Raw genomic sequence first — 57,671 nt, 5'->3', positions numbered from 1 at the left:
GGATCCGCGGCAGCTTATCAAATTAGCGGGCCTGACGCTGCGGGAACATTCCTCCGGCCAACACAAAGGGCAAAAACGGATCTCGAAGCGTGGAAGAAGGCGGTTGCGCGCCCTTCTGTTCCGGGTGATGATGCCGATGATCCGTCACAACGAAGCGTTTCGGCAGCTGCACGACTATTACACGACACGTCCTGATAATCCGTTGCGGAAGAAGCAATCGATTGTGGTGTTATGCGGAAAATTATTGAAGGTATTGCACGCTGTATGTACGAAGCACCAAGCGTTCGATGCGAAGCGAATGATGCAGGACATCTTTGGCCTCGAAACGGCTGCTTGATGCCTATAGTCTCGATTCTCTAGACAACAAGGATGACACGGAGAAGCTGGCGCGATATCATCCATTCGACCTTGAGTCCCTAAAGGAGCTTAGCCGGCCTCTGCCTGATGACTAGACCGAACGAAGGAATGTAGGCACAAGGATGCCAAGAGACATAGGAGGGTTCGTCATCATCAGCGATGCAGAGATCCAAGGTGCATCCATACGCTTCCCCCACTACAACCAAATTTAACCAGTAGTGGCCGCGAAGCGTACCCAGTCAATGTAAGATATACACATATTTAAGAAATAATGTTAGGAACTTTGTCGAAAAATATTTTTTTGACACCTCTGAAACGGCTACAACCGTTGATATATCAACATTTATAGAGGGAGGCTGAAAAATGATAAAAAAGTATTTTTCTTTACTTATGACATTTGTGATAGCAATAGGGTTAATTTTCCCATTTCCGAACTTGACAGATGCACATAAAGGGACGGAAGAATTTCATGACTGTGAATGCGGTAATAAGGAAGTCGTAGAAAAACCTGAAGGATTTGAAATATTAGAAGAAAATAAGGTTCGACAAGCTTATAGTTCTTTACACAATGAAAGTGAATTTAAAAAAGCGATAAAGTGGTTAAAAGATGAAGGCCTAAAAATTAATCCAAAAACAGGTGCTGGTATTGAAATGGATTCACTCATCCTAAAAATCAACGGAAGGAAGTTCCAACAAGTTGATCACTATGCATGGAGAGCTGATTCGAAAGACAATAAAAATATAGGAATTTTAGTAGTTGTTTTGGATAAAAAAACAAAGGAAGTATTACACTTAAAAGCGGATATTTTTTATAATATAAATGGAGATCGTTATTCACATGTTCAGAGTTATATTATGGGAGAAGGGTTAACGGAAAAAATTCCATTTGAGGTAGCTAATCAAATCAATAGTCCAAATTCAAATACAGTTACTATTCAAAACGTATTTTTTGATCCATGTGTTCACGCTTCTATTTGGGTCTGTTTATATCACTGCGGAATTTGGGCAGCAGCAACAGGTTCTGTAGGAGGAGCCGTTTGTTCTGTTATTCGCGGCTATGCATTTGCATATGCTTGCAGTTAGTCGTTCATAAAACGGGGTGATCCACATCTTTTGTAGAATCTTTTGGTCTGTAAATGTGTCATTGGCAGGTATTTTAATCGGGTATTGTTTGTATTACACATTTCATAAAAAAATTTCAATTTTTTTAATAGTTTTACTGTTGTTAGGCATATCTCATATGATTGTGAGTGTTCTAGGATACAAGAAATATGTGGGTAAAGGATTCCTGTTTAAATAGCCAAGATGCTAGGCACCTATCGGTAACCGATGGCTAGTTTATTACGCAGTGGTCGTGACAGTGATTGGCTTCTTGCTCTTGTATTGCGGTGTGTCGAAAGTTCCAACCAGCACGTCGGCTTATATTGACCGAGGTGACCGCTGTGTCCGTTCTGCTTTTGCCTGCCCCTAGAAGCGTTCCAATGTGGGTGTCTAGCTGGTTGCTATTTGTGCTGTTAGTCATTTTCATCACAGTTCTCCGGGAGGAATCGCCCGATTCAGCATTCCATTCATCCTCCACACGGGTACAATCCTAATTCAATCCTCTCCATATTATCTGGTTAAGAATAGCTGTAAGCTGACGTCAGTACTCAACAGGCGTCAGCTTGTTTAATGAACACCTAGCACACGAGTGTTAAGTCCCCGGACAGCGAAGGAACTATTAGTGTAAACTTTCACCCATGGTGCTAATTGAACTCTATTGTTCAACTTGCCCAAGGATAACGAACGTGTAAGTTGGGAAAATATCATCTAATGCTGTTTTAAAACCTTCTACGCTGTTTGCACGAATCGATGCAATGGGAAACGAGTCCATAAGCACTGAAAAAGTGGCTTCCGCGATTTTGCGTTTTCGACGCATCCATTGTGCCCACTTTTTTCTGTGATTTCTATTCGATTCTAGAAATAGGATAACTGGATAAAACAGGTTTATCAGATAGTATATTGTGAAGCTCTTTTTGTCAAGAAAAGAGGGGTGTTTTAGAATTTCTATCGATTGGAAGAAGGAATTTCACGAATTTTGTTGTAATTTATCTATTGGAAATATTTGTGTGGGATGTTGGTGAAATCATGGAAAAAGAGATAAGGTGAAATTCAAATGACTACTTTATTTGTAAACGAAGTCAAAAATCAAAGTATCGATATAGGGAATATGGGCCGCTATCATTTTGAGTTTCTTCAGCCGATTTTGGAACATAAACGCTTTGTCTTCCTTGGGGAGAGCAGCCATTGCGTCAAAGAATACAGTCTAGCAAAAGTAAGCCTGATTAAATATCTTCATGAAGAATTGGGGTTTCATGTACTTGCCTTTGAAAGCGAATTGGGGCCATGTATGATCGGCGATTATCTGTCTGATCAACTTGATTCTAAACGTTTTATGGCGGGTACCATTGGGCGTGTGTGGCAAAATGAATTTGTCCTTGGATTATTTGACTATATGAAAAAAATGAAGCAGGAGCGGCCGCTGTATTTTACTGGTGTGGATGTTTATCAAGGAAAAAAGGAGAATTTGTTTTCGGAATTCCTCGAGTCTTATTTAACGGGTCCGACCAAACAGAAGTTTGTCGATTTTGAAAAGCGGGCGATCGAGGTTTTGATTGCAGCCGATAAACGGAAAATCAAGCGTTCAATGCGCCGAAATATAAGGGAAGAGATGGAAAGTAAGGGCATGGAATTGATTGAGGAACTCAAACAGCATTGTTTTCCGGACAGCAAGATTTATAAAATTGTCCTCCGTACGATGGAAAATAGAGTAAATTACTTGAAAGCAACTTTAGAAAAAAGTTTCTCGAAACTTTTTGAGTATCGGGATGCATTAATGGCAAAAAATCTAGAATTTTTAGCACAGGAAATATACCCAAATGAAAAATTTATCATTTGGGCACATAACATGCATATTAGCAAAAATACTTCCGCCAAGCGCCTGTCTGCCTATAAATCGTTTGTGGAAAACCTCTCCCAAACGATTAAGGAGAAAAGTTTTGTATTGGGGTTGTATGCAAAGGAAGGCAAAATGCTGGATTATACAGGTAAGGAATATCCAATAAAAAAAACGAATAAAAAACATTTGGAAAGCCTTCTTGACCATTCCCCTTATCAAAATAGTTTTATTCAGTGCAATGGAAACTGGGCACAGAAAAAGTGGCGGGCCTATGAAGGCGGGGGAATGCCTACTTCCTTTGTACCTGCACAACAATATGATGGGATTTTATTTTTTAAATATGTTTCCCCGGCTTACTTTGATGTTTCGGAGAGGAACAGAGAAGAGTAATTTAACATTTTTCCCGAGAAGCCTCCCTTCCTCTAAACAGAATGAAGGTGGGAGAGGTTCATTTTTTCCGTTAGATATTTTTATTTCTATAACGGGTCTTTACAGCATATATCAATATAATAAAAATAATCCAGCGTGGATGAACTATGCTTTGATTTCCCTTGTTTTGACTTTTTGTTCTGGCTTACAAGCCATTGCATTTTGGGTTTTCCGCAAAGATTTTGACATCACTTGGTGGGCTGCCAATTTGTATTTGATGATTTACCCGTTGTTTTTTATTAAAGATTTTATTGCCGAAAAGAATAAGGACCGTCTGTGAAGGTATGATGGATCAAAATCGTTGGTGAAATGCGGTTATGACTTATTTAAGAAAAAGGAGAAAGAAAATGTTTTTTCCTTCAAAAAAGGATTTATGGATGACTATAATCATTTGGTCAGTCATATTAGCGTGTATCATACCTCCTATCTTATCTATCGAACCTATAGGAGTCATCATGCTACCATCAATTTTGGATACTAAACCGGTTACAACAGTCATAATGGTTGTTCCTGCTATATTATTAGCATGGATATGGTTTGGAACTGGTTATAAAATTGAAAACTCAAAACTAGAGATTCAAAGCGGTCCCTATAAAAAAACTATTAATATAGATGAAATCAATAAAGTACGCAACACCAAAAATCCCTTTACAGCACCTGCTTTATCTATGGACAGGATTGAGATTAGTTACGGAAAATATGAATTTATCACCATATCTCCGAAAAACAAAAAAGAATTTATTCGTCAGCTTCTAAAGGTAAACCCTCGAATACAATTGGATAATCAAGATGGTGTTGCAAAACTAGAGTAAAAGCTCAAAATTATGTATAAGAACCCGTGGTGCTAGTTGAGTGTTAACGCTCAACTAGCCCAAGAACAACAAGCGAGTAAGCCAGTAAAATACCATCCAGCGCCGTTTCAAATCCAGAAACCGAGTTCGCTCGAATCTCGGTGATCCGATACGAATCGACTAAAATCGAAAACACGGTTTCCACCACTTTGCGTTTTCGCTTCATCCACTGTTTCCATGCGTCCGATTGGCGAATTCGCTGATTTTTTCGAACGGGCGTCCCAAATACTCTTCGTACAGCTTCTTTTGCAGCGTTTGGCTGAATACCCTTTGCCACCTAGTTATACGGATGTGGAATTTGCGTCATAACGGTTTCAGCGGCCACCCGGTCGTGACAAGACGCTTCGGTGACGACATATCCCATCGGAAGCCCTTGGTCGGTGACCTGCAGATGAAGTTTCAACCCATAGAAAGCAGTCTTTTTGGAAGCACAATAGCCAATATCGGCGATTCCACGAAACCGTTTGACGCGATGCATTCGAGCTGAATGACACCGCTCGATCGGCAAGCTGTCCACGACCGCATACGCATGGTTTGCCCGCGTTTGGCCAAGCTGGTGCCGCATCCACTTGATCGCAAAGCCAAGCGCTCGGCAGCGACGGTTGTACCGAGAACGCTCAGGGAACAAGTCCTTGGGAAACAAATTCCCAATCACAAACCGATGCCAAGCCCGTTCGGAAGTGAAGCCCAACAACTTTCCAAGGACATGGACGGCGATGATGACCTCGTCCTTCTGTTTCAACAAATGACGATTTCGACGTTGAAGAGGAATCTGGATACTCGATAGTTGAGCGGATACAAAACACAAAATCGCTGCATATTTGTTTTTGAAGTTTGACCCGATCTGTTTAAAATGAAAGTGCTCTTGCATGGGAACTTCTCCTTTTCAATGTTTAATTGCACTTTCATTTTAAGGAGATCCTCATGCAAGGGCTATTTTTATGCTTGTCTGATTTTATCTAGCACCACGGGTATATATGACTTATTAAAAAGGAGATAAACACATGTTTTACTGTAAAAGTAATATTTCTTCTGAAATCGATTGGTTAAAAGATCATACATACAGTATACAATTGCATGAATTAGATGGTCATTCCGATTTGTATTTTTTAAAACCTTTACTGCAGAATAAACGGATCGTTTTTTTGGGAGAGAATGGCCACGGTGTGGCAGAGCATAGCCTGATTAAAACAAAGATGATTAAGTACTTGCATAAAGAATTGGGGTTTCGAGTTTTAGCATTCGAAAGCAGTTTTAGTGACTGCAGCTTATGCTTTTATCAACAAGATCAACTGGATATAAGGCAATGGATGAAACATTCTTTGTTTAAAGTCTGGCATACGGAGGAAGTCGAGACTCTCTTTCATTATGTGAAGGAAACACAATTATCCAATCAGCCTCTCATCTTAACAGGATTGGATATTCAGCCCGCTTCGAGCGATCATATTACCGGCAAGTTTCTCTCAAAAATGTTTTCAAATATGGATAAGGCCTATGGTGAGAAAATAGTAGAGTTGGAACAAGAAATGCTTTACCAATATGTCAATTCCCGTAGTCCGTCCATTTCCAAAAAGGAACGTAAGCGAAAATGCAAAGAATTGATGGCTCTTTATCAAGAATTCCTCTTTTTATTAGATAAAAACAGTCTTGAGTTACAAAATAAGTTTGGAAAAGATGCTTTTTTGCTTGTGAACCGAATTTTGCAAAACCGAATTTTCCTTATGCAGATGATCTCTTCCCATTTCATGAAAGCGATAAAAATCCGAAATAAGGCAATGGCTGACAATATTTCATGGCTGGCACAAGAGATGTTTCCTAATGAAAAGATAATAATATGGGCGCACAATGGGCATATAATGAAGCAATCTAGGAGATTACTAGGGTTTCTATCGACATTTTCTTATTTACCTCCCAAAATCAAGGAATTCTCCTATACCATTGGGTTTTTTATGTATAGCGGGCAAGCAGCGGAAAATAATCGCAGTGTATATGAAGTACAGCAGCCTAGCCAAGACAGCATCGAGTTTCGAATCAAGCAAGTAGGACATGAAATTGGCTTTTTAGATATCTCTCGGCAAAGAAAAGTGCCTCAAAATCGTTGGCTTTTCAAGCATACTTACACGATGCATGAAGGGAAGCAATTAAATCTTATCAAGCCTATTGCTTGTTACGATGGACTTGTCGTTTGTGCGAAAACATCTCCTCCAAAGTACATCAATCTAAATTAAAGCAGGAAGATTTTTCGCATTACATGTTATTCATTTCTTTTGTCATTTTGTCAGCAAGTTAGGTTTGGATTAAAATTCCGACATGAGCAAGCTTTTTTGCCATTTCCTTGAATGAAAACGCCATCGGACAATAAATTTGTTCGCCATGCGTTTCACGGTTCAGGATCGACATGTCTAGGTCCTCAAGAAAAATATTGCTGCCTATGACAGAAAAGAGGTCTTTACTATGATCACCGATGTCGGCGTTAACTTAGTGATGTTTTCTTTTCCATCATGTTAATTCCCAGCCTCGCCAATGCAATCCAAATTCCTTCCCTTTTAGCTTGTTAATTCATTACTTTGCTAACCTGTTAAAATATGGTAAAAAATAATTGACAATAAAAGAATGAAGCTGTTACAATAATAGTAAGTTATTAGTTTATTTAGAAAATTTTAAAAATAGGTGCTGATTTGCGTGTTGAAGCAGGCAAAAGGAAGAATTGGCCGCAATGCGGTGCTCTTGGCGCTTTTCGAAGAGGAAGAAGAAGGAAAAATCACCGCTCATTTAGACAACTTGCAATGGCGTTATTGCAAAGGTAAAGTCGGTTCAATGGAACTGCAAAAAATTGTTGCTTCCGTTGAAACGGCAGCGAAGCGAAACAATGTTGTAAACGGCGAGCTATATCGAGAAATGCACGCGCTGTATCATGCGGTAGTTGAGGCGGTGCAAGGCGTAACGAGAGGACAGGTCGAGCTAGGAGATTTAATGAGAACCGTCGGTCTTCGTTTCGCTGTTGTCCGAGGAAACCCGTATGAAAACAGCAAAGAAGGAGAATGGATCGCCGTTGCCTTATATGGTACAATTGGCGCACCGATTCGCGGGCTGGAACATGAAACGATTGGATTGGGAATCAACCATATTTAAAATAGGAAGCCTATAGTTTTTTAGTCATGAGGAGGCTACATTCGCAATGTGTGTATTGCGGATATAGCCTCCTTCTTTATTCCGCTAAAGTGCGATGGAGAGGGTGGGAAAACATGGTCGTTTTAACCGGTCATACGTTAACGCTAGAGGAAGTAAAACGGGTATTGTACCGTGATGAATTGGTCATCGCTTCTAAAGAGAGTATGGAGGCGGTGGAGCGAAGCAGAAAAGCGGTGGAAGAGATTGTGGCGAATAAAAATGTGGTGTATGGCATTAATACAGGATTCGGAAAGTTCAGCGACGTCTTGATTGCCGCTGACGATGTCGAAGAACTGCAATGGAATTTAATTCATTCGCACGCATGCGGCGTGGGGGAGCCGTTTCCGGAAGAGGTGTCTCGCGCCATGCTCCTTCTTCGTGCTAATGCCCTTTTAAAAGGGTATTCCGGTGTGCGTCCAATCGTTATTGAACGGCTGTTGGATTTATTGAACGCCAAAATCCATCCGGTCATTCCACAACAAGGCTCGCTTGGGGCAAGCGGCGATCTCGCTCCGCTTTCTCATCTGGCGCTTGCCCTTTTAGGAGAAGGAGAAGTGTTTTATCGAGGCAAGCGAGTTCCCGCTATAGAAGCATTATCAACAGAAGGCATTGCACCGATTACGTTAAAGGCGAAAGAAGGATTGGCGCTTATTAACGGCACTCAGGCAATGACGGCGATGGGAGTGGTGGTTTATTTAGAAGCGGAACAGCTGGCGTATGAAAGCGAAGCGATTGCCGCTATGACGATCGAAGGCTTGCGCGGCATTATTGATGCATTTGATGAACATGTGCACCTCGTCCGCGGTTACAGACAACAGGTGGAAGTGGCAGCAAGAATTCGCGATTATTTAGCGGGCAGCAAATTGACGACAAGACAAGGCGAGTTGCGTGTGCAAGACGCTTACTCGCTTCGCTGTATCCCGCAAGTGCATGGAGCTTCTTGGCAAGTGCTTGATTATGTAAAAGAAAAGCTGGAAATTGAAATCAACGCAGCAACGGACAATCCGCTCATTTTTGAAGGAGGAGCGAAGGTGATTTCCGGCGGGAATTTCCACGGTCAGCCGATTGCGTTTGCGATGGACTTTATGAAAATTGCTATTGCTGAGCTTGCGGACATTTCAGAGCGTCGAATAGAACGGCTGGTAAATCCGCAATTAAATGATTTGCCGCCGTTTTAAGCCCGGCTCCAGGTTTGCAGTCAGGAGCGATGATTATGCAGTATACTGCAGCGTCGCTCGTATCCGAAAATAAAACGCTCGCTCATCCGGCGAGCGTCGATTCGATTCCATCGTCTGCGAATCAAGAAGATCATGTAAGCATGGGCACGATCGCTTCCCGCCATGCGTATGCCATTTTACAAAACACAAGGCGGGTACTTGCGATTGAACTGATTTGTGCCATGCAAGCTGTTGAGTATCGCGGTGTGGAAAACATGGCACCGAAGACGAGAAAGCTTTATGAAGCAGTACGAAATATCGTTCCATCCATTACAAAAGATCGCATCTTTTCCAAAGATATCGAAGCAACAGCGCAATGGTTGAAAGGTGTTGACTGGCCCTTTTTTCTTCAAACCATCACACCAACCAATCAATATTCATAGGGGGGAAACGATGATGCGCAACATTAAAGCAAAAAAAGGTCTTGAGCTAGAGTGCAAAGGATGGGAACAAGAAGCTGTTCTTCGCATGCTCTATAACAATCTAGATCCGGAAGTTGCCGAGAAACCAGAGGAGCTTATTGTATACGGAGGCATTGGGAAAGCGGCACGAAACTGGGAAGCGTTTGACGCGATTGTAAAAACGTTAAGAGAGCTTGAAAAAGATGAGACGCTCCTCATTCAATCAGGAAAGCCGGTTGGTGTGTTTAAAACGCATGAACGTGCGCCCAGAGTCCTTATTTCCAACTCGGTCCTTGTCCCTAAATGGGCAAACTGGGATCATTTCCATGAGTTGGATAAGAAAGGGTTAATCATGTACGGACAAATGACAGCGGGCAGTTGGATTTACATCGGGACGCAAGGAATTTTGCAAGGAACGTACGAAACGTTTGCTGCAGTGGCGAAAAAACATTTCGGTGGAACGTTAAAAGGGACGTTAACGCTCACAGCTGGTTTAGGAGGAATGGGAGGTGCGCAGCCCCTTGCAGTAACAATGAATGAAGGGGTTGTCATCGCGGTTGAAGTCGACCCAAGCCGCATTCAAAAACGGTTGGATACAAAATATTGCGATCGCATGACCTATTCATTGGATGAAGCGCTTCTTTGGGCGTATGAGGCGAAAGAAAAAGGCGAACCGCTATCGATCGGACTTGTCGGCAATGCTGTAGAAGTGCATCATGAGCTGTTAAAACGCGGTGTAAAAGTGGATATCGTCACTGACCAAACGTCGGCGCATGACCCGTTGAACGGGTATATTCCAGAAGGGATGTCACTGGATGAAGCGGCAGCATTGCGCAAGAGCAATCCAGATGAATATGTGCGCCGCTCAAAACAAAGCATGGCCAAACATGTAGAAGCGATGCTTGAGTTCCAAAAACGCGGAGCGATTGTATTCGACTATGGAAACAACATTCGCCAAGTGGCGAAAGATGAAGGGGTTGAGAATGCGTTTGCGTTTCCAGGGTTCGTTCCAGCCTATATTCGCCCGTTATTCTGCGAAGGAAAAGGACCGTTCCGTTGGGCGGCATTATCGGGTGACCCAGAAGATATTTATCGGACAGACGTACTAATTAAAGAACTGTTCCCAGAAAATAAGGCGCTTGTTCGCTGGATTGATATGGCGCAGAAGAAAGTAGCATTTCAAGGGCTGCCTGCTCGAATTTGCTGGTTAGGATATGGTGAGCGGGTGAAAATGGGGCTTGCCATTAACGAATTGGTGCGCAAAGGAGAGTTAAAAGCACCGATTGTCATCGGACGCGATCATTTGGATTGCGGTTCAGTTGCTTCGCCAAATCGCGAAACGGAAGCGATGAAAGACGGAAGCGACGCCATTGGCGACTGGGCGGTGCTCAACGCTTTGATTAACACGGCAGCTGGTGGTTCATGGATTTCCTTCCATCATGGCGGCGGTGTTGGCATGGGCTATTCACTGCATGCCGGAATGGTTGTTGTTGCGGATGGGACAGATTTAGCAAAAGAACGTTTAGAGCGCGTGTTAACGACAGATCCCGGCATGGGAATTATTCGCCATGCTGATGCTGGTTATAAGCGAGCGATGGAAGTCGCCGATGAAATGGGCATCACGATTCCGATGCGAAAGTACAAGTAGGGAGGAGTTTACAAATGTCTCATTTCGATACGCTCATTACAAACATTGGACAGCTTTTAACAAGGAAAGAAAAAAGCAGGATGGATTTTGCAAGCATGAAAGAGGATGCTTGAGTGAGCATTCTCTTTTTCTGTTCATAGTGCCAGGCACCTAAGAAGTCGCCGCATCATTCGGAACCAAACAAAAAAGCTTCCTTCTTGTCGAGAGGAAGCAACTTAAACGGTAAACTGATATACCCCGTTTTTTATATGGACGGTTTTGTTTTCCGGCATCCCCGTGATTCCGCATAAAAACGGACGGTTGATAAGAGCATAGTCGATTGGAGCGGTGAGGCTTTTTGCTTCATATAAGCGGATCGCTATGTTTCCGATAGCGAGTTCGAAATAGGCACCAAATTCATCGTTGCTTTCCATTACGGACTGGCGGGGTACATCAAATAAGTGGCAATATTTTTGCAACGACTCGTCAAGGCGGCTTACATTTATTCCAATATACGAAAGAGACGGGGTTCCGATGCTGTGCTGCATAAGCGGTGCCATTTCCGTCGCGCGGGCTTCTTCCGGTTCGCCCCACTGAATAAAAAACGGATAGCGGCATGTGTCATCTTGTTTGTCCTCGATAAACAGCATCGACCAGCTTAATACTTTACCATCTTCACGTTTTCGGCTTCCGGAAAACGGACCAATCGGCTTTAGCCGTTTTGCCTGAATGTGGGCAATGACAGAATAGATATCGTCTGTGCGGAATGCCAATTGTGAAAAGCCTTCTCCTTTATAGGAATCCGCAACGATTTGCTGGATCAATACATTGTCGGAAGTTTTTGCTTTATCAAAGTCCATAAAGCCGATCCATTCAATGTAGCGCAGTTCGGTAAAGTAGTTCAGGCAGTTATACGTCCCCCAAGAAGGATGCTTTCCACCGTTTATAGCGTGAAATCCGATAAGCTGAAATGCGGTTTTTGCTTCTTCCGGATTTTCTGTATAGTGAACGATATGATCAAATGTGACATTCATGTTTTCTTCTCCTTTTTAGCAAAAATTTTAAAACAGCCTGCTTTTTATTTTATATAGCTCTCGCTCGTTCGCAGTTGTTTTATGAACGGCAAAATCGATATCAAGCTGAATATTGTCTAGCCGTTCGTTCAGCTGTTGGTAGTGGGAATCTACTTTTTCCTCAAGTTTGTGAAGGCCTTGTTTGAGAGAAGTGATTTCACCGTGGATGTTGTGTACGTCCATTGTGAGGGCTTCAAGTTTGGCATCTGTTTCATCTTGACGGTGAAGAAGCGCTGTCATTAGTTCGTTCAGTTCCTTTAGTCCGGATTGCAAATAAGCTTGTTCTTCTTCTAATCGTTTTTGCCCTTGGAGCAGTATTTGTTGTTCCCGGCGGATCGTTTGTTGTTCTTTTCGGATAGTCAGCTGTTCTTCCTCTAACCGTTTTTGCCCTTCGACAAGATTATGCAATGTACCTTCGATATTGCCAAGCTTGTCAAGCACTTGCTGGAGAACTGTTTCGTCCATAAAAATCCCCCATTCACGCTGCTTTGGTTATTTAAAAATATCATAGCACATATGTTCGTTTCTATCAAGAATATGGTGGAAAGCCGTTTTTGTATTCTTGCACAGAACGCGCGGCAAATGTTGCTTCATTCAATGAAAGTTTGGTATCATCATAGTATTGTGGTAGGTCGAACTCATTGGAGGTGAAAAAGATGTCAAGAATTTCCATCGAACAAGTAAAACATGTGGCGCATTTGGCGCGTTTGGCGATTACGGATGAAGAAGCAGAAATGTTTACGAAGCAGTTAGATGCGATTATTACATTCGCTGAGCAATTAAATGAGCTCGATACAGAAAACGTTCCGCCAACCTCGCACGTTTTGGATATGAAAAACGTCATGCGCGAAGATGTGCCAACACCAGGGCTCCCGCTTGAAGAAGTGTTGAAAAACGCGCCGGACCACCAAGACGGGCAATTCCGCGTACCAGCCATTTTAGAGTAAGGAGGGGGAAGCAATGTCATTATTTGACCATAAAATTTCCGAATTACATCGTTTATTACATAAAAAAGAAATTTCTGTTTCCGATTTAGTGGATGAATCATTCCGCCGCATTGGCGAAGTGGAAGAACAAGTGCAAGCGTTTTTAACACTAAATGAAGAAAACGCGCGCGCGAAAGCGAAAGAGTTAGATGACAAGCTAGCGAAAGAAGGAAACGATTTTGGCGTGCTTTTTGGCATGCCGATTGGCATTAAAGATAATATTGTAACAAAAGGGCTACGCACGACATGTGCAAGCAAAATTTTATATAACTTTGACCCAATTTATGACGCAACGGTTATGGAGCGCTTAAACGAAGCCGGTGCGATTACGATTGGAAAATTAAACATGGACGAGTTTGCCATGGGGTCTTCTACGGAAAACTCCGGTTTTCAGCTCACGCGCAACCCGTGGGATTTAGAGCGCGTACCGGGCGGCTCTAGCGGCGGTTCCGCTGCGGCAGTAGCGGCAGGCGAAGTACCGTTTGCTTTAGGTTCTGATACGGGCGGTTCGATTCGCCAGCCGGCGGCATTTTGTGGAGTTGTCGGGATGAAACCTACATACGGCCGTGTATCGCGCTTCGGGCTTGTCGCGTTTGCCTCTTCACTTGACCAAATCGGCCCGATTACGCGTACGGTAGAGGATAACGCCTACTTATTGCAAGTCATCGCTGGTTTAGATCCAATGGATTCGACATCGGCAAACGTAGAAGTGCCAAATTACGTAGAGGCGCTTACCGGCGACATTAAAGGCTTAAAAATCGCCGTGCCGAAAGAATATTTAGGCGAAGGTGTTGCGGAAGAGGTTCGCCAATCCGTCCTTGATGCATTAAAAGTATTGGAAAAATTAGGAGCGACATGGGAAGAAGTATCACTTCCGCACTCGAAGTATGCGCTGGCGACTTACTATTTGCTTGCTTCTTCGGAAGCATCCGCGAACCTTGCCCGCTTTGACGGTGTGCGTTACGGATACCGCACGGATAATGCGAAAAACTTGATCGATATGTACAAACAAACGCGCAGCGAAGGCTTCGGCAACGAAGTGAAACGCCGCATCATGCTTGGGACGTTCGCGTTAAGCGCCGGATATTATGACGCGTATTACAAAAAGGCGCAACAAGTGCGGACATTAATCAAACAAGATTTCGAAAAGGTATTTGAGAAATACGACGTCATTATCGGACCAACGACGCCGACACCAGCATTTAAAATCGGCGAAAAAACGCACGACCCGCTAACGATGTACGCGAACGACATTTTAACGATTCCAGTAAACCTTGCCGGCGTTCCTGGAATCTCCGTACCGTGCGGATTTGTGAACGGCTTGCCGGTCGGCTTGCAAATTATCGGCAAACATTTTGATGAAAGCACAATTTACCGCGTCGCTCATGCGTTCGAGCAAGCGACCGACTATCATAAACAAAAACCAGCGTTATAAGGGGGGAAACATGATGAATTTTGAAACGGTCATTGGTCTTGAAGTTCACGTTGAGCTAAAGACAAAATCGAAAATTTTCTCCAGTAGTCCAAATGCGTTCGGAGCGCCCCCAAACACGCAAACGAACGTGATCGATTTAGGCTATCCAGGGGTTCTTCCGGTATTGAATAGACAAGCGGTAGAATTTGCGATGAAGGCAGCGATGGCGCTAAACTGCGAAATCGCGACCGAAACGAAATTTGACCGTAAAAACTATTTTTATCCGGATAACCCAAAAGCGTACCAAATTTCGCAATATGACCAGCCGCTTGGCAAAAACGGCTGGATTGAAATCGAAGTGAACGGCAAAAAGAAAAAAATCGGCATCACCCGTATTCATTTAGAAGAAGACGCAGGGAAACTGACGCATACCGGAGATGGATATTCACTTGTCGATTTCAACCGTCAAGGCACTCCATTAATTGAGATTGTGTCAGAACCGGACATCCGCTCACCAGAAGAAGCGTATGCGTATTTGGAAAAATTAAAATCGATCATCCAATATACAGGCGTTTCCGATTGTAAAATGGAAGAAGGTTCGCTTCGCTGCGACGCGAACATTTCCCTTCGTCCAATTGGTTCAGACAAATTCGGCACAAAAACAGAGTTGAAAAACTTAAACTCATTTAACTTTGTGCGCATGGGGCTCGAATACGAAGCAAAGCGGCAAGAGAAAATTTTGCTTTCCGGCGGCGTCATCCAGCAAGAAACGCGTCGCTTTGACGAAGCGACAAAAACAACGGTGCTCATGCGCGTCAAAGAAGGTTCGGAAGACTACCGCTACTTCCCAGAACCAGACCTTGTTATGCTATATATCGACGACGAGTGGAAAGAACGCGTTCGCGCTTCGATTCCAGAGCTTCCAGACGCGCGCAAAAAACGCTATATCGAAGAGCTTGGCTTGCCGGAATACGATGCGAAAGTATTAACGCTGACGAAAGAAATGGCCGATTTCTTCGAAGCGACGGTCGCAAACGGAGCAGATCCGAAATTGGCGTCCAACTGGCTCATGGTTGAAGTATCTGGCTATTTAAACGCAGAACAAAAAGAACTGCATGAGATCGCGCTGACGCCAGAAAGCTTAGCGGGCATGATTAAGCTCATTCAAAACGGCACGATTTCGTCGAAAATCGCGAAAAAAGTGTTTAAAGAACTCGTCGAAAAAGGCGGAGACCCAGAGAAGATTGTCAAAGAAAAAGGGCTTGTGCAAATTTCCGATGAGGCGACATTGCGCAAAATCGTCATCGAAGTATTGGATGCTAATCCGCAATCCGTTGAAGACTATAAAAACGGAAAAGACCGCGCGCTTGGTTTCTTAGTCGGCCAAGTGATGAAAGCGACAAAAGGACAAGCCAACCCGCCGCTTGTCAATAAGTTGTTAGTAGAAGAAATTAACAAACGATAAACAAGTTAAAGCTGGCTGCATCAAGCCAGCTTTTTATTTTTATCTTAATTTTATGATGCTACAATCAGTTAAGCTTGAAGTCGAAAAAAGCGGGATACCAAGAGGCGATTTTGCCGATGCTTTGAGAAGATATAGGAAGGAAAAGTCGGATTTTTCATGATAAATTCGTCTTTTTTCTTTTAAATAACAAGTTATTAAAACACAATGTTAGCGTGGAATGTTCTTGGGAATAATAGAAAAATTTTATAAAAAAATAATATTATAAAAATATACAATAGTTTTTTTATTTATGTTATTCTATATTGTAAGCAGAATTATTAACTTTTATGTAAAAAAATAACAATAGGAGGGATGAGGATGTTGAGGAAAAGATCCATATTGCTTACTTTATTGTGTACAATTATGTTAATTATTGCTACTGCTTGCAGCGGTGGCGGCAATGAAGCGAAAAATGAAAATAAAGGAAAAAGCAGTGGGAAAAGCGGAGATACGGTTGACCTCTTGATGGGGACAGGAAGCCAAGGGGGTACATATTATCCACTTGGAGCAGAAATGGCCAATGTTTGGAATAAAAATATTAAAAGTATCAATGTTACATCCACTGAATCTGGTGCCTCTGTTGAAAACCTCGCCAAAATTGCTAATGGAGAATTCGATTTAGGGATGACTGTAAACCTTCCGGCATATGATGCTTACGAAGGAAAAGGAGATTTTAAAGGAAGAAAAGTAGAGAATTTCGCGTTTATCGGCCATATTTATCCAGAAGTATTGCAAATTGTGACGAGAGAAAGTTTCGGGATTAATTCTATCGCTGATTTAAAAGGAAAACGGATCGCAATCGGACCGCCAGGAAGTGGTACGCAATCAGCCGCAAAAATCGTATTAGAAGCTTTCGGTATTAAAGACGGTGACTATGAAGCTTATCAAGAAGGCTTCGGTGATGCGAAAGCGAAGCTGCAAGACGGCACGATTGACGCATCGTTCGGATTGCTTGGCCTGCCTGATGCCGGAATTGATGAACTGCAAGCATCTGTAAAAGACGTGAAACTTTTAGAAATTACTGGTGAAGAACTGGCTTATGTTGAAAAGAACAGCGGCTACACTCGATATACGATGAAAGCCGGTTCATATGAATGGTTGAAAAAAGATGTCAGTACTGTTTCCGCGTTTGCGATTTTAGTCGCTAATACAGATACAGTGGATGATGAGACAGCGTATCAGCTTGCGAAAGTAATGATTGAAAAAGCAAATGAAAACACACACCAACAGGCAAAACATATGACAAAAGAAAACGCATTGAATGGACGCGGAAATTTACCAATTCATCCAGGTGCAGAAAAATACTATAAAGAAATTGGTATCCTTAAGTAATAAAAAGGGCCAGACTAAGCGTCCTGGTCCTTTTTTCAATAATTCTCCTATCACAAAATCTCTTGTTTTTCCATTAATCTTAACGATGTGCTTCCTATGATTTTACTGTTGCCTATTTCAACCGGTAACAAGTAATTAACTTCATTTAGGTGGTGATGACGATGAAATGGCGTAAAAAAAAAGATATGAAAGAAAAGCCGCTTGAAGAATTGTCTCAAGAGGAAATACTAGAAAAATATGACCGAGAAAGTTCCTACAGAAAAAATCTCGGGAAATGGTCATGGGTTGTCCTCTTTTTAGGTGTATCATTAACGTTGTTCCATTTGTACACAGGGTATCGCGGCGCGTTTGAAGCGAGAATTCAAGGTCCTATACACCTAGGAACCGCTTTAGGCCTCATTTTTTTGCTTTATCCGATTAAAAAAGGATTGCATCGGAAACAAAAGGGAGTTCCTTGGTATGATGTCGTGCTTGCTTTCACAGCGCTCGGGTTGGCTATTATAATGTGATTAATTACGAGGAGCTTGTAGCGCAAAAAATCGTGTTTGGGTATTCGCAAATGGATATTATTGTTGCTTCCCTTGGTGTGCTGTTAGTGCTTGAAGCGGCAAGAAGATGCGTAGGTTTGCCAATCGTGGCAGTAGCGGGTGTAGCAATTTTATACGCGTTATACGGAAATCATATTCCAACGAAAATGTTTGCCCATCGTGGATTTTCATGGGAAAAGTTAGCAACTGATTTGTATTTAACGACAAAAGGAATATTTAGTACGCCAATTCAAGTGTCATCCACATTTATCTTCTTGTTTTTATTTTTCGGAGTGATGCTCATTCGGACTGGAGTTGGTCAATTTTTCAATGACGTAGCGTTTGCGTTAACAGGAAGATTTATTGGAGGACAGGCGAAAGCAGCAGTTGTTGCGAGCGCCTTGGAAGGAATGGTCTCGGGAAGCTCTGTCGCGAACACGGTAGGATCGGGAGCGTTTACGATTCCAATGATGAAAAAGGCGGGTTATAAGCCGGAATTTGCCGCAGCTGTAGAAGCTTCCGCATCAACCGGTGGGCAAATTATGCCACCAGTAATGGGAGCGGCCGCATTTATTATGGCTTCGTATACAAACACGCCGTATAGCCAAATCATGTTGGCTGCGATCATTCCTGCCATTTTATACTTCCTCGGTGTATTTTTAGGCGTACACTTCGAATCGAAAAAACAGGGGATTATCGGCACACCGAAATCGCAGCTGCCGAGCTTTCGGAAACTGATGACAGAACGCGGATATTTGATTTTGCCGCTTATAGTCATTTTTTACACATTACTGACTGGTAAAACGCCGATGCGCGCTGCTTTAGTGGCGATTTTAGTCGCGTTTCTTGTCAGCTTAGTACGCAAAGAAACAAGAATGACACCATGGCAAATTGTAAAAACGCTTGAGGAAGGTGCTCGAACCGCGCTTCCAGTCATCGCAGCATGTGCAGCCGCGGGAATTATTGTCGGTGTTGTCGTCCAAACGGGATTAGGCGGAAGAATAGCAAATGGCATTATTACGTTAGGTGGAGGATCATTAATTTTAACGTTATTCTTTACGATGATTGCCTGCCTTATTTTAGGAATGGGGTTGCCGACAACGGCAAACTATATCGTAACCGCGACGATGGTTGCGCCAGCGTTAGTATTAGGGTTGGACGTTCCAGTTTTAGCTGCTCATATGTTCGTCTTCTATTTCGGAATTGTCGCTGATATTACGCCGCCTGTCTGTTTGGCAGCATATGCGGGTGCGGGACTGGCGGGAGCGAACCCGTTTATGACAGGAGTAAGGGCGTTTACGTTGGCGACGGCGGCGTATATCATCCCATACGTATTTGTTATGAACCCGCAAATGATTTTAATTGACGTTAAACCGCTGTTTTTAACGATTTGCGTGGTCACGGCGATTATTGGCATGATCGGTGTAAGCAGCGCCATGGTTGGTTACCTTGTCAGAAAGGCGTATGTTTGGGAGCGGATTGTCTTATTTATCGCTGGTCTTCTTCTCATCTCGCCAAATATTACGTTTAGTGTAATTGGAAGCGTGCTATTAATTGCCGTTGCTGTGATTCAATCAAGAAGACCGAAAGAAACAAATAACCTTTTCACCGCGACCATGTAGTATTGGAGTGAAAGAGGGTGATTTTTGATCATCCTCTTTTTTTATTTACATATAGGCAAAAATCCTGTAATATGAAATAAAAATTTCATATAATTTTATAAAATGAAAAATAAATTTCAAAGAGGTGTTCATGGTGGAAAACGAGCAGATAGAAGCGATTGCTAGTAGCATGAAACGCTCCTTTCATTTGTATGAAAAAGCGAAGGAAGTCATACCAGGAGGCGTCACGGCAAATATTAAATATTTCGCGCCGCACCCGATTATCATGGAAAGAGGAAAAGGCAGCCGCCTAGTCGATGTCGATGGAAACGAATATGTCGATTATTTACTTTGTTACGGTGCGCTTATTTTAGGACATGGCCATCCGAAAGTAATCGAATCGATCATGAGACAGATTATTACTGACGGAACGACCGTATTTGGCGCGCCACACATGCTCGAAACGTTGATGGCGAAAAAAATTATTCAAGCATTTCCAAGCATGGAAATGGTTCGTTATACAAATTCCGGTTTAGAAGCTACATTACTTGCCATTCGCTTAGCACAAGCGTTCACGGGAAAAACAGCTATCGCAAAATTCGAAGGACATTATCACGGTGGATATGATCAAGTGTTAATTAGTGTAAATCCGTCGGTTACCGAAGCGGGAGACGAAAAAGAGCCGAAAGCGGTGCCTGAGTCGAAAGGAATCCCTCCCCAATATACGGATGAAACGATTATTTTGCCGTTTAACGATATTGAGGCAACGGAAGCGATTTTGCGGAAACATAAAAATCGACTTGCAGCAGTTATTTTAGAGCCGGTTCAAGGTGGCTTTATTCCGGCAGATGCAATTTTTATGAAAGAGCTTCGCGCCATAACGAAAGAACTTGGCATCGTCCTTATTTTCGATGAAGTAAAAACGGGATTCCGTATCACTTACGGAGGGGCACAAACGGTTTACGGCATCGCGCCTGATCTTACCGCATTAGGAAAAGTGTTAGGAGGTGGATTCCCGATCGGAGTGGTCGGAGGGAAAAGAGAAATTATGGAACAAATGGACCCGCGTCGCGGCAAAGACGCACTGTCAATAGGAACAGATAAAGCGAACAAAGGGGATGTCCTGTTCCATAGCGGCACGTATAACGGTCATCCGACTGTTTTAGCGGCAGGGCTGGCAACATTAGACGTCTTACAGCAGCCAGAAACGATGCCGCGTCTATTGCAAATGACGAACATGCTCCGCGAAGGATTGGAAGCGGTGTACCGTGCTTATGGCATACCAATGAAAACGGTCGGATTAGGAAGCATCTTCAACATCGTCTTGACCGAACAAGACGTAAAAAATTATCGCGATTTGACAAAAGCAAATATGAAATTGCGGGAAGAAATCGATTACGAACTGTTGGGACACGGCGTGTATACGAAACCTGGCAATCGCTATTCGATGTCCGTCGTTCATACGGAAGAAGATATCGCATGGACGATAGACGCGCACGAAAAAGCTATTCGAAAGGTAAAAAATCGTTTATAATGGGCACACCAACAAATCGTTGTGAGAAAAGGGCTGAAAAACGATGAATGAAGTGTATCGATTAATCGCCGAAAAACTGCCAGAAATGAGTCGAGCACAGCGGAAAATCGCGAAATACGTATTAAACAATCCTGAAGCGGTTCCGTTTTTCACGGTCGGAAAGCTTGCGAAAATGGCAGGAGTGAGCGAAGCGACTGTTGTCCGCTTCGCAACGTTTTTAGGATTTTCGGGATATCCAGAGTGGCAACAGGCGATGCAAGAATCGATGAAGCGGCAATTGACAACGGTGGAGAGACTGAAAATTTCCGAAGAAGTGTACGATTCGGAAGACAAATCGATTTTCGAAATGTTTCAAGAAGACATCGAAAGAATTAAAGCAATGTCGGTGCAAATCGACATGGATTCGTTCTATCAAGCGGTGCAATACATTACCGACGCGAAACGAATATTTATTATCGCAAACCGAAGCGCGGTTTCATTAGGACTGTTTTTAGAATTTTATTTCGACATATTGTTTGAGAATGCGGAGCTCATTCGTAATCCGCACGGCATATCGGAAAAACTGTTTCGTCTTAATAAAGACGATGTCGTTATTGGTTTAAGTTTTGCCCGCTACACAAAAAGCACCATTGAAGCGGTCGCTTTCGCCAAAGACCGCGGCGCAAAAATTATTGTCATTACGGACCATCTATTATCACCGCTGGTATCGTACGGAGACGTCACGTTATGTGCTCCGACGGAAATGCCGTCGTTTATTGACTCGTTCGTTGCGCCGTTAAGTTTAGTTAACGCACTCATTACCGAAGTCGGCCGGAGAAAGCGTAGCGAAGTCGAAAAGCATTTATCTGATTTAGAAGAAATTTGGGAAAGATTCCATATTTTTTATGAGTAAAATGATGTGGACCTATTCCAAGAATGTTGGAATGGGTCTTTTTATTTCACCGGCTCGAATCGTTTCTATTATGCGCGGTTGTACTATTGCTTCTTGTTTCCGTATCTCCGGAAAGCAGATAAATATATTTTCGTGCCTTCATATCGTTGGCCATTTATGTCAAGAAAACGGGTGCGTTAAACAGAAGGAAAAACTCTTGCTTATGCAGCTACTTTTCTCTCGTCAACGTCATATGCAGCAAACACAATCTGTTCTGTCCCGTCAACCATTAGATGTGGTGAAAAACAATATCATCATCGTTTCATCCATGGCCGTCCGGCTTTCTAGTCATTCTCTTCATAAAAAGTTTGTTCCGTAAACAGATTATTTTCGAAAGAGCTTTAATATGTTTAGCATGTCAGAATGATAGATAAGAAAAAAGTCCTTATCGTCATCTGGAAAAACAGGAATATATCATGATATATCCTTATTTTCCTTGTGCTACCATTTAAATAGCGTGTAAATGGGGGGAGGAAATCAAGGTGTCGTCTTTATTGGAATCGATAGAAAAAGAATTGAAACACAAGGCCTATGAGACGATGATCGATTGCCTCGAGTCCTATCAAGGGCAGGTCGAAGAAGAGATCGAGGAATTTCAAGATGGCACTCGTGCCTTTTATCGCGCAAATGACGAGTATGTTCCGCATTGGCAGGGAGAATCGAGGGCAGCGTATGAGTCGATATACGGGGACTTGCGGCAAATCGAGGCATGGATTTATGCGGCCGCAGACGATCTTTTTCATGAAATAAGCAGGGAAATCGCCCAGATTCGCCAAAAGATAGAGGAACGGCAATGACGACGATTCGAGTCAAACCAGAGGAGCTGGAAACGGTAGCGAAGCATGTTCCCGATGCAGAAGACGCTTGCCAGCGTGTGCAGGAATCTCTTTCTTGGACACTTCCTTCTTTAGCCGTGCAGATTCCCGGAATCGACTCTGCCGCCATCCATAAGCTTAAAGACGAGCTGATTCATTGGCTCCGCCGCTATGAAGAAAAGCTGAATGAAGTCGAGGAACTGCTGTATCGGACGGCCGCGGCAATGCGCCAGGCAGACCAAACGCTTGCCGAGAACATGAAAGAATTCGGCTTAGAGCTTCTTGGCTGGTATGACTTGCAGCGATTGTTTGGAGAATACGATCCAATTACTGGAGAACGGATATCCGGATGGGACCGCCTGCTTGCGGGAGGAATGCTATTAGCTTCTTTTATTCCTCTGATCAAAGGGATAGGAATCGCTGGCAAAGTGGGAATCAAAGGAGCGAAATCAGCCAGGATAACAGCGGATGTTTCGAAATGGATCTCAAAAACGAAAAACGTCCTCCATTATGATAAAATCAAATCGTTCTTCCAAACGATCTATCACCAAGTCATCAAAGAACCAATCACCGAAACTATCCGTCGTTCAGAAAACAATGGAAGAACTTTCTTCCTCAAGTGAAAAATATGAAAGAGATATTATCACCAAAAGGAACGGGTAATATTGTTCTAGAACAATTGCAATTAGGGATAACACTAAAAGATGTGGTAATAGTTTTCTCCTTCGACGAGGAATACGGAGATATCGTTTTTAACTTCCCAGAAAGCGAAATATTCGTAGATGATAAAAAGGAAGTTAAATCGAGGTTTGAAAAGTTAGTTAATTATCTAGTGAAATTAAAAATGAAATATGATATTCCTAAAGTTATAATAGGTTACGAGCCTGCGGATGATGAGGATACAATGTTAATCGAACTTAATGTTAATGCTCTTAACTTGGAAAAAGTGTTAGAAAAAATACTTTATTAAATCCTTCGAGCCTCAAGGATTTCCTTGAGGCTCTTTTTAGTGTACCCGGCATGGGTGCAGTCTAATACGGCCCTTCCTCTTTTTTTGCTACGATTTTAAGCCTTTTGGCGTTACTTTATTTTCTAGCTTCCGCAATAAAAGATCAAATAAAATCGCTAAAACCGCCGCTGGGATGGCACCGGCCAAAATCAAATTTTTATCGGCGATCCGCAGTCCGCGGTCAATGAGATCGCCTAAGCCGCCGGCGCCGATAAAGGTCGCGAGCGCCGCCACGCCGATCGTCAAAACAGTAGCCGTTCGTACGCCTGCCATAATCACTGGCAAGGAAAGGGGGAGCTCGACCATCCATAAAATTTGTCGCGATGTCATCCCCATTCCTCGGCCGGCATCGACAAGCGCGGGATCGACGCCAAGGATGCCTGTGTACGTATTGCGCAAAATCGGAAGCAATGCATATAACGTTAACGCAATAATGGCCGGCAATTTTCCGATTCCAAAGATCGGAAGCATAAATCCTAATAAAGCGAGGCTTGGAATCGTTTGAATAATAGCAGCGATGCCGATGATTGGTTCGGCTAGCTTTTTATGCCTTGTCAGGACAATGCCGAGCGGAACAGCGACTAAAATCGCAATGATCATTGCGGTTCCGGAAAGCAAAATATGTTCTTGGAAAGCGATCCAGATCTCTTGTTTTCGTTCTATCATCGTGTTAAGCAGATCCATTTCTCCTCCCACCTTCACGGTTGCTTTTGAAACTCCCATTCCGCCAGCCCGCGCATCATGCTCGATCTTGTGATGACGCCGACAAGGCGATTCCCGGCCAATACAGGGATAGCGCTGACATCTTGGTGTTGGAAAATTTCCGCAACTTCCGTCACATCAGCATCCTTTGTTAGTGTCGTCACATCGAAATCAGCGATGTCGGTCACAAGAAGATGTTCCTGCTGATAATGTCTTTCTAGTTTTTTTAATGTCACGACACCAAGAAAGGATTGTTTTTTATCTGTAACGATTAAGCTGTCTACTTTTTTCTCTTTCATGAACCGGAAGGCCTCGGCTAATCCGCGCTTCGGCGATATCGTAGCGATGGAATGGGACATTAAGTCTTCCGCTGTCGGCACGGCCGTTTGTCTTTGTGCAAGGCGGTTCTCTCCAATAAAGTCGCGTACGAATGAATTGACAGGACGGCGCAAAATTTGATCCGGCGTAGCAAATTGCACGATTTCTCCGTCTTTCATAATCGCAATGCGGTTGGAAATTTTAATCGCTTCATCCATATCATGTGTGACAAACACAATTGTCTTTCGAATTTCTTCCTGCAATTTCACAATATCCTCTTGCAGCTGTTCGCGGCTGATCGGATCGAGCGCGCTGAACGGCTCGTCCATCAAAATGATGTCAGGCTCTGCGGCAAGGGCGCGAATAACGCCGACTCGTTGTTGCTGGCCACCGCTAAGTTCCGACGGGTAGCGATGTTTAAACATCGCTGGATCTAATCCGACAAGATCAAGCAGTTCGTCAACCCGTTTTTGATAGGCGGACGGCTCCCATTTTTTTAGTTTCGGAACTAAGGCGATATTTTCCGCAATCGTCATATGAGGGAACAGCCCGATTTGCTGGATGACATAGCCAATGTTGCGTCGTAGTTCCACTGGATCCATTTTTGCAATGTCCTGCCCGTCAATGTATATTGTTCCAGACGTCGGTTCAGTCAGGCGGTTAATCATCCGCATCGTCGTCGTTTTTCCGCATCCGCTTGGCCCGATTAAAGTGACCAATTCTCCTTTTTGAATTTCGAGATTAATATTTTTTAATGCGACAAAACCATCGTCATATTGTTTCCATACGTTTTCAAAGCGAATCATCTTCATCCCACCTTTGCTATGAGAAAACATTAATCTATCAATCCTTCTGCTTTCAAAAAGTCAATGGCCACTTGTTTTGGACTTTTTCCTTCCATATTTACTTGCGCGTTGAGTTCCATCATTTTTTCATCGGTTAAAACACCTTCGAGTTTATTCAAAACTTTCTCCAATCCAGGGTTGGCATCAAGCACTTCTTGACGGATAATCGGCACAGCGTGATAAGGCGGGAAGTAGTGTTTGTCATCTTTCAGCACAACGAGGTTGTATTTTTTAATGCGTGCATCGGTCGTATAGGCGGTAATGACATCGATATCGCCGTTTTTTGCCGCTTCATACTGCAAGTCAGGATCGATGTTGGTAGTTTTCTTAAACTTAAAGCCGTATGTCTCAACTAACCCGTCATACCCGTCGCTTCGCTCAAAAAATTCCGCATCGGAGCCGAATACAAGCTGATCAGATTTCTTGGCGAGGTCGGAGTACGTTTTTACTCCTAGCTTGTCAGCAAGTTCTTTGCGCATTGCGAGGGCGTAAGTGTTGTTAAAGCCGAGCGGCTTCAGCCACGCGATGTTAAACTTTTCTTTATACTGCTTTTTCGTTTCTTCATAAATTTCTTCTGGTGTTTTCGATGGGTCGTATTTGTTTTTTAAGATGTTTAAGTGACCAGTACCCGTATATTCTACGTATAAATCAACATCTCCCTTTTCCATGGCTTGCTGCAGCACAAACGCGCCCCCTAAACTATCTTTCATTTCCACGTCTAAATCGGTGTTCGCCTTCAAATATTCGGCAAGCAAGTGGGCTAAAATCACCTGTTCGGTAAACTTTTTGCTCGCGACAACAATTTTCCCTTTTTCCGCTTTTTCGCCAGCTCCGCAGGCGGTTAGAGTGAACAGCATGACAGCGGATAAAAATAGAAACATCCATTTTCGCAATGAAATTCCTCCTTTACGTGATTGTGCATACGTTCTTGATATAGATTTGCGCTGAAATGATATGTAGCGGCAAGGAGAGGCCAGGAAATAACGGGTGGGAACCGTCACGACAATATTGTATCGTCAGTTGGATGTTATTTACAAATTTGGTATAGCACTATATATTTGCATATTTACGGATTTGCCATGCTGACCTAGAAGCAGATTCCGCATCCTTAGAAATGCTCCGATATGCTCCTGTATCCTCAAGATTCGATAGGAATTATGAGAAAAAAAACAAAATAGCAATGCATGAAAATAAGGAATGGCAGTACAAAATGTGAAAATGCCATCCCGAGTTTGTTGGCAACTTTTTTATGATTATTCTTGCTCCATCAATCGGCTGCCATTCTTCGCTGTACATGTATGTAAAAATAAAGCGGTATGGCGCCTAAAAGCGTCATACCGCTTACAACGTTTATGGGCTGACTAACCGTTGCAGCGTGCTTTCGACTTTAAAAACGCGGTTGTTGAGAACTTGAATGCCGGATTCATGGTCATGGAGGAGAGGAAGGACTTTGTCTTCGAGCACGTTGGTGAGGTGAGTGACTTTTCCTTTCAATTCGTGGACGTCAAGTGAGAGTGCGTCATATTTTGCAGTGAGGACTTCTTGGCCATGGCGGACGGCTTCGCTGATCGCTTTTGTTTCGGTGATTTTTTCATCAAGAACAATAACGGTGCTTTCGACGTTTGCTAAACGCTCCTTCACACTGGCCATGTCTTTTTCCAAGGTAGCCACTCTCTCTTCGACACGGCTCATCCGCTTTTCCAATTTGTCGACACGATTGCTTAACGTTTGGATATCGTTGCGCGTGAGTTTGACCTCTTGGAGAATTTCTTGCAGCAGCGCCTCTACCATGTACTCACCTCCTTTATATCCTTCATTATACATTAAACATTCCGACAAACGCCATGTCGAATGGAATAGATTTTTAGTGGAGTAATTGTTCGACATTTATTACAATGGAAATAGATGATCTGAAGAACGATAAGGAGAATGGACATGGATGCTTCCTGGCTAAAGCCGATTTCGGAGGTAAAGTATTTAGCGGTGGACAATGCGTATCGCTATCGCGCGATTTTGCGCTATTTTTACACACAGCACGAACGGATGCGGCAATATTTGTTTCCAGAAGAAGTGTATGCGTTTTTAAAACAGCACGATGAATTTCGGGATTATACAGAAGACGATCTGCAGCAAGATTTAGATCAACTCGTCAAATGGAAAAACTTGATTGCGAGACAAGAAACAACGCACATTCGCACGATTGAAGAGTTTAAAAAGAAACGGTTTCGCTATCAATGCAGCCCGTACACGGTCGAAATCGAGCGTATGATCCGCGCGCTCGAGCAGCTTGGCGATTCGTTTGGCGGGTCATTGGAAAAAACGCGATTTGACCGCCTGTATACCTCGCTTGTCCGCATTGAAACAATTATCAAAAATGGATTTGCGGAAAAACGAGATGAGATGAACCAAGTATGGGAAGAAACATTTGACTATTTCAAAAAAATCATCCAAAATTCCGCCGACTATATCGCTTATTTAAACAGCGAAAACATGGAAGAGCAAATGATGTCAGAGGCGTTTCTCGTATATAAGGAAAAGTTCACGACATATTTACGGGATTTTATCGTCGCGTTGCAAAAAACATCGATGCAAATTGAAAAACTGCTCGAAGACTTGCAGGAAGAAGAAGTACGTCAGTTTGTTCATCATGTCGTAGACTATCAAATGACGATTCCGCGTTGGGAAGATCTTTCGCTTTCAAGAGAGCAGATGGTGGAAGAACGGATGGAAACATGGCACAGCTTAAAAGAATGGTTTTTAGGCCGGAACGGGCATGACAGTGAATTGGCGTTTTTGCAGAAACAAACGAACGAGGCGATCCGCCGTATTACAAGGGTTGTGCAGCGGCTTGGCGAGCGGCACCATCATTTTCGCAGCCGAAAAAAAGATTATTTATATTTGGCACAATGGTTTTCTAAACTCGATTCGCTAGAAGATGCGCATAAATTGTCATCAGTTGTGTTTGGCTGTTTTCACACAAAACATTTGGTGACGGACAATGATGCGACCGAAGATATGTATCGAGACATTTGGGAAGAAGCACCAAGCGAATGGACGGTGAAGCCGCGCGTCCGCCATTACCAGGAAAAGAAAAAGCCGCAGGCAATCGTAGACAATGAAAATAAAAAGAAACAAACAATGGTGGAGTTTTTACAGCAAAAACAGCGTGAAGAAGAAGAGCTCAAACAGTTGGTTCAAGACGGCAAAATTATTTTACGCGAGTTGCCGGTTGTCGCTCCCCATGTTCGCAAAACGTTATTAAGCTGGATTGCGAAAGCGATGACGCGCGAAGATCGAGTCGTGAAAACGGAAATTGGCTGGAAGGTGAAAATTGTCAAAAAAGACGATTCATTTATTGAATTACACGCGGAAGACGGAACGATGATCATGCCGAATTACGAAATTCATTTTCTTGAGAGTAGGGAGGAGCTAGTGAGTGGAGCGTGATTTTGATGAAAAGGCGAAAATAGCACTAAAAGTGTTACTGGAAAACTTTTGGATTACCCGCGAGCGTGACCCGGAATTGTTTCAGCTGATTCGCGAACGAGAAAATATCGTAAAACGTTATGTGCAAGAAAAATTCGGTTATCGCCTCATTGTTCACCGTTATTTTGCTAAACTTGAAAAAATACCGGCGGAACCTGAGGCATGGATGGGAATTGAATCATTTCAAGAACCGCTCGATTATGCGCTGTTTTGTTGTTTGATGGCATATTTAGAAGGAAAGGAAGTGGAAGAAAAATTTTTGCTGTCGGATGTCTGTGAGGAAATAAAAGCGATGTATCCAGGGGACGTTCCGCTTGATTGGACAAACTACCAGCAGCGGCGCGCGCTGGTCCGTGTATTAAAAACCGCTGAAGAACTTAGGGTCGTAAAGCGTGTGGACGGAGAAATCGAAGGATTTGCCCAGCGGGAAGACCATGAAGCGCTATATGAAGTCCCCGTGCTTTCCCGTTATTTTATGCGTTCCTATCCGAAAGATTTGACGCAGTACAAAACGATGGAAGAATTGTTAGAAGAAGAGTGGAAAACCGCTCCGCAAGATTATCGGCGCCACCGCATTTATCGGCAACTGTTTTTATCTCCAGTTGTTTATCGACAACAAAAAGATGATCCTGACTTTTATTACTTGCGCAACTTTCGCCATCGATTGCGCGAAGATATTGAAGCACATAGCGATTTTCGCTACGAACTGTATAAAAACGCCGCGTTGTTAACGCTTCCGGAACGAGAAAACGTATATACACTGTTTCCCGACCAAAAAGGAACGTCGGATATTATTCTTCATTTCGCTTCTGTTGTTCGTGAACATCTTCTAGATTATCCACCAGACGAATACGGGAAAATCAGAATGACACAAGCGGATTTTCAGCGGCTGCTTACAATATGCAAGGAGCGCTATGGAGAAGGATGGGGAAAAACGTATCGCGACATGACTCCAGCGCAGTTAACATCGGTGCTGTTGGAGGAATTAAAACAGTGGAAAATGGCGGATGTGGAAAAAGAAACGGGAATGATCATGTTATATCCACTGCTCGGAAGGATAGTTGGCCATTATCCTCCCGATTTTATGAAGAAAGGAATGGATGATGATGATGACGAATAAATGGGTGCCCCATCGCGCGGGACTATTAAATTTTTGGTATTACGATGAAGAATATTTCCATTTTGCGGACGGCAGGCTGTTTCTCCGCGGCAGCAACGGTTCGGGAAAATCAGTGACGATGCAAAGCTTGATTCCTGTTTTGCTGGACGGAAAGAAAACCCTGACCGCCTTGATCCGTTTGGGTCACGGGCGCGCCGCATGGAAGATTATTTGCTTGGGGAAAAGGAATTAGTTGATCGTGATGAACGGACAGGCTATTTATTTTTAGAATATAAACGAAAACATAGCGACCATTATATCACAACCGGAATCGGTTTAAGGGCGAAACGCCAGAAAGGCATGGATTTTTGGGGATTTGTCATTTTTGACAACCGCCGCATCGGTAAAGATATTACATTGTACAAAAAGGAAAAAACGGGCGAAAAAATCCCGCTGACAAAACGAGAATTAATCACGGTGCTTGGCGACGGAGGAACGGTTGTCGATACGCAAAAAGAGTATATGGAGCTTGTCAATAAATATATTTTCCGTTTCGAATCGCTCGAAGCGTTTCAAGAATTGATCGAGCTTTTGATTCAGCTTCGCAGTCCGAAATTATCGAAAGATTTCAAGCCGACGGTCATTTACGAAATTCTCGAAAGCTCGCTTCCGGCGTTGACGGATGACGAATTGCGACATTTATCGGAAACGATTGAAAACATGGACCAAGCAAAGCAGCAGCTGGAACAGTTGGAACGGGATGAAGCGTCGCTGCGTCGACTCTGCCAGCACTATCAGCAATATAACGAATATATGATATGGGAAAAAGCGAACGAATGGCTCAAAGCAGCAAAACAAGAGGAAAAATTAACGGAAGAGCGCGAGCAGTGCCTCCGCGATCAAGAGCGGTATGCAGCACGAAAAGAAGAGCTGGCAACGGAAATTCAGGGCTTACAAAATGAGCAAGCGGTGCTTCGCAAACGGGAGCTGGATTTAGCGAGCCACGAAGTGTTTCGGGCCGAAGAAAAATATCGGGAAACGAAACGCCCTTGCGAACGTGCAAGATCAAATAATGAAAAAAGAACGTTATCTTGATGATAAACAACAACAAGAGCGCAAGTTGAAACAAGAGATTGCCAAAAGCGAAGACGTTCTTCACCAGTCTGCGCAAACGATCGACGAACAACTGGAAGAATTGCGCTATGCCGCGCTTGAAAGCGCCTTTGCCTCACATGAACTAAATGAAGAAGACTTTCAGCGGCATCGAAACGAGCCGTTTGACTTTACGCTTTGGCGAAAAGAAGCGGAAGCGTATGAAAAACGGTTAGAGGAAATATTGTCGCTTTGGACGAGCCATGATGACCTCAAGCACCGATACGAAGACGCATACCACGAGCTTGGAGAACAGCAGCGTTTACTAGACAATCTCCATAATGACGCGAAAAAATGGCACGAGCTATTGGAAATGGAAAAATCGCGCCTGCAGGAAGCGGTGTTTGCCTGGAAAGAAGCACATCCTGATATTCCGATCGATGAAGAAACAATCCAATCGTTTTTGCGTTATTTAAACGAGCTATATGAACGCTATCATTTTGAAGATGTAAAGAAACCGTTTGCCGACCGATATTATGAGGCGTTGGACCAGAAAAAAGCGGAAAAAGTGAGATGGGAACACGAAATCGAGCTAGTAAAACGAGAAATCGCAGAAACAGAAGAAGAGCTGCGCCGCTGGAAAGAACAAAAAGACCCTGAATTAGAGCATGACGAACAAACCGCACAAGCCCGCGCGGCTTTACAAGCACGAGGGGTTGCGTACGTGCCATTTTACGCAAGCGTCGAGTTTTACGACCACGTGCCAGAATCGTTGCGCGAACGAATCGAGTCATCGTTATACCACGCAGGGCTATTGGACGCGTTAGTGACCGAAACAGACGTTTCCATCGTGCATGACCGTATTCTCAAGCCAAATCCTGTGGAAATGGCACATACGCTTGCCGAATATTTGCGTCCCGATGTGGATGAAGACCTCGGTGTTTCCGCCGAGCGCATTGAATCTGTTCTTCGCAGCATTCTTATTTCTGATGAGGCGCAAGAAGGACGATTTGCGATGGACGAGTCGGGCCATTATTCGTTTGGGCTCCTTCAAGGCCATGCGCCGAAACGAGAACAAGCGATCTTTATCGGCCGCAACGCCCGCAAGCGGTGGCGCCTTTCCCAAATCGCGCAAATCGAGGAAAAGCTTCAACAACTAGATGAACTTCTTCAGCAAAAAAAGGAACAGCTTGCGCATGTGGAAGCAACAATTGCCTCGATCCATGAAGCGTTTCAAACGTTCCCGTCTGACCGCGATGTTCGCGCGGCCTTTGACGAATGGGACCGTACAAAACGCGCCATCACAAGCAAACAACAAGAAGTGGAACGAAAAAGCGAAAAATTGAATAGCATCGCCCGCGACTGGCAACAAGTAAAACAAACGCTTCGCGAAAAAGCGGAAGGACTCGATCTTGAATTTACAAAAGAGCGGTATGAAGAGGCGCGGCGATGGATGAAATTGTATACGGACCATTTAACGGAATTGGTGCTGGAACACCGTTCGTTTCTCCATCAATTGCAAGTCAGCCGCTATCATCAAGACCAGCTTGAAACCGTCCAAGCGGAAATCGATGAAGCAAAAGGCGAAATCAATATATTAGCCAGCGAGCAACAACGCCTCCTTTTAGAAATACAACATATGGAACAAATGTTAAAACAGATGGGAGCGGATGACATTCGCGCGGAAATCTCCCGCGTTCGCGATCGCCTTGAATGGGTAAACAAGGCGTTGCCGGAAAAGATAAACGAACAAGCTCACATCGAACAAACGATCAAATCCACTCACCGTCAACTAGAAGAGTTAGAGCGAAAACTTCAATTTGCTAGCACGCTTGCAGCAGTATGGAAGCGATCGTTTATCGCAGAAGCGGAACACGGTCTTGTCGAAGTAGCGGAGAATGTAGATCCGCATGAACAAGCAAAAGATGTTGTTCGCCGCTACGGATCAATCGGAAAAGAACAAACGCGTTCATCCGTGATTGCTAAATTGAATAGCGTATTCTTCCAAGAAAGCGCGAATTTAGTGGAATACCGCCTATCTCAAGAACCTGTCGCATTAGAAGAGGAAAATCCGTTTGCTGGTATCGATTTGGACGAAGAAATGGAGTTAAAGGTGAGCGATTGGAAAGAAAAACGGGATCGGATCATTCTTTTGCTTGATTACAAAGGACAGCGCGTCACTCCGTTCTATTTATTAAAGGAAATGGAAAAAGACATTCTCCTTCAGCGGGAATACATTAATGAACAAGACCGCGAGTTGTACGAAGATATTATTTTAAAAACGGTCGGACGTATTTTGCGCAGCCGCATTCAGCGTGCCGAACGCTGGGTGAAAGACATGAACGCGCTCATGCAACAGCGAGATGCTTCTTCCGGATTATTGTTGTCCATTCAATGGAAACCGAAAACAGCGGAAACAGAAGAAGAAATGGATACGAAAGAGCTTGTTGAATTGTTGCGGATGAATTCGCGATTGTTAAAAGAAGAAGATTTGCAGCGGGTCACGATGCACTTCCGGTCCAAAATTAACCGCGCCCGTGAAATGTTAGAAGAAAAAGGGCAAGGCAACACGCTTCATCAAGTCATCAAAGAAGTGCTCGATTACCGGAAATGGTTTACGTTTACGCTCTATTATCAAAAAACAAATGAGCCAAAACGGGAATTAACGAACCAGCGATTTTATCAGTTTAGCGGCGGAGAAAAAGCGATGGCGATGTACATTCCGCTCTTTGCGGCCGCGTATGCCCGCTATCAAGAAGCAAGTGAGGAGGCGCCATACATCATTTCCCTTGATGAAGCGTTCGCCGGTGTGGATGAAAATAATATTCGCGATATGTTCGATCTTGTTGAATCGCTTGGCTTTAATTACATCATGAACTCGCAGGCGCTGTGGGGAGATTACGACACCGTGCCGGCTCTTTCGATTTGCGAGCTTGTGCGCCCGAAAAACGCTTCGCACGTCACCGTGATCCGCTATTATTGGAACGGAACGATGAAGCGGCTTGTGACAGATTGGGACGAACAAGAAATGGTGGTGAAACAATGAAATCATTGCCGGAACTAGCGGCGGAAGCGGCGCAATTTTTTCGCGGTGAAGCTGGATTTCACCGCCTTTTTTGCGAAATGAAAAAGAAGTACGAATCGCTCGGCCGCATTGGCGGCACCATTTCCCTTGCGAATTTTACGAAAGAAGAAAAAGAAGCAATCGCGGCGTTTTTTGGGAAGGAAATGACGCGCGTTTCGCTACAGGCGTTTGCCAAACAACTGGATAAGACAAGATTTGCAGGTGTTTCACTGGAAGAGCTGTTAGTCCATTATTTTGGAGAACCGCTCGTCGCAAACAAAGAAAGGCGTGAAGCGGAACAACAAGAAAAAGCGGCGTTTTTCCAGCGGCTGATCGCCGCTTACCCGAGTGGGGCGGAATGGCTTACGGCAGCGCTGGAGCATCCGAACGAATACCGTCTTCTTCACCAAGCATACGCCCAGCAGCGCGATGAGCTGTATGCTTCCATTTGCACAGTTTGCGAAGCGCTTCGCCAGCTTCCGAAGCAAGGAACGTACGAACGCCTGCCGCTATTCGCGCAAAAAGTAACCGGAGACCCGCACGCGTTTGATTTACACACATTTCAAGGAAAACTGTTTCTATCCGCGCTGGAATTTTACTCCCGGAAAAAATATCAGCTTTCGTCCGTAGAAGAAGTCAATGAACTATTGCAATCGTTCGGCATATTGCGCGAAGACATCCTCAATTTCGTGACGTGCGCGGGAATTTTGGCAGAAACGAAAGAGGGCATTCATCCCGTATTTTCCGCCGCTTGTGAAACGAATATGGCGCTGAATGTGCCGCTGAGGGAGATAGTGGCACTAACCCGCGCGTATCCAGCGAAAGGAAATGCCGTCTTTGTCGTAGAAAACGCCGGCGTTTTTTCTGAACTGCTAGACGAAGCGATGCCAATCGTTAGTACAAACGGCCAGCTCAATCTAGCGACGATGTTACTCCTTGACTCACTTGTCGAGTCGGGCGCACGTCTTTATTATTCGGGCGACTTTGATCCAGAAGGTCTGAAAATGGCCGATCGGCTTGCCGGGCGATACGGAGAGAATCTTTCCCTTTGGCATTTCACGTGTGAGGACTACTTTGCCTCGATGCCGAGTGTGTCGCTTTCTGAGGAGCGGCTGGCAAAATTGCAATCGATCTCCTCTCCCGAACTGCAGCCAGTAAAGCAGGAGATAGAGCGGTGCAAGAAAGCGGGGTATCAGGAGGCGATTTTATTGATGCTTCGAGAAGATATAGAGAAGGAAAAGACGAATTTAAAAATGAAGATCGACATCGACATTCATGATACAAAAAATGCATTGCCATCAGAAGAATGAAAAACAATTTTGTCGAAGTATCTCTTTGCGGCTGAAAGAATGAGGTCGTTTCTTATCTATATAAATCCAGTTTGAAATTCCGACATGTTTAACCAACACTTGTGTCTATGCTGCTCCTAAACGAGTAAATAAGGAAGCAGATCAATGAATGAATAGTAAGTAGATAAAATATATTTCGTGTTTCCAGATTCATCATCAAAATAGGAAGAAATGTAACGATAGTGCGATCGTATATAAACTATCATTCATGGCGAAAAAATTGTCGTCGACCTCCAATCATGCAAAAAGTGCGGGGGATCGACGACACTTCTTTTTTTCTTTTCTTCCCTACAGCCATCAGTACTTTTTTGATATTGACGCAATTTTCAAACTGACGTATACTGTATGTATCCATTATTCGCCATCCTTGATATATTAGCATTTGTTGTGGGTTTTTATCTTACCTATGAGGAATTGAAACTTCACAAGTGCATCAACATGTAAATTGACTTCAGAAACGTTTTTATCTTACCTATGAGGAATTGAAACATGAAGAAGGGCGAAAATTATTCGTCAGTGAACTTGAGGTTTTTATCTTACCTATGAGGAATTGAAACCTTTTGTGTGTACCAAACGGTCAATCTCACGCAGATTCAGTTTTTATCTTACCTATGAGAAATGAAAACCAAGCTAAAAGAGGTTCTATTATTGTTTTTATCGTAATTATGAAATTGAACCAGCGTTCCAACGTGATATAATGAATTGGTAACTATTTATTTTTATCGCACCTACGAGTAATTGCGTAGTGTTCCGGCAGCTTTCCCTGCACCATGTCCATATCACGTTCTAACCGATAGGCGCATTCTCGTTTCTCTCTAGCATAATGCTAGTGGAGAAACGAGTTTTTTTATTGCACTTTTATTGTGTGCATGTTCTAATAGTGATTGATGGGAATTAGGAAGAGATTGATTTCATTGGCAGAGGATATATTCGAAGCAAGGAGTGGGGGCTGATGGAGAAAGAGGCGATCATCCGCTTTGAGCGGGTGACGAAGGAATACGATGGGTTAGTCGTGCTCGATGATGTCAGTTTTGAGATTGAGCGCGGGAAGTTTTATACCTTGCTCGGGCCGTCGGGATGCGGGAAGACGACGATTCTGCGTTTGATCGCGGGGTTTACGGAGCCGACGGAAGGAACGATTTATTTTCACGGAAAGCCGGTAAATCATGTACCTGCGAATAAGCGGCAAGTGAATACGGTGTTTCAGGATTATGCTTTGTTTCCGCATTTGAACGTATTTGAAAACGTGGCGTTTGGGCTGCGGATTAAAAAGAAAAAGCGCTCGGAAATTGAGGAAAAAGTAAAGCAGGCGCTTCGGTTTGTGAATTTAGAAGGATACGAGAATCGCAGTATTCAAGAAATGTCCGGAGGCCAGCGGCAGCGAGTGGCGATTGCGCGCGCGATTGTCAACGAACCAGAAGTGCTTCTGCTTGATGAGCCGCTGTCGGCGCTTGATTTAAAATTGCGCACCGAAATGCAATATGAGCTTCGCGAACTGCAGCGAAGCTTAGGGATTACGTTTATTTTTGTCACACATGACCAAGAAGAGGCGCTGGCGATGTCGGACCAAATTTTTGTGCTCAATAAGGGGAAAATCCAGCAAAGCGGCACACCGAAAGACATTTACGATGAGCCGATTAATCGGTTTGTCGCTGATTTTATCGGTGAATCGAACATCTTGCGAGGCACGATGATTGAAGATTACCTTGTCGAATTCGCTGGGAAGCGGTTTACGTGCGTGGACAAAGGATTTCGCCCGAACGAGCCAGTCGATATTGTCATCCGTCCGGAAGATTTGGACATTACGACAAAAGATCAAGGAAAGCTCCAAGTGCGCGTTGATTCGCTATTGTTCCGAGGTGTACATTACGAGTTGTGCTGCTATGACGAAGATGGGAATGAATGGCTCGTCCATTCGACGAAAAAAGCGGAAGTAGGGGAAGAAATCGGGCTTTATTTTGACCCAGAGGACATTCATGTCATGCGCATTAGCGATGATGAAGATGATGGTGAGAGATCCGATGAAAAATAGTGTACGCAATGTTTACTTATTTCCATATGTAATATGGATTGGGCTATTTGTCGTTGCGCCGATTTTATTGATTTTGTATTATTCGTTTTTTGACATTGACGGGAATTGGTCGCTTTCCAATTATAAAACGTTTTTTACGCCGATTTATTTAAAGATGGCGGTCAGTTCCGTTTGGTACGCGTTTTTGATCACGCTTTTTTCGCTGCTTGTCGCGTATCCGACCGCGTATTTTCTGACGAAAACGAAACATAAACAACTTTGGCTTTTGCTTATTATTTTGCCGACGTGGGTGAATTTGCTTTTAAAAGTGTACGCGTTTCTCGGCATTTTTGGGACGTACGGATTGGCGAATGCGATTTTGGAAACGATCGGCATCGGCACAAAGCAAATTTTATTCACCGATTTTAGTTTCGTATTTGTGTCGGTATACATTTTTATCCCGTTCATGATCCTGCCGATTTTCAACTCGCTGGAGGAGCTGAACCCAACGCTCATTGACGCAGCGCGTGATCTTGGCGCTTCGGCTTGGACGACGTTTCGTCGCGTCGTTTTTCCGCTTACGCTAGATGGGGTGAAAGCGGGATGTCAAGCGGTGTTTATTCCGTCGTTATCGCTGTTTATGATTACGCGTTTAATCGCAGGGAACCGCGTCATTACGCTCGGTACGGCGATTGAACAACATTTTCTCGTCACGCAAAACTGGGGCATGGGTTCGACGATTGCGGTGTTTTTAATTATCGCGATGGCTATTGTGGTGATCGCGACAGGAAATCGGAAGTGAGGGTGAGGCGATGCGAGGCAATAAAAAGTGGGCGAACGCGTATTTAGTGTTCGTGTTTCTCATTTTGTACACCCCGATTATTTATTTAATTTACTATTCGTTTAATAGCGGCGGAACGATGCATGATTTCGAAGGGTTTACGCTGGAATGGTATAAAGAGGTGATCGGTGATACCCGTTTATGGATTATCGTGTTAAATACACTGACGATTGCCCTTTTGTCTGCGGCGATTTCCACTATTCTCGGCGTGATGGGAGCGCTTGCGATTTATTATGTGAAAAAGCGGCAAATGAAACAGCTGCTTTTAACGTTGAATAACGTCTTGATCGTCAGCCCCGATGTCATTATCGGCGCCTCATTTCTCATTTTGTTTACGATTATCGGCATTCAGCTCGGTTTTACGTCGGTGCTGCTGTCGCATATCGCGTTTAGTGTTCCGATCGTCGTGTTGATGGTGCTTCCAAAATTGCAGGAAATGAGTCCGACACTGATTGATGCGGCTCGCGATTTAGGGGCGAATCAATGGGATGTGCTGACGAAAGTAATATTGCCGTTTATTACCCCTGGTATTTTCGCTGGTTTTTTCATGGCATTGACGTATTCGCTGGATGATTTTGCGGTGACGTTTTTTGTGACAGGCAACGGTTTTTCGACACTATCGGTAGAAATTTACTCACGGGCGCGCCAAGGTATTTCGCTGTCGATTAACGCATTATCGACATTGTTATTTTTGTTTACGGTTGTGCTGGTGATTGGCTACTACTTTATTAGCCAGAAAAGCAGCTCCTTATACGGAATGAGGGGGCGACGAAAATGAGAAAGCTTATATCATTGTTTGCGGCCGTTTTTTTCGCCTCGTTTGTACTGCTTTACGTATCTTCCCAGCTGAATAAAGCGGAAGGATATTCTGGAGAAAATACGTTGACAGTGTATAACTGGGGCGATTACATCGATCCTGAGCTTATTAAAAAGTTCGAAAAGCAGACGGGCATAAAAGTCATCTACCAAACGTTTGATTCCAATGAAGCGATGATGGCGAAAATTGCCCAAGGCGGTACGACGTTTGATGTTGCCGTTCCTTCTGAATATGCGATCAGTAAAATGAGAGAAGATGGATTGCTTATTCCGCTCGACCATTCAAAATTGCCGAATTTAAAATATATCAATCCGCGCTTTTTGAATTTATCATTTGATCCAGGCAACAAGTATTCCGTCCCGTATTTTTGGGGGACGGTCGGCATCGTCTATAATCCGGAAATGCTTGGCGGAAAAAAAATAACAAGCTGGAACGATTTATGGGACAAGGATCTGCGCAATCAAATTTTGTTAGTGGACGGCGCGCGTGAAGTGATTGGCATGGGGCTCAATAGTTTGCATTATTCGTTAAATGACACGAATAAGAAGCATTTACAAGAAGCGAAGGAAAAACTCGATCGTCTTACACCAAACGTCAAAGCGATTGTCGGTGATGAGATTAAAATGCTTTTGGTGAATGAAGAAGCGGCAATCGGGGTTGTTTGGTCAGGTGATGCGGCGGGGATCATTGCGGAAAATGACAAGCTCGATTATGTTGTGCCGAAAGAAGGATCAAATTTATGGTTCGATAATATGGTGATTCCGAAAACCGCGAAAAATATCGAAGGAGCACATCAATTTATTAACTTTATGCTTGATCCGAAAAACGCTGCGCAAAACGCGGAGTATGTCGGCTATTCGACGCCGAATGAGAAGGCGCTGGACTATTTGCCGAAAGAAGTAACTGAGGATAAACGGTTTTATCCAGATTTTGAGTCGGTCGGAAACTTAGAAGTGTACGAGAATTTAGGAAAACGAATGCTTGCTTATTACAACGAGCTGTTTTTGCAGTTTAAAATGCATCGGAAATAAGGAAAGGGAGACTGAGAGAATTGAAGCAGTTTAAAAAGGCGTGGCTTGCGTTTTTGACTGTTGTTTTGTTTCTGGCAGGAAAACTGAAGTGGGTGCTGGCGATTTTTAAGTTTTTAAAATTCAGTTCTCTCATTTCCTTATTTATTTCGATCGGCGCATATGCGCTTGTATACGGATGGAAGTTTGCGGTGGCGCTCGTGTATTTGCTTTATGTGCATGAAATGGGCCATTTGTTTGCGGCAAAAAGGTTAGGAATTCCAACATCGAAGGCGATTTTTATTCCGTTTGTCGGGGCGCTTATTGCGCTAAAGGAAGAACCAAAATCGGCGAAAGATGAGGCGTATTTAGCATACGCCGGCCCGTTATGGGGGACATTGGGGTTTCTCCCAGCTTTGCCATTGTACTGGATGACGGGAAACCCGTTTTGGGGATTAGTCATTGCGCTTGGAGCGCTTATTAATTTATTCAATCTTATGCCTCTGCATCCGTTAGATGGAGGGCGAATTGTCGGAGTGATTTCGCCAAAAATATGGTTTTTTGGTCTTATTGGGATGTTTGTTTATTTTCTTTGGAACCCGGGACCAATCGCCCCGCTCATTATCTTGTTAGGCGCTTTGAAATGCTGGGAGCTTTTGCGCCGGGAGTTCCGCTGGAAAAAGGCGCAAATTCACAAAGAAGTCAATGAGTCATTACTGCAGGAAATTCAACGATACATGCTTTTATCGGAAGAAGAGCAGCAAGAAATGTATTGGCATTGGGAAGATGAGATCAAACGCAAAGAGATGGAGCTGCGGCGGGGAAAAAAACATGGTACATCCCCATTTTCCAAGATGAGCAGAAGCTGCAAAACTATCGTTTGGAGCGGTATGTGGAAAAGTATAATCAGTTATTAGAGGCAACTCGATGGGGCGTATTGCAGGAACAAACCGTTTCAGACTTTATCCGTTCGCTCCAAAAAGAAATAGAAGAAAACGAACAAGAAATACAGAAGCAAACAGTGTATTATCGTGCGGATGCGAAAACAAAATGGACATGGTTATGTTTATACCTTGCGCTTGCGGTTGTTCTTGCCGTGTTCACAGCGTATGGGCAACAGATTATGGATGCCAATCAGTCGCTCATTTCGTAATAAAATCAAGGGTGGCCCCTTGGAATTTTTAGTTCTTTTTTGGCCACCCACAATTTTTGCTTGCTTACATTATACGGATTGGGCAATTGACTCTTTTTCTCTATGTATTTGAAGAACAAACCCGGCTGCTATTTGCATGGGGAGCAGCTGCTGTTTCAACCGGATCTGTTGCACCATACGGAAGAAGCCCTACATCACTAGGTTGATCATGCATAAACAATCCTACAAACAATATCGTAATCAGCGCTGCCAAGGATGTAACGAGGACAACTGTTTGCCAGTTGTAAGATGAGATAATTTTTGCGAATAAAGGCAAAAAAACGAGCTGCCCTGCTGCTCCACTGGCAGAAAACACGCCTACAATCAATCCGCGCTTCTCTTTGAACCAATGATTTGCTATTACAGCTCCTAAAACAGAGGAAGTTAACCCTGCCCCGAATCCTACTAAAAATCCCCATAACAATGTCATCTGCCATGTCGTTTTCATCCATACAGAAAGCCCCGTACCTATCACTAACAACGATAGGGCAATGAGCATCATTCGTTTTACGCCATATCGTTCCATAAACGCTGCCGCAAATGGTCCGCAAAGACCATATAGTGCTATATTGATAGCCAAAGGAAACGTAACTTCTGCACGGGTCCAGCCAAATGATTGCTCAAAAGGAATGATGAGAACACCGGGAGTAGAACGTACGCCTGCTGAAACTAATAATGTTAAGAAGGTAATTCCAGCTACAATCCAGTAAATACGCCGCGATGTCAATGTAGTTGAAGAAGAATGATCGTTATTCATTTTAAAGAAAGCCCCCTCCTATAACATTTGAATAAATGACGATCATGAGACACACCGATAGCGAACTTTAGTAATATTAATAATATTTTGAAACCAAGCGTGAAAGTTGTAAACAAAAACATAAAATAAAGACAAAACCAAATCAAAACATCTTCCTACCAAAAGAATGAGGACTGGTTTGCGTTGCGTACCATTTTAAAAGATGGAGAAAAATCAGGGTTCTCCAACAAGCGAGATAAGACCCAACCCAAAAAATCAGTAATAAAGAAGGCTGACTCAACATCGCTTAAAGACGATGTTTTGAGTCAGCCCTAATCTATATAAAAAGAGGGGGTTTTACGCGTTTTTGGCTTGCGCTTCTTTCCACTTTGCCAGCTCATTTTCGACTTCTTCTTCAAAGATGGAAGGAAGTGGATGTGTTGATTCAAGTAAATGGATGCTTGCGTTTGCTTCGGCTTCTAAGGCAAGAATGCGTTCTTCCATGCGCGCGAAACCGCGGAGCGCCTGTTCGGGATGGAAAGACGCAAGCGTTGTGTTTACGTCTTTGATCGTTTTTGCTGCGTTCGCGCGGGCGATCAAATCTAATTGTTTTGCGGAAAGTTCATCATATTTTTCGGTAAGCTGTTTTAGCTGTTCCGTCATATATGTTGTTTTTTCTTTGATCGTCTCGTATTGTTGTTGATAAGCAGAAAGTTTTTTCTCATACATTAGTTTTTCTCTTAATGCGAGTTTGGCGATGGTTTCTTCATTGTGTTCTAATGCCAGTTTTGCTTGGCGCTCCCGTTTTTCGATCATTGTTTTTGTGTGGGCAATGAGCGATTCATAGCGTTGTTCCACCGCTATTTGTCGGGCGATTGCTTGTTGGACATTTTCGATTTGATCCTGCAGTTCGCGCAAGTATTGTTTTGTCATAGCAACTGGGTCTTCCCATTGATCAATAAGTTCATGTAATTCGGCAAGTAGAACAGTTTTCACCCGGCGGAATAACCCCATATCATTGTTCCTCCTTTTTGATTGTTTTTTCCCATTCGTCTAAAAAGTGTCGATCATGTATGATTGGCGTTGGCCATGTTGTCATCGGTTCGGCCTTTTGTTCTTGTTTTTTGTAGATTGAATAGATGGCGATGAACGCAACCGGGATGAGCAGCCATTTTGGCAACAAGGAGATTACTCCCCATACGATGATGGCAAGTCCCATCCACTTAAAAGGCCCCTTCGTTTTTTTCCATAACAGCCAACCGATGATCAGAAGGCTCAATTGGAAAAGAAGAGAAAGCACCTCAATGGTGATCCAGCCGCCGAATTCGTGGCCATAATGAAACGCAGCATGGTGACGGATTGCAAATGGTCTGTGATGGGGCGACATATTCATCATTGGCATGGATTGTCCAAAAACGAAGCGGCCAAGCTGCATTCCCCCGTATATAGCAAGGAGAAAAAGGATGAACAGAGCGGCCATTCTTTTTTTCATGCACATTTTGTCACCTCCTTTCCGTCATAAAGTAAACATGCGCTTGTATGGTGGCATTTGGGCCGCTTACAAGGGAGGATGGCAAAGAGACGAACAAGTGAACATCGCCTTTGTTCCTTCCTCTGTACAGTTTGCATTGTAAAAAAGAAAAGAGAAAATTAGGTGAAAAAGTATAAAAAATGCTTTCCGTAATGGAAAGCATTTTAGCAAGGGATTTTTACGATAAATTCCGATCCTTTGCCGACTTCGCTTTGTACGTGAATGTGTCCGCCATGAGCGTCGACAATCCATTTGGCGATGGACAAGCCAAGCCCGTGACCGCCTTGCTGGCGCGATCGGGCTTTATCAACGCGATAGAAACGGTCGAAAATGCGGTCAAGTGATTCAGGAGGAATGCCGATTCCGGTGTCTTTGACGGAGATCGTGAGCATTCGTTGTTGTTTGAACGGTTCGACACGAAGGCTTAACGTTACTTGTCCTCCGTCCGGAGTGTATTTGATTGCATTATCCAGCAAGATGTATAACAGCTGTGTCAGCTTATCGGCGTCAGCGGTAATGATGACAGATTCAGGAGAATGAAAGTCCATGCGGATGTTTTTTTTCGATGCTAATTCTTCCAACAAATGCAATGTTCGTTCCGCGTGTGGGCGAAAATCGAACGTTTCTTTGGCTAGTTGCAGTGAGGCGTGCTCAGAATCAGCACGCGCGAGCGTCAATAAATCATTCATTAGCTTTGTCATTCGTTTTATTTCTTCGCGAAGTCGATTCAGCAGTTTTTGTGTAAATTCATTTTTTGTCAGTTCTTCTTCCATCTCTAGTGCTTCGACAGAAGAAAAAATGACGCTGAGCGGTGTCCGCAGTTCATGGGAGGCATCAGCGACAAATTGCCGCTGGCGATGGTATGCTTCCTGAATAGGAATGAGCGATCGTTTTGACATAAAGTAGCTTAACAACACAGCAACGCCGATAAATAAAATGGCAAGACCGATCAATACGATTAATAACCATTGAAATACGTTGGAAAATGAAGTCACATCCATGCCGATATATAACACGCCGATCAAACGGCCGCGAATGACAATAGGGCGAGCGGCGGTTAGTAGCTTTAACTCACGAGAATGAAAGCGGGAAAATGGATGCATATGGGCAGGAAAATTTACTTTTATATAGGTTAGTTCATTTTCGTTTAGCGCGGCATTTTGCAGCGCTTCTAATAGAAACGGCCGCATTCTTTTGTTCACTTCATCGCCCATGAGAAGCTCGCCGTCGGTGCCGACGACATAAAAAAAGAATTGGTCTTCGCTTAAAAACACAACGTTTTCCTCATTCATCAAATCGAAATCGCTTTGTTTGATCAAAAATTGTTCAATCGCTTTTTTTTCCTGGTTGGCGAGACTGGTAATCCGCCGCTCTTGGTCATTTGTGACAATCATATAAAAAAGGAAGCAGGCGATCGCGATGAATAATGCAAGAAACACCATTAAAATACCGCTATATAATGCCGTCAGGCGCCATTGCGTTCGGTGAAACATATCGGTGTTTTTTATCTTCAATAAGAAAGCGTTCCATTTACTTGTCAATTTTATATCCCACCCCGCGCACTGTTTGAATGATCTCCCCTTTTAATTTTTTCCGCAGCAATTTAATCGTCGCATCAATCGTTTTCATGGAAACATCCGCATCCCATCCCCAAACGCGGTCAAGGATGGTTTCGCGCGGTACGACATGCCCTTTGTTTTGCAAAAGAAGGTCCAATACTTGAAATTCGCGTGGGGTTAAATAGATTTCTTCATTACCGTGGTAAAGGGTATGGCTTGTTCGATTTAAAACAAAGCCATGAAAGTGTACGGTTTCTTCCTGAAGCGGGACAAACGTGCGCCGCGCGAGCGCCTTTAGGCGGGCCATTAATTCATCAATTTCAAACGGTTTGACGAGATAGTCGTCCGCACCGGCTTCTAATCCTTCAACACGGTCTTCGACGGCATCTTTTGCGGTTAACATGAGAATGGCGCCAGCGTAACCGTTTTTCCGCAGCCGTTTGCAAATTTCCACTCCATCTCCGTTTGGCAGCATCCAGTCAAGAATCAGCACATCGTAAAAGGAGGAGAGCGCATAGTCGTACGCGTCTTCTCCTTCCTGCACCCAATCGATGTGATCCACGCCTTTTTTCTTTAACATATGCACGATTAATTCGCCTAAATAGAGGTCATCTTCTGCGAGAAGAATTTTCATCTCGTTTCCTTCCTTTCTATTTTTCCCGTTTCTCTTTGTGAACAATCATAGCAAAATTTCGTGAAAAATAAATGAAAATGTGAAAATAGCGGGGTTTTTCACTAACTTTTCACTTTCCTTTTTTACACTGTTACTCGACAGAAAAAATAACGATCAAAAATGGAAGAAAGGGGAAATGGACGATGGATCATGTGAACATACCGTCACATGAACAACCAATGCCATCGTATCGGCCGCCGAAGCAAAGACGTTTCTTTTCTTGGATTACCGCTTCGATTGTCGGTGCGGTGATCGGAAGCGGACTTACGGTATACGCGGCACCGATGATTGGTCTTCCTTCTACTTCATCATCCACAAAGGAACCAAATGAAACAAACATTTCGACGGAGTCGCTTCCTCTCCAACCGACGAAAAGCACGTCTAATAATGACATGGTTGCGGCGATTGAAAATGTTGCCGATGCGGTCGTTGGCGTGGTGAACATTCAAAAACAGGCGGACTTTTTCTCCGATAGTGTCCAAGATCAAGAAGCAGGAACTGGTTCGGGAGTCATTTTCAAAAAAGACGGAAATACAGCATACATCGTAACAAACAACCATGTCATTGAAGGAGCGAATAAAGTAGAAGTGTCGCTTGCCGATGGGGAAAGAGTAAAAGCGGAAATCGTCGGCGCCGATCCGTTAACCGATTTAGCGGTATTAAAAATTGATGGCAGTCATGTCAAAAAAGTAGCAGTCTTTGGTGATTCTTCGAAGCTGCGCATAGGGGAACAAGTCGCGGCAATCGGCAATCCGCTCGGCTTAGATTTATCGAGAACGGTGACAGAAGGAATTGTCAGCGGAAAACGCACGATGTCCATTTCTACTTCTGCCGGGGAATGGGAGCTAAACGTTATTCAAACAGATGCCGCGATTAACCCGGGAAACAGCGGTGGTGCATTAATTAATAGCGCCGGACAAGTGGTGGGGATTAATAGCTTAAAAATTTCCCAAACTGGAGTGGAAGGATTAGGATTTGCGATTCCGAGCGAAGATGTAAAACCGATTGTCGAGCAGTTGATGCAATATGGAAAAATAAAACGCCCGTATCTCGGTGTGCAATTAGTCGATGTGGCTGATCTTTCTGACTCGGTTCGGAGCGAGCAGCTGCACTTGCCAAGCGGTGTTGCCACAGGAGCGGCTGTAACAGCAGTAGAACCGTTCTCCGGCGGCGGATGAAGGAATTCAGACGAAAGATGTCATTGTGGCAGTTAATGGAGAAAAAGTGGATAGTGTCGCTGCACTGCGGAAATATTTGTACACGAAAACGAAAATCGGAGAGCGTGTGCAAATAGAGCTTTGGAGGGATGGAAGAAAGAAGACCGTGTCATTGCAACTGAGCGAGCGGAGTCAATGAGATAACTAGCCCTTCTGAATGATCCATTCAGAAGGGCTAATTGGTTTATATTGGGAAAGGAGGCTGATTGGATGCATAGAATATTAATTATGGAAGCGTTTTACTTATTATAGAGCAAGGGGGATGGGAGATGGAATTTCGAAGTTATGAGGAGTTTTGGCCATTTTATCTATCGCAACATAGCAAGCCAGCCACCAGACGTTGGCATTTTGTTGGAACGAGTTTCGTGTTTTTATTTATGATCGTAGCAGTTGTGACATGGAATGCTTGGTGGCTGCTTGCCGCCCCGGTGACTGCTTACGCTTTTGCATGGTTCAGTCACTTTTTCATAGAAGGAAATAAACCGGCCACGTTCGGTCATCCGCTTTGGTCGTTGCAGGCAGATTTTCGCATGTACCGAATGATGCTTCTAGGACAGCTAGAAAAGGAATTTAATAAGTTATAGATGCACATTCCGCTTCTCCTTCGATAAAACAGTAGTCAAATAAACATAAGGCAGCGACGTTTTACGCTGTGAAACGGTGCCTTTGTTTTGGAAAAAAGAAGGAAATATGTAGGGAAATGTCGAAAAAATATAATATCCATCTGAAAAGTAATGAAACGGAAACGCGCGTCATTTCGTATAATTAAATAGACGATGGCGGAAAGAGGGTGCGGGGATTGTTCGGATATCCACTAGAAACAGTGTATTTGGGTGTGCTTATTGTAAGCGGCAGTTTGACGTTATTATATATTTTGCTAAGCGATATGATCGACGGCATCTTTGAGATGCCAGACCATCCATGGTTCAGCCCACAGCTTATTTTATCATTTTTTACCGTCGGAAGTGCGTCCGGTTTTTTGTTCGAACGATATACGGGGATGTCTAGCGCGCTCATCGCTTTGATTAGCGCAGGAATTGCTGTCATTGTCGTCTTGCTTTTGCACTTTTTCGTATTTATTCCGCTCCGCTCTGCGGAAACATCACTGAATTATTCGGAAACGGACTTGGAAGGGTCGCTTGCGAAAGTGATTGTAACTGTGCCGTCCGATGGGTTTGGAGAGATTTTGCTGCAGCGGAAGAGCGGAGCGATTTCGAAACCAGCAAAAAGCATGGACAACGAAGAAATCGCCTCAGGGACGGAAGTGATTATCGTGAAAATGGAAAACGGCGTCGCTGTTGTGGCGAAGCACGATCCATATTATATTTCATCATTACATAAAGGGGGATATGCTTAATGACGCCAATGTTAATTGTTATCGGCGTTGTCGTACTGCTTCTTATCGGATTAGTAGCTATTTTTATGCTTCGTTATCGCACTGTCGGACCAGATGAAGCACTCATTGTGACAGGAAGTTATTTAGGAAGCAAAAATGTGCATGTCGATGAATCAGGAAATAAAATTAAAATTGTCCGCGGCGGCGGGACGTTTGTACTGCCGATTTTCCAGCAGGCGGAGCCGCTTAGCCTTCTTTCTATTAAACTAGATGTACAGACGCCGGAAGTTTATACGGAACAAGGCGTTCCCGTCATGGCGGATGGCGTGGCGATCATTAAAGTAGGCAGTTCCATTGGCGAGATTGCTACAGCGGCGGAGCAATTTTTAGGAAAAACTCGCCAGGATATGGAAAATGAAGCGAAAGAAGTATTGGAAGGCCATCTTCGCTCGATTCTCGGTTCGATGACGGTCGAGGAAATTTATAAAAACCGCGACAAGTTTTCACAAGAAGTGCAGCGTGTCGCTTCACAAGATTTAGCGAAAATGGGGCTTGTCATCGTATCGTTTACCATTAAAGATGTGCGCGATAAAAACGGTTATTTAGATGCATTAGGAAAACCTCGCATTGCCCAAGTGAAACGCGACGCCGACATCGCGACAGCTGAAGCGGAAAAAGAAACGCGCATTAAACGCGCGGAAGCGGATAAAGAAGCGCGCAAAGCGGAGCTAGAGCGCTTGACGGAAATCGCGGAAGCAGAAAAAATTAATCAGTTGAAATTAGCGGAATTCCGTCGTGAACAAGATATCGCGAAAGCGCGAGCCGATCAGGCTTATCATTTAGAAGAAGCGAAAGCAAAACAAGAAGTTACGGAACAACAAATGCAAATTAAAATTATCGAGCGGCAAAAGCAAATCGAGCTCGAGGAAAAAGAAATTTTGCGCCGTGAACGGCAATATGATTCGGAAGTGAAGAAAAAAGCGGACGCCGAACGTTATGCGATCGAGCAGGCCGCAGCGGCGGAAAAGGCGAAGTTAATAGCGGAAGCGGACGCTCAAAAATACCGCATCGAAGCGATGGCGAAAGCGGAGGCAGAACGAATCCGGCTTGACGGGCTTGCTAAGGCAGAAGCGGAAAAAGCAAAAGGGGAAGCAGAAGCAGAAATTATCCGCTTGAAAGGATTGGCCGAAGCGGAAGCGAAACAAAAAATCGCCGAAGCGTTCGAACGGTATGGTCAAGCGGCGATTCTCGATATGATTATCAAAATGCTTCCTGAATACGCGAAACAAGTGGCAAGTCCGCTTGCGAATATCGATAAAATTACGATTGTCGATACGGGTTCTAATAGCACAAACGGCGGGGCGAACCGCATTACTGGCTATGCGACCAATTTAATGGCCAGCCTGCAGGAAACATTGAAAGCTTCCACGGGGATCGATGTGAAACAATTGCTAGAAAACTTTGCGGCGAAAGGAAATGTGGAACCGCCAAGTATCCAAGAGAGTGAAGACGCGGTGGAGCAACGGAAAACAGCAGGGCAATAATGAAAAGGGCTGAGAGATCAGCCCTTTCTTGATGGAAAGACGTCATCGTTGCAACTGCTGGGCAATTCCGCTATTATGTTAAATAGTGGAATCGCACATTAAAAAAGTAGGATGATGAAACAATGAAACGAGCGAGGATTATTTACAATCCAACGTCAGGTCGAGAAATATTTAAAAAACATTTGCCAGATGTGTTAGTAAAATTAGAAAAAGCAGGTTATGAAACATCTTGCCATGCGACGGAAGGAGCGGGAGACGCGACTGAAGCGGCCCGCAAAGCGGTTGAGCGCGAATTTGACCTAGTGGTAGCTGCCGGCGGGGACGGAACAATCAACGAAGTCGTCAACGGGATTGCCGATCAAGATTATCGTCCAAAGCTTGGTATTATTCCGGTCGGGACGACGAACGATTTCGCCCGCGCCATCGGCGTGCCGCGTTCGATTGAAGGGGCATGCGACATTATCGCCAATGGAGAAGCCGTTCCGATCGATATCGGCTCCGTAACAAATGAAGGAAAAACCCGCTATTTTATTAATATTGCGGGCGGCGGCCGTTTAACCGAACTAACTTATGAGGTGCCAAGCAAATTAAAAACAATGCTCGGTCAGCTTGCCTACTATTTAAAAGGAATTGAGATGCTGCCATCGATCAAAGCGACAGAGGCTCGCATTGAATATGACGGCAAAATGTTTGAAGGCGAAATTATGCTCTTTTTAGTATCGCTCACCAACTCTGTCGGCGGCTTTGAAAAGCTGGCGCCGGACTCGTCTTTGAATGACGGCATGTTTGATTTAATTATTTTAAAGAAAACGAATTTGGCGGAATTTATCCGATTAGTGACGCTCGCGGCGCGCGGCGAACATATTAATGACCCGAATCTGATTTACACGAAGGCAAACCGCATTAAAGTAACTTCGCCAAACAATATGCAGCTAAATTTAGACGGCGAGTACGGCGGAATGCTGCCAGGGGAGTTCGTTAATTTGTACCGGCATTTAGAAGTATTCGTCTCAAAAGAAAAAGCAGAACAAATGAGGACAGGGTACTAACCTGTCTTCTTTTTGTGTTGCACAGAATTGTGTGCTACAATCGTGACAGCACTGTGTGGACGACGGATGCTGATTACACTTAAGACTTCTGATGGATAAGAAGTTTGTCACAGATCCTTGGATAAAAAGCTCAAAAGACGGAATATCAAGTTATATTTTTTATAGCAGAGTTAGTTCCTCAAAGGGTGAAGAACAATGGCAAACATCGAAGCACCAGTAATGAAAAACGAATATTATGATGTGGCATTTGAAGATTTGACGCATGACGGGTTAGGAGTGGCGAAAATCGACGGTTTTCCCGTTTTTGTCAAGAACGGCCTGCCGGGCGAGAAGGCGAAAATCAAAGTCATCAAAGTGAAAAAAGGATATGGCTACGGACGCCTTATCGAGCTGCATGAGCAAAGCCCGGACCGCGTCGCGCCTCTGTGTCCGATTTACAAGCAATGCGGCGGCTGCCAGCTGCAGCACTTAAGCTACGAAGGGCAGCTTCGGGCAAAACAGAAACATGTCAAAGAAGTGATGGCGCGCATCGGGAAATTGGAAAATGTCATCGTTCATCCTGTCATCGGCATGAAAGACCCGTGGCGCTATCGCAATAAGGCACAAGTTCCTGTCGGCGAGCGCGAAGGAGGGCTGGTAGCTGGCTTTTACCAAGAGCGCAGTCATGAAATTATCGATATGGACGCATGTTTGATCCAGCAAGAGATGAATGATGTCGTCGTGCAGACAGTGAAAAAGATTTGTGAAAAATATAAGGTGCCTGCCTATAATGAGGTGACGCATAAAGGCGTTCTCCGCCATATTATGGCGCGTTACGGGGCAGTGACAAAAGAAGTGATGGTCGTCCTTATTACCCGCACGGAAGAGTTGCCGCACAAAAAGAAAATTGTGCAAGAAATTATTGACTCCGTGCCAAATGTAAAGTCGATTATTCAAAACATTAACCCGAAAAAGACGAATGTCATTATGGGTGACGATACGAAAGTATTGTGGGGTGCCGAATACATTTACGATTACATCGGTGACATTAAATTCGCGATCTCGGCTCGTTCTTTCTATCAAGTCAATCCCGAACAGACGAAAGTGCTGTATGAAAAAGCGTTGGAATACGCGCAATTAACGGGAGAAGAAACAGTCATTGACGCCTACTGCGGCATCGGCACGATTTCGTTGTTTTTAGCAAAAAAAGCGAAAAAAGTGTACGGTGTCGAAGTCGTACCGGAAGCGATTGAAGACGCAAAGCGCAACGCTGAATTAAACGGCATCACCAACGTTGAATTTGCCGTCGGCGAGGCGGAAGCAGTCATTCCGAAATGGTACGAACAAGGCATCCGCGCGGACTGTATCGTTGTCGACCCGCCTCGCAAAGGCTGCGATGAAACACTTTTGCAAACGATCATTGCCATGAAGCCGAAGTGCGTCGTATATGTTTCCTGCAACCCGGCAACATTGGCAAGGGATTTGCGAATCCTCGAAGACGGCGGGTATAAAACGTTAGAAGTGCAGCCGGTTGATATGTTTCCGCATACCGCGCATGTGGAGTGTGTCGCTAAACTAACCTTGAAATTGTAGAGCATAAATAAACTCTTGTAAAATAAAAAAACACCTGCCAAAATCGAAATAAAGTTTTGATAAATGGCTGGAAAAAGGCTTGAGGAAAAAGGGAAAATCCTTATCCCTCAAGCCTTTGCCTTTAACCTTTTATCTTTGGTCCGAAATGGTTGCATTATTATTAAGTGCACTTAATTCAGCAAGATCATCATATGGAGGACCAAATGTTGTACCTGCAAGCAAAACAATATCAAATTCATTCGGTGGGGTTCCCCATGAGTTTCCTAAGAATGTTGTAAATGCACGGTCTACTAAAAATCCTCCTTTTGTATTGTAAACCACATTATTGTTAATAGGGCCTGTCACATTCGGATTAATATACATTCCTGTCCTTAAAGAATGGAAAGTATTATTCATCACCGAAATAGCAAGGCCTCCTTGAGATACAATGGCTCTGTTAACAACCCAGCTGCTCATAGGCAATGCTTGAGGTGGCCCGTAAATGGTATTATTGATGATTGTCGTATTATTCCCGCCAATTTGGATAAATTCTTTTGCATAAGGAATATCGCTTGTCATCGTTAACCCATCGATTGTCGTATTCGCGGCAGTAATTAGCATTGCAATAATGTTTGCTTGTAAGAATAGAAGGGTACCTGGTTCTCCTTTTAAAGTAATTCCAGCCTTATTGACGACAATTTGTGATGTAATTGGATACGTTCCACTTAGAATATGAACAGTTCCACCTGGATTCACCGCAGCAATTCCTTGAGGAATGGTTCCAAAAGGATTTGCTCTACTGCCATTTCCACCAACGGCACCAGCTTGAACATAAATATTATCCAAATCAACGACCTGATTTACGGCTTGATCAAGAGCGGCTTGGACACTAGCAACAGAAGGGTAACCTAAAGCAGGTCGATCATCGAGCAATTGCTGGGCAACATCGTTTTTAGCTGTTTCTGATAATGTGTTATATTCTGTAAGATCCAATCCAAGCAAAGGATTTTCGATGGCAGCTCTCATTTCCGGAACAGTGGTTGCGGCATTGACAGCAGCTAAACCGACAACTTGATTTACGGCTTGATCAAGAGCGGCTTGGACACTAGCAACGGAAGGGTAACCTGAAGCAGGCCGATTATCGAGCAATTGCTGGGCAACATCATTTTTAGCTGCTTCTGATAACGCGTTATATTCTGTAAGATCCAATCCAAGCAGAGGATTTTCGATGGCGGCTCTCATCTCCGGAACAGTGGTTGCGGCATTGACAGCAGCTAATGCAATGTCTGCTGGTGTAGGTCCATGCACTTGCACGATTTGCGTATTGGTACAACCACATATCACCCTCACCTGCTGCACATTTTTTCTTTTTTTATGTTCTAGCAATGTGTTTCGCCTACTTTCAACTTTTATTAAGCTATTTCAGTATATGAGTAGAATCATAAAATGCTGTAGACTAAGGTTTTATATTATCAAAATTAAGCGATTTAACCATTTTTCCCGAATCATCTCCTTCCTCTACACGAAGGAAGGAGGGATATGATTCGGAAATTTTTTGATCCATAAAAACAAACGTATGTTTTATGACCAAACTATCCAATCAGGAAAGGAAAGAACGGAATCTATTGAGAAGACTTCCAACGCAGGCATCGAGTGGAAGAAGGCCGTCTTCTTCTTAGCAGCAGCTTCTTCGATGGAAATGGTAACCGCCTCTTTCATGGAATGAAGGTGGGGAGGTTCGTACGGTTTTACGAAGTCTCAATAAAAATAGGCACTTCAATCAGTAACAACCACCCAACAGAGCACATAGCTTGTTGAAGAGAGTACTCGAAGTAGTCGGTGGAATTATCTGCTTCACAGATATCTTTCTGATTGCTTTCGTTCTACTCTCCACTCTTGGTTGCGTCGACGGAAACAACAAATTTATAACAATAAGGAGATGGTGTGAAATGTATAATTTCCAAAATGAACTTCAAATGTTAGGTATGGATGATTTCGTAGCGGACGAGGTGATGGTTTGGGATCCTCAAACCCAGACCTATGTTGTCGATGATGCTCGTCAATTCGGTGGACATTGTGGTGGACGTTGCGGAGGACAGTGTTTTGGACGTTGTGGAGGACAGTGTTTTGGACGTTGTGGAGGACAGTGCTTTGGACGCTGTTTTAACTGCTTTAGATGCTTCAATTGCTTTAGATGCCACAATTGCTTTGGCCATTGTTTTGGAGGAATTTAAGAAGGAACCGCCCCTGCATAATCCTCTGCAGGGGCCCTTTCTATGAAATGAACATAAAGGACAAATACAAATACATAAAATGATACTACGCATTTAGGAACAACTACGGATAAGGAGGGAGCAGGATGTCAAAACTGAACGATTCCGCGCGTCTGAAGGTGAAAAGAGACACGTTTTTTCTCCCTGATCCAAATGGCGGCGTGTATTTTAGGAATAACTCCAGCTCATTTCGTATGAAAGGCAAAACAATCTATCAGTGGATTGAAAAACTAATGCCAATGTTCAATGGAGAGCACACATTGGGAGAATTGACAAAAGGATTATCGGCCCCATATCGGAACAGGGTGTATGAAATCGCAGAAATTCTGTACCGAAACGGCTTTGTTCGGGATGTGAACCAAGATCGTCCGCATCAATTGGACAGCAAGATTCTCAAAAAGTATGCTTCACAAATTGAATTTATAGAAAATTTCGTTGATTCCGGTGCGTTCCGTTTTCAAGTATATCGCCAATCTAAAGTATTGGCAGTCGGCTCTGGACCTTTTTTGGTCTCATTAGTTTCGGCGTTGATCGAATCTGGATTGCCTAAGTTCCATGTTCTGATTACAGACTCGATGCCTACTAATCGACAGCGGTTGAAGGAACTGGCGGAGAATGCCCGCAAAATGGACTCCGAAGTAGCAATAGAGGAAATATCTCTACACAGGGAGCAGGGGAGAGTTCTTGGCGAGAAGTGGTACAGCCATTTGAGTGGATTTTATATGTCTCTCAGGAAGGCAATGTAGAGGAACTACGGGCCCTTCATGCCGTTTGCAGGGAGGAGAAGAAGGGGTTTCTCCCTGCCATATCTTTGCAGCAAGTGGGTTTAGCTGGTCCATTAGTGCATCCGGACTCTGAGGGATGCTGGGAGTCCGTATGGCGTCGCATACATCGATCCGCGCTTCGCGAAGACCGGCTGGTGCAAGCTTTTTCTGCAACAGCGGGAGCAATGTTGGCGAATGTGATTGTATTTGAATTATTTAAAAAAGTTACAGGAGTGACGAAATCAGAACAGAGAAATCAATTTTTCCTTCTTGACTTAGAAACATTGGAAGGTGACTGGCATTCGTTCATACCACATCCGCTGGCAACGACGGAACGTGTGACGGCTGAATTGATTCAAGATCTTGATTCGAGGCTTAAACAAAATTCGAGCCGCGATGATTCGAGCAGATTGTTTCATTATTTCAGTCAATTGACATCCACAGAATCGGGAATTTTCCATATATGGGAGGAAAGGAACTTGAATCAGCTCCCGTTGTCCCAGTGCTGCGTTCAAGCGGTTAACCCATTATCGGAGGGACCGGCTGAGCTATTGCCAGAAGTTGTTTGTGCAGGTCTAACACATGAGGAGGCACGGCGGGAAGCAGGGCTAGCTGGGATTGAATCGTATGTATCGGGAATGATAGATTTACTCGTTAACACCGAAAAAGAGGTTGGTGTGGTCACACCACAGGAATTTATCGGTGTCGGAGCCGGGGAAACGATGGCGGAAGGCGTTTGCAGGGGATTGCAAAAGTGCTTGGATGAGGAGCTGAGCAAACGGCAGGTTAACCGAAGAGAACCTATTTTTCAGGTACGATTGGGTGCGGTGGAGGATGAACACTGCAGATTTTATTTGCAGTCACTGGCGACGATGCATGGGTCACCGACGATCGGCTTGGGAGAAAAGGTGTCAGGCTTTCCTGTAGTATGGGTCGGCACGGGCGGCCGTTGGTATGGCAGCGCAGGTTTGAATATCACAATGGCGTTGCGGAAAGCGCTAGAGCAGGCGATTATGGATGCACAAAATCAAGCGACTTCTTTCCAAATACAAGCGATGGAGGAATCATCCATTTTTCTAAATGAAGAGAAGCCACTAAGAATGGAGATCCCCGCTTGTGAAGAGACGACGCAATCAGAGCTCTTGCAGTCCGCCATGCAGGTTTTGGAACAAAACCGTATGCGGCTCTTCGTCTTTGATTTAGCGATAGAACCTTTTTTGAAAGAGGAACTGGCAGGGGTGTTTGGCGTGCTGTTGAGAAAGGAGGATTTCTGATGGGTTCTCGCGTATTGATGGTTGGAGAAGGAGTGTTGGCGGATTTTGTGTATGAAAAATTGTCCGTCCAATATCAGGTAGTTCGGCAAATCGATTTCGAGGAAGGAATTCCGGAAGAAACAGGTTTGGCTCTGGTGTTGCACGATGCTTGGCATCCCTCCGTTCACCACAAGGCGGAAGAGGTATTACGATCGTCAGGCATTCCATGGCTCCGGGGCTTTGTTTCATTTGGGGAGGGCGTGATCGGTCCGCTAGTTCGCCCTAATACCCCAGGATGTTCTCAGTGTGCTGACATGCGGCGCCTTATAGCGGGATACGACCGCAAGGAAATGTGGGAGCTGCAACAGGTGATGGCGGTGCAAGGAGGAATACAGCATGATGCATGGGCATCACGAATAGGACTTTTGCAGATGGCTCACCTGATTGTCGCGGAGACGCAGAGGGTGTTGGAAGGCAGTCATACCCGTTTAGAAGAAAGGTTGTTCCTAATCAACCTGAAAACATTAAAGAACTCATGTCACTTCTTTCTGCCCGACCCGTTATGTACGGTATGCAGCCAATTACCTGACGATTCGCCGGCAGCAGCCTGCATATCGCTGCAACCAAGTCCGAAGATCAGCGCTG

At 44.0% G+C, this 57,671-nt stretch carries 43 protein-coding genes and 10 pseudogenes (2 of these 53 only partly in view); 39 read left to right on the top strand and 14 right to left on the bottom strand.

What is annotated here, in order from left to right; all coding sequences use genetic code 11:
- Together NXM86_RS16510 and NXM86_RS16505 are read left to right on the top strand one after the other, a co-directional pair.
- Positions 1-337: the 3' end of an IS110 family RNA-guided transposase gene (locus tag NXM86_RS16510; RefSeq protein ID WP_498958349.1), read on the top strand. 941 nt of this gene lie to the left of the window's left edge; 337 of the gene's 1,278 nt are visible here — the last part of the coding sequence; its start codon lies off the left edge, out of view; its stop codon occupies positions 335-337.
- A gap of 383 nt (positions 338-720) precedes the next feature.
- Positions 721-1,440 carry a putative immunity/bacteriocin fusion bifunctional protein gene (locus NXM86_RS16505; RefSeq protein WP_498958348.1) on the top strand — a complete coding sequence of 240 codons (720 nt, stop codon included), beginning with the start codon at positions 721-723 and terminating at the stop codon, positions 1,438-1,440.
- Between the two features lie 673 nt (positions 1,441-2,113).
- Here NXM86_RS16505 and NXM86_RS16500 read toward each other — a convergent pair.
- Positions 2,114-2,299, bottom strand: a pseudogene (locus NXM86_RS16500) (IS982 family transposase); the annotation flags it as partial.
- Positions 2,300-2,512: 213 nt separating this feature from the next.
- Between NXM86_RS16500 and NXM86_RS16495 the strand changes: the two are divergent.
- From NXM86_RS16495 to NXM86_RS16485, 3 genes and pseudogenes are all read left to right on the top strand, one after another.
- Positions 2,513-3,685, top strand: a complete 1,173-nt coding sequence (locus tag NXM86_RS16495; RefSeq protein WP_498958347.1) for an erythromycin esterase family protein — start codon at positions 2,513-2,515, stop codon at positions 3,683-3,685.
- A gap of 58 nt (positions 3,686-3,743) precedes the next feature.
- Positions 3,744-4,004: pseudogene (locus NXM86_RS16490) on the top strand (DUF5360 family protein); the annotation flags it as partial.
- A gap of 67 nt (positions 4,005-4,071) precedes the next feature.
- Complete coding sequence (locus tag NXM86_RS16485; RefSeq protein ID WP_062755920.1) at positions 4,072-4,536, top strand: PH domain-containing protein; 465 nt, start codon at positions 4,072-4,074, stop codon at positions 4,534-4,536.
- A 43-nt stretch (positions 4,537-4,579) separates the two neighbouring features.
- Here NXM86_RS16485 and NXM86_RS16480 read toward each other — a convergent pair.
- Positions 4,580-5,446, bottom strand: a pseudogene (locus NXM86_RS16480) (IS982 family transposase).
- 133 nt (positions 5,447-5,579) lie between these two features.
- Between NXM86_RS16480 and NXM86_RS16475 the strand changes: the two are divergent.
- The 4 genes and pseudogenes from NXM86_RS16475 to hutU all read left to right on the top strand — a co-directional run bounded on the left by NXM86_RS16475 (position 5,580) and on the right by hutU (position 11,012).
- Positions 5,580-6,803 carry an erythromycin esterase family protein gene (locus NXM86_RS16475; protein WP_498958346.1) on the top strand — a complete coding sequence of 408 codons (1,224 nt, stop codon included), beginning with the start codon at positions 5,580-5,582 and terminating at the stop codon, positions 6,801-6,803.
- A 454-nt stretch (positions 6,804-7,257) separates the two neighbouring features.
- Positions 7,258-7,707, top strand: a complete 450-nt coding sequence (gene hutP / locus NXM86_RS16470; protein ID WP_012749025.1) for a histidine utilization transcription antiterminator HutP — start codon at positions 7,258-7,260, stop codon at positions 7,705-7,707.
- Positions 7,708-7,820: 113 nt separating this feature from the next.
- A pseudogene (gene hutH, locus NXM86_RS16465) lies at positions 7,821-9,346 on the top strand (histidine ammonia-lyase).
- A 13-nt stretch (positions 9,347-9,359) separates the two neighbouring features.
- On the top strand, positions 9,360-11,012 hold the full coding sequence (gene hutU / locus NXM86_RS16460) for a urocanate hydratase (RefSeq protein ID WP_498959056.1): 1,653 nt from the start codon (positions 9,360-9,362) through the stop codon (positions 11,010-11,012).
- 215 nt (positions 11,013-11,227) lie between these two features.
- Here the strand turns inward: hutU and NXM86_RS16455 are convergent, their stop codons facing one another.
- The gene (locus tag NXM86_RS16455; RefSeq protein ID WP_498958345.1) at positions 11,228-12,025 is read right to left on the bottom strand and encodes a VOC family protein; all 798 of its coding nucleotides are present in this window, start codon (positions 12,023-12,025) and stop codon (positions 11,228-11,230) included.
- 27 nt (positions 12,026-12,052) lie between these two features.
- Positions 12,053-12,529, bottom strand: a complete 477-nt coding sequence (locus NXM86_RS16450) for a hypothetical protein (RefSeq protein ID WP_081189831.1) — start codon at positions 12,527-12,529, stop codon at positions 12,053-12,055.
- Positions 12,530-12,720: 191 nt separating this feature from the next.
- On the opposite strand from NXM86_RS16450, the gene gatC reads away from it, so the two are divergent.
- From gatC to NXM86_RS16395, 11 genes and pseudogenes are all read left to right on the top strand, one after another.
- Positions 12,721-13,011, top strand: a complete 291-nt coding sequence (gene gatC, locus NXM86_RS16445) for an Asp-tRNA(Asn)/Glu-tRNA(Gln) amidotransferase subunit GatC (protein WP_012749030.1) — start codon at positions 12,721-12,723, stop codon at positions 13,009-13,011.
- Between the two features lie 13 nt (positions 13,012-13,024).
- Positions 13,025-14,485, top strand: a complete 1,461-nt coding sequence (gene gatA / locus NXM86_RS16440; protein WP_498958343.1) for an Asp-tRNA(Asn)/Glu-tRNA(Gln) amidotransferase subunit GatA — start codon at positions 13,025-13,027, stop codon at positions 14,483-14,485.
- Positions 14,486-14,498: 13 nt separating this feature from the next.
- Complete coding sequence (gene gatB / locus NXM86_RS16435; RefSeq protein WP_062755908.1) at positions 14,499-15,929, top strand: Asp-tRNA(Asn)/Glu-tRNA(Gln) amidotransferase subunit GatB; 1,431 nt, start codon at positions 14,499-14,501, stop codon at positions 15,927-15,929.
- A 357-nt stretch (positions 15,930-16,286) separates the two neighbouring features.
- Positions 16,287-17,300 (top strand): TAXI family TRAP transporter solute-binding subunit, encoded by a 1,014-nt coding sequence (locus tag NXM86_RS16430; RefSeq protein ID WP_012749033.1) that lies wholly within the window; start codon positions 16,287-16,289, stop codon positions 17,298-17,300.
- Positions 17,301-17,461: 161 nt separating this feature from the next.
- Positions 17,462-19,449 (top strand): annotated as a pseudogene (locus NXM86_RS16425) (TRAP transporter permease).
- Between the two features lie 130 nt (positions 19,450-19,579).
- A complete protein-coding gene (locus NXM86_RS16420) occupies positions 19,580-20,962 on the top strand; it encodes an aspartate aminotransferase family protein (RefSeq protein ID WP_498958341.1) in 1,383 nt (460 codons plus the stop codon).
- A gap of 43 nt (positions 20,963-21,005) precedes the next feature.
- Positions 21,006-21,854, top strand: a complete 849-nt coding sequence (locus NXM86_RS16415) for a MurR/RpiR family transcriptional regulator (RefSeq protein WP_498958339.1) — start codon at positions 21,006-21,008, stop codon at positions 21,852-21,854.
- A 196-nt stretch (positions 21,855-22,050) separates the two neighbouring features.
- Positions 22,051-22,212: a hypothetical protein gene (locus NXM86_RS16410; protein ID WP_156779779.1), complete on the top strand. Its 162-nt coding sequence runs from the start codon at positions 22,051-22,053 to the stop codon at positions 22,210-22,212.
- A gap of 163 nt (positions 22,213-22,375) precedes the next feature.
- Positions 22,376-22,690: a DUF5082 domain-containing protein gene (locus tag NXM86_RS16405; RefSeq protein ID WP_498958337.1), complete on the top strand. Its 315-nt coding sequence runs from the start codon at positions 22,376-22,378 to the stop codon at positions 22,688-22,690.
- Entirely contained in the window at positions 22,687-23,331 is a 645-nt protein-coding gene (locus NXM86_RS16400) for a pre-toxin TG domain-containing protein (RefSeq protein ID WP_498958332.1), read from the top strand. The genes NXM86_RS16405 and NXM86_RS16400 overlap by 4 nt, the downstream gene beginning before the upstream one ends.
- Positions 23,325-23,678 (top strand): annotated as a pseudogene (locus NXM86_RS16395) (Cdi1I family immunity protein); the annotation flags it as partial. The gene NXM86_RS16400 and the pseudogene NXM86_RS16395, both read left to right, overlap by 7 nt.
- An 87-nt stretch (positions 23,679-23,765) precedes the next feature.
- On the opposite strand, the gene NXM86_RS16390 reads toward NXM86_RS16395, so the two are convergent.
- The 4 genes from NXM86_RS16390 to NXM86_RS16375 all read right to left on the bottom strand — a co-directional run bounded on the left by NXM86_RS16390 (position 23,766) and on the right by NXM86_RS16375 (position 27,373).
- The gene (locus tag NXM86_RS16390; protein WP_171699049.1) at positions 23,766-24,401 is read right to left on the bottom strand and encodes an ABC transporter permease; all 636 of its coding nucleotides are present in this window, start codon (positions 24,399-24,401) and stop codon (positions 23,766-23,768) included.
- A 14-nt stretch (positions 24,402-24,415) separates the two neighbouring features.
- Complete coding sequence (locus tag NXM86_RS16385; protein WP_171699048.1) at positions 24,416-25,543, bottom strand: betaine/proline/choline family ABC transporter ATP-binding protein; 1,128 nt, start codon at positions 25,541-25,543, stop codon at positions 24,416-24,418.
- Positions 25,544-25,572: 29 nt separating this feature from the next.
- Entirely contained in the window at positions 25,573-26,475 is a 903-nt protein-coding gene (locus tag NXM86_RS16380) for a glycine betaine ABC transporter substrate-binding protein (protein ID WP_081189499.1), read from the bottom strand.
- 457 nt (positions 26,476-26,932) lie between these two features.
- Entirely contained in the window at positions 26,933-27,373 is a 441-nt protein-coding gene (locus NXM86_RS16375) for a hypothetical protein (protein ID WP_171699488.1), read from the bottom strand.
- A 144-nt stretch (positions 27,374-27,517) separates the two neighbouring features.
- Between NXM86_RS16375 and NXM86_RS16370 the strand changes: the two genes are divergently transcribed.
- The 10 genes and pseudogenes from NXM86_RS16370 to NXM86_RS16325 all read left to right on the top strand — a co-directional run bounded on the left by NXM86_RS16370 (position 27,518) and on the right by NXM86_RS16325 (position 41,501).
- A complete protein-coding gene (locus NXM86_RS16370; protein ID WP_498958330.1) occupies positions 27,518-29,029 on the top strand; it encodes a TIGR02677 family protein in 1,512 nt (503 codons plus the stop codon).
- Positions 29,019-30,188 carry a TIGR02678 family protein gene (locus tag NXM86_RS16365; protein ID WP_498958329.1) on the top strand — a complete coding sequence of 390 codons (1,170 nt, stop codon included), beginning with the start codon at positions 29,019-29,021 and terminating at the stop codon, positions 30,186-30,188. Before NXM86_RS16370 ends, NXM86_RS16365 begins: the two co-directional genes overlap by 11 nt.
- Positions 30,178-34,305 (top strand): annotated as a pseudogene (locus NXM86_RS16360) (TIGR02680 family protein). The gene NXM86_RS16365 and the pseudogene NXM86_RS16360 overlap by 11 nt, the downstream one beginning before the upstream one ends.
- Positions 34,302-35,633 carry a TIGR02679 family protein gene (locus NXM86_RS16355; protein ID WP_498958328.1) on the top strand — a complete coding sequence of 444 codons (1,332 nt, stop codon included), beginning with the start codon at positions 34,302-34,304 and terminating at the stop codon, positions 35,631-35,633. Before NXM86_RS16360 ends, NXM86_RS16355 begins: the two are co-directional and overlap by 4 nt.
- A 991-nt stretch (positions 35,634-36,624) precedes the next feature.
- Positions 36,625-37,704 (top strand): ABC transporter ATP-binding protein, encoded by a 1,080-nt coding sequence (locus NXM86_RS16350; protein WP_062755897.1) that lies wholly within the window; start codon positions 36,625-36,627, stop codon positions 37,702-37,704.
- Positions 37,694-38,485, top strand: coding sequence for an ABC transporter permease (locus tag NXM86_RS16345; RefSeq protein ID WP_089096797.1), 792 nt, complete (start codon positions 37,694-37,696; stop codon positions 38,483-38,485). Before NXM86_RS16350 ends, NXM86_RS16345 begins: the two co-directional genes overlap by 11 nt.
- 10 nt (positions 38,486-38,495) lie before the next feature.
- Positions 38,496-39,302: an ABC transporter permease gene (locus NXM86_RS16340; RefSeq protein ID WP_089096798.1), complete on the top strand. Its 807-nt coding sequence runs from the start codon at positions 38,496-38,498 to the stop codon at positions 39,300-39,302.
- On the top strand, positions 39,299-40,372 hold the full coding sequence (locus NXM86_RS16335) for an ABC transporter substrate-binding protein (protein WP_498958325.1): 1,074 nt from the start codon (positions 39,299-39,301) through the stop codon (positions 40,370-40,372). Before NXM86_RS16340 ends, NXM86_RS16335 begins: the two co-directional genes overlap by 4 nt.
- 20 nt (positions 40,373-40,392) lie before the next feature.
- Positions 40,393-40,918 (top strand): annotated as a pseudogene (locus NXM86_RS16330) (site-2 protease family protein); the annotation flags it as partial.
- Positions 40,919-41,240: 322 nt separating this feature from the next.
- Positions 41,241-41,501 (top strand): hypothetical protein, encoded by a 261-nt coding sequence (locus NXM86_RS16325; RefSeq protein ID WP_498958323.1) that lies wholly within the window; start codon positions 41,241-41,243, stop codon positions 41,499-41,501.
- 100 nt (positions 41,502-41,601) lie between these two features.
- Here the strand turns inward: NXM86_RS16325 and NXM86_RS16320 are convergent, their stop codons facing one another.
- The 5 genes from NXM86_RS16320 to NXM86_RS16300 form a co-directional block, all read right to left on the bottom strand.
- A complete protein-coding gene (locus tag NXM86_RS16320; RefSeq protein ID WP_498958321.1) occupies positions 41,602-42,297 on the bottom strand; it encodes an MFS transporter in 696 nt (231 codons plus the stop codon).
- A 336-nt stretch (positions 42,298-42,633) separates the two neighbouring features.
- Positions 42,634-43,290, bottom strand: coding sequence for a PspA/IM30 family protein (locus tag NXM86_RS16315; RefSeq protein WP_498958319.1), 657 nt, complete (start codon positions 43,288-43,290; stop codon positions 42,634-42,636).
- Position 43,291: 1 nt separating this feature from the next.
- On the bottom strand, positions 43,292-43,774 hold the full coding sequence (locus NXM86_RS16310; protein ID WP_498958317.1) for a hypothetical protein: 483 nt from the start codon (positions 43,772-43,774) through the stop codon (positions 43,292-43,294).
- 197 nt (positions 43,775-43,971) lie between these two features.
- A complete protein-coding gene (locus NXM86_RS16305; RefSeq protein WP_498958315.1) occupies positions 43,972-45,348 on the bottom strand; it encodes a sensor histidine kinase in 1,377 nt (458 codons plus the stop codon).
- The gene (locus NXM86_RS16300) at positions 45,338-46,000 is read right to left on the bottom strand and encodes a response regulator transcription factor (RefSeq protein WP_498958313.1); all 663 of its coding nucleotides are present in this window, start codon (positions 45,998-46,000) and stop codon (positions 45,338-45,340) included. Before NXM86_RS16300 ends, NXM86_RS16305 begins: the two co-directional genes overlap by 11 nt.
- A gap of 218 nt (positions 46,001-46,218) precedes the next feature.
- On the opposite strand from NXM86_RS16300, the pseudogene NXM86_RS16295 reads away from it, so the two are divergent.
- The 6 genes and pseudogenes from NXM86_RS16295 to rlmD all read left to right on the top strand — a co-directional run bounded on the left by NXM86_RS16295 (position 46,219) and on the right by rlmD (position 52,757).
- Positions 46,219-47,395 (top strand): annotated as a pseudogene (locus tag NXM86_RS16295) (S1C family serine protease).
- Positions 47,396-47,525: 130 nt separating this feature from the next.
- Complete coding sequence (locus NXM86_RS16290; RefSeq protein ID WP_498958311.1) at positions 47,526-47,840, top strand: Mpo1-like protein; 315 nt, start codon at positions 47,526-47,528, stop codon at positions 47,838-47,840.
- A gap of 215 nt (positions 47,841-48,055) precedes the next feature.
- Positions 48,056-48,613 (top strand): NfeD family membrane protein, encoded by a 558-nt coding sequence (locus NXM86_RS16285; protein ID WP_062755885.1) that lies wholly within the window; start codon positions 48,056-48,058, stop codon positions 48,611-48,613.
- Entirely contained in the window at positions 48,613-50,136 is a 1,524-nt protein-coding gene (floT, locus tag NXM86_RS16280) for a flotillin lipid rafts scaffold protein FloT (protein ID WP_498958309.1), read from the top strand. The genes NXM86_RS16285 and floT overlap by 1 nt, the downstream gene beginning before the upstream one ends.
- 122 nt (positions 50,137-50,258) lie before the next feature.
- Positions 50,259-51,185, top strand: coding sequence for a diacylglycerol kinase (locus NXM86_RS16275; protein WP_328267857.1), 927 nt, complete (start codon positions 50,259-50,261; stop codon positions 51,183-51,185).
- 195 nt (positions 51,186-51,380) lie between these two features.
- Positions 51,381-52,757, top strand: a complete 1,377-nt coding sequence (rlmD, locus tag NXM86_RS16270; protein ID WP_498958307.1) for a 23S rRNA (uracil(1939)-C(5))-methyltransferase RlmD — start codon at positions 51,381-51,383, stop codon at positions 52,755-52,757.
- 129 nt (positions 52,758-52,886) lie between these two features.
- Here rlmD and NXM86_RS16265 read toward each other — a convergent pair whose 3' ends face one another.
- The gene (locus tag NXM86_RS16265) at positions 52,887-54,122 is read right to left on the bottom strand and encodes a hypothetical protein (RefSeq protein WP_171699408.1); all 1,236 of its coding nucleotides are present in this window, start codon (positions 54,120-54,122) and stop codon (positions 52,887-52,889) included.
- Positions 54,123-54,685: 563 nt separating this feature from the next.
- Between NXM86_RS16265 and NXM86_RS16260 the strand changes: the two genes are divergently transcribed.
- From NXM86_RS16260 to NXM86_RS16250, 3 genes and pseudogenes are all read left to right on the top strand, one after another.
- Positions 54,686-54,970: a heterocycloanthracin/sonorensin family bacteriocin gene (locus NXM86_RS16260; RefSeq protein ID WP_081189853.1), complete on the top strand. Its 285-nt coding sequence runs from the start codon at positions 54,686-54,688 to the stop codon at positions 54,968-54,970.
- 125 nt (positions 54,971-55,095) lie between these two features.
- Positions 55,096-57,047 (top strand): annotated as a pseudogene (locus NXM86_RS16255) (putative thiazole-containing bacteriocin maturation protein).
- Positions 57,047-57,671: the beginning of a TOMM precursor leader peptide-binding protein gene (locus NXM86_RS16250; protein WP_081189855.1), read on the top strand. Its footprint extends 1,319 nt past the window's final position; the window shows 625 of its 1,944 coding nt (coding positions 1-625); the start codon lies at positions 57,047-57,049; its stop codon lies off the right edge, out of view. The pseudogene NXM86_RS16255 and the gene NXM86_RS16250 overlap by 1 nt, the downstream one beginning before the upstream one ends.

The organism is Geobacillus sp. CX412, assembly GCF_027942335.1.
In the GTDB taxonomy this organism is placed as follows: domain Bacteria; phylum Bacillota; class Bacilli; order Bacillales; family Anoxybacillaceae; genus Parageobacillus_B; species Parageobacillus_B toebii.
This window is presented reverse-complemented; position numbering and strand designations above follow the sequence as displayed.

Bases quoted from the DNA above. Each gene is read 5' to 3' on its own strand.
- NXM86_RS16505 (WP_498958348.1), top strand. From the start codon at position 721: ATGATAAAAAAGTATTTTTCTTTACTTATGACATTTGTGATAGCAATA.
- NXM86_RS16495 (WP_498958347.1), top strand. From the start codon at position 2,513: ATGACTACTTTATTTGTAAACGAAGTCAAAAATCAAAGTATCGATATA.
- NXM86_RS16485 (WP_062755920.1), top strand. From the start codon at position 4,072: ATGTTTTTTCCTTCAAAAAAGGATTTATGGATGACTATAATCATTTGG.
- NXM86_RS16475 (WP_498958346.1), top strand. From the start codon at position 5,580: ATGTTTTACTGTAAAAGTAATATTTCTTCTGAAATCGATTGGTTAAAA.
- hutU (WP_498959056.1), top strand. From the start codon at position 9,360: ATGCGCAACATTAAAGCAAAAAAAGGTCTTGAGCTAGAGTGCAAAGGA.
- NXM86_RS16455 (WP_498958345.1), bottom strand. From the start codon at position 12,025: ATGAATGTCACATTTGATCATATCGTTCACTATACAGAAAATCCGGAA.
- NXM86_RS16450 (WP_081189831.1), bottom strand. From the start codon at position 12,529: ATGGACGAAACAGTTCTCCAGCAAGTGCTTGACAAGCTTGGCAATATC.
- gatC (WP_012749030.1), top strand. From the start codon at position 12,721: ATGTCAAGAATTTCCATCGAACAAGTAAAACATGTGGCGCATTTGGCG.
- gatA (WP_498958343.1), top strand. From the start codon at position 13,025: ATGTCATTATTTGACCATAAAATTTCCGAATTACATCGTTTATTACAT.
- gatB (WP_062755908.1), top strand. From the start codon at position 14,499: ATGAATTTTGAAACGGTCATTGGTCTTGAAGTTCACGTTGAGCTAAAG.
- NXM86_RS16430 (WP_012749033.1), top strand. From the start codon at position 16,287: ATGTTGAGGAAAAGATCCATATTGCTTACTTTATTGTGTACAATTATG.
- NXM86_RS16420 (WP_498958341.1), top strand. From the start codon at position 19,580: ATGGTGGAAAACGAGCAGATAGAAGCGATTGCTAGTAGCATGAAACGC.
- NXM86_RS16415 (WP_498958339.1), top strand. From the start codon at position 21,006: ATGAATGAAGTGTATCGATTAATCGCCGAAAAACTGCCAGAAATGAGT.
- NXM86_RS16400 (WP_498958332.1), top strand. From the start codon at position 22,687: ATGACGACGATTCGAGTCAAACCAGAGGAGCTGGAAACGGTAGCGAAG.
- NXM86_RS16390 (WP_171699049.1), bottom strand. From the start codon at position 24,401: ATGGATCTGCTTAACACGATGATAGAACGAAAACAAGAGATCTGGATC.
- NXM86_RS16385 (WP_171699048.1), bottom strand. From the start codon at position 25,543: ATGATTCGCTTTGAAAACGTATGGAAACAATATGACGATGGTTTTGTC.
- NXM86_RS16375 (WP_171699488.1), bottom strand. From the start codon at position 27,373: ATGGTAGAGGCGCTGCTGCAAGAAATTCTCCAAGAGGTCAAACTCACG.
- NXM86_RS16370 (WP_498958330.1), top strand. From the start codon at position 27,518: ATGGATGCTTCCTGGCTAAAGCCGATTTCGGAGGTAAAGTATTTAGCG.
- NXM86_RS16355 (WP_498958328.1), top strand. From the start codon at position 34,302: ATGAAATCATTGCCGGAACTAGCGGCGGAAGCGGCGCAATTTTTTCGC.
- NXM86_RS16350 (WP_062755897.1), top strand. From the start codon at position 36,625: ATGGAGAAAGAGGCGATCATCCGCTTTGAGCGGGTGACGAAGGAATAC.
- NXM86_RS16345 (WP_089096797.1), top strand. From the start codon at position 37,694: ATGAAAAATAGTGTACGCAATGTTTACTTATTTCCATATGTAATATGG.
- NXM86_RS16340 (WP_089096798.1), top strand. From the start codon at position 38,496: ATGCGAGGCAATAAAAAGTGGGCGAACGCGTATTTAGTGTTCGTGTTT.
- NXM86_RS16335 (WP_498958325.1), top strand. From the start codon at position 39,299: ATGAGAAAGCTTATATCATTGTTTGCGGCCGTTTTTTTCGCCTCGTTT.
- NXM86_RS16320 (WP_498958321.1), bottom strand. From the start codon at position 42,297: ATGAATAACGATCATTCTTCTTCAACTACATTGACATCGCGGCGTATT.
- NXM86_RS16315 (WP_498958319.1), bottom strand. From the start codon at position 43,290: ATGGGGTTATTCCGCCGGGTGAAAACTGTTCTACTTGCCGAATTACAT.
- NXM86_RS16310 (WP_498958317.1), bottom strand. From the start codon at position 43,774: ATGTGCATGAAAAAAAGAATGGCCGCTCTGTTCATCCTTTTTCTCCTT.
- NXM86_RS16300 (WP_498958313.1), bottom strand. From the start codon at position 46,000: ATGAAAATTCTTCTCGCAGAAGATGACCTCTATTTAGGCGAATTAATC.
- NXM86_RS16290 (WP_498958311.1), top strand. From the start codon at position 47,526: ATGGAATTTCGAAGTTATGAGGAGTTTTGGCCATTTTATCTATCGCAA.
- floT (WP_498958309.1), top strand. From the start codon at position 48,613: ATGACGCCAATGTTAATTGTTATCGGCGTTGTCGTACTGCTTCTTATC.
- NXM86_RS16275 (WP_328267857.1), top strand. From the start codon at position 50,259: ATGAAACGAGCGAGGATTATTTACAATCCAACGTCAGGTCGAGAAATA.
- rlmD (WP_498958307.1), top strand. From the start codon at position 51,381: ATGGCAAACATCGAAGCACCAGTAATGAAAAACGAATATTATGATGTG.
- NXM86_RS16260 (WP_081189853.1), top strand. From the start codon at position 54,686: ATGTATAATTTCCAAAATGAACTTCAAATGTTAGGTATGGATGATTTC.